The organism is Nonomuraea sp. B1E8 (assembly GCF_039871515.1).
Taxonomy (GTDB): domain Bacteria; phylum Actinomycetota; class Actinomycetes; order Streptosporangiales; family Streptosporangiaceae; genus Nonomuraea.
Window position 1 is genome coordinate 165933 of sequence record NZ_JBDPLS010000014.1, and the last position, 54241, is coordinate 220173.

Consider the following 54241-nt stretch of genomic DNA (forward strand, 5'->3'; position numbering starts at 1 on the left):
TCAGCCGGCGGGTGATGGCGGGGGACAGCAGGGCGTCGCCGCGGGCCGCCACCCTGACACCCTGCAGCAGGTCGGCGGGCTCGGTGTCCTTGACCAGGAAGCCGCCGGCGCCCGCCCTGAGCGCGTCGTAGACGTACTCGTCGAGGCCGTAGTTGGTGAGGATCACGACGTGGACGCCGCTCAGCCGCTCGTCGGAGGCGATCTGGCGGGTCGCCTCGATGCCGTCCATGACCGGCATCTGGATGTCGATGAGCGCGACGTCCGGCCGGTGCTCCAGGGCCAGGGCCACGGCCTGCCGGCCGTCGGCGGCCTCGGCCACCACCTCGATGTCGTCCTCCGCCTCCAGCAGGGCGCGGAAGCCGGCCCTAATGAGCGCCTGGTCGTCCACGAGCAGCACGCGGATCACGATGGTTCCCCCAGCGGTAGTTCTGCGCGTACGGTGAATCCGCCGTCGGGGCGCGGGCCTGCCTGCAGCTGGCCGCCGAGCGCCGTGACGCGCTCGCGCATGCCGCGCAGCCCCACGCCGGGTGTGGGCGGCGTGCCGGGGCCGGCCGAGCCGTCGTCGTCCACCTGCACGACCAGCTCGCCGGCGCCGTAGCCGATGCGCACCGCCGCTGCGGCCCCGCCCGCGTGCCGTGAGACGTTCGTCAGCGCCTCCTGCACGATCCGGTACGCCGCCCTGTCGACCTCGCGGGGCAGCTCGTGCCGCTCGCCGGAGATCGTCACCGTGGTGCGCAGGCCGGTCGAGCGGGCCCGCTCCACCAGGTCGCCGAGCCGGTCGAGGCCGCTGGCCGCGGGCTCGTCGCCGGCTTCGCGCAGCACCTCCAGCGTGGCGCGCAGCTCGCGCATGGCGTCGCCGCCCGCCTCCTGGATGGCCAGCAGCGCCGCGGGCACCTCCTCGCCCCGCTTGCGCGCCAGGTGGATGGCCACGCCCGCCTGCACCTTGATGATCGAGATGCTGTGGGTGAGCGAGTCGTGCAGCTCTCTGGCGATGCGCAGCCGCTCCTCGTTCGCGCGGCGGAGCGCGGCCTCCTCTCGGGTCCGCTCGGCCTCGGCGGCGCGCTCCTCCACCTGCTTCAGGTACGCCTGCCGGTGCCTGGCCACGGTCGCCGCCACCCCGGCCGCCAGGAACCAGCCGAGCAGCAGCGTCGCGCCCTGGGTGATGGCCTGGGTGTCCTGAGGGGCGGCGGTGGCCAGGTTCACCGCCAGGCCGACGCCCAGATAGATCGCGCCGGCCAGCGCCGCGAGCAGCCAGCGTCCGGCCCTGACCGCGCCGAAGACCGACACGAGCACGGGGAAGGCGGCCGACGGCCCTGGGTCGGCGTGCTCGGAGAAGACGAGCATGCAGACCGTGGTCAGGGGCAGCGCGACCAGCGGCGCCCGGCGCCAGGCGACCAGCGCCAGCGAGCCGGCCAGGACCGCGGCCAGTTCGAGCGCGCCCGTGCCGGGGGCGACCAGCGCGGTGGGCGTCAGGATGGTGGCGGCGGTCACGGCGAGCGCGCCGTCCATGGCCAGGGGGCGCCATCGGGGCACAGAGCTCACTCCTGCAGAGTAGGGCGTCGCCGCGGCCGGTTCGTCGGCGCCTGGTCGCACTTCGGCGCTACTGCCGGAGAAGTAGTCACGGCGATCCTGCTGCGCGGGGCGTAGCCGCAGGAGTCTTCGCGGGCACGACGACCGATGACCAGGCCGGATACCACCATGTCGGGTCATGGACCTGTTTCGAGACAGGAGCCGGTGATGACCGGCTCGTTCCGTTACGTCACCCCGGTGGAGCCGCGCGGCGCGACCGGGCGGGTGGGCGAGGTCTACGCGCAGCTCGCGGAGGACTTCGGCATGGCGCGCATGGCGGTGTTCATGACGGTGTCGCCGTCGGCGGACGTGCTCGCCGCGACCTGGTCGCTGCTGCGCGAGTCACTGCTGGCGGGCAACGCGCCGAGGACCGCCAAGGAGATCGTGGCGATCGGCGTGTCGCTGGCCAACCGGTGCCCGTACTGCGTGGCCGCCCACACGACCCTGCTGCACGCGACCGGCGACCACCGGCTCGCGGAGACCGTCGCCGCCGGCGGCACGCCCCGCGATGCCGAACACGCCGAGCTGCTGGTCTGGGCCAAAGGCCGGGGTCCGGTGCCCTTTCCCGTCGTGCTCGCGCACGAGTACATCGGCACCGCGCTGACGTTCCACTTCGTCAACCGCGTCGCCTCGGCGCTGCTCACCGAGAACCTGCTGCCCGCGAACCTGCAGAGATCGCGCCTGGTGCGGAGCGTGGGCGGGCGCATGATGTCCGGCGCGGTACGCCGCACGCTGCCCGCGGGCGGGAGCCTGCCGCTGGTGGCGGACCTGGCCGCGGGGCCAGAGCCGGCCTGGGCGGTGGGCACGCCCGTCGGCGCCGCGTACGCCGCGCTGCGCGCCGCCGCGGGGGCGGGCGGCGAACTGCTCGGGCGGGCCGCCCGCTCCGCCGTGACCAGGGCCGTCGCCGCCTGGGACGGCGAACATCCGCCGATGGACAGCGCCTGGCTGGACGGGCCGACGGCGGATCTGCCCGCCGGGGAACGAGCCGGGGCCAGGCTCGCGCTGCTCGTCGCGCTCGCGCCGTACCGGGTGACCGACGCCGACGTCGCCGCCTGGCGCGGACCCGCGACGGACGAGGACCTGGTACGGCTCTGCGCGTTCGGCGCCATAACGGCCACGGAACGCGCCGAGACCCTCATCACCGCCACGGCCGCCGAGCGCGCCGACTCTCACAGCACCGTCACACACGCACCCTCGGGAGATCGATCATGACCGCGCAACACACCTTCGCCACCGCGCCCGTGCGGACCTCCTGGCCCCTGCAGACGCTCAGGGCCGTGGTCATCCTGCACGTGGTCGCGCTGCTGTTCCAGGCGGTGACGGCGGGCATGCTGCTGACCTCGTCCGGTGGCCGGGCGCTGCACATGACGTCGGGCATCGCGCTGGTCGCCATCGGGATCATCCACCTCGTCGCGGCGATCCTGGTCTGGCGGCCCGGCCGCGGGCCCGCCGGCTTCGTCGCGCCGGCCGCGCTGCTGCTGGTCTTCACGGTGGTCGCGGCGATTCTCGGCGAGCTCCACATGAAGGTCCTGCACCTGCCGATCGGGGTGCTGCTGTTCGGCGCCGGCGTGCTGCAGCTCACCAGGGTCATGCCGCGGCGAACGGCATGAGACCCACCAGACGTACGGCGCTGCGGCTGCTCGGGCTCGGCGCGGCGGCGACGGCCGGGGCGTCGGGGTGCTCGCTGCTCGCCGGCACACCCCAGCCGCAGCTCCTGACCAGCGCGGCGCCCCTGCCCAAGCCGTACGCGGTGCCGCTGCCGGTCCCCGAGGTCGCCAAGCCCGTCCGCAGCTCGGCCGGGGCCGACTTCTACGAGCTGACCGAGCGGGCGGCCGAGGTGGAGGTGCTGCCCGGGCTGCGCACCCCGATCCAGGGGTACGGGGGCACGTTCCCCGGCCCCACCATCCAGGCGCGCAGCGGCCGGCGTACGGCGGTGAAGCTGATCAACCAGCTCGGCGAGCCGACCGTCCTGCACCTGCACGGCGGGCACACACCGGCGGAGTCGGACGGTTTCCCCACCGACCTGGTGGCCCCCGGCGCCTCCCGTGAGTACGTCTTCCCGCTGGAACAGCGGGCCGCCACCCTCTGGTACCACGACCACACCATGGACTACACCGGGCCGCGGGTGTGGCGCGGGCTGGCCGGGATGTTCCTGGTCAGGGACGCCGAGGAGGAGGCGCTGCCGCTGCCTTCCGGGGAGCGCGACGTGCCGCTGCTGATCTGCGACCGGTCGTTCGCCGCAGACGGCACGATGGTGTATCCGGCTCTCGGCGACCGGCCCGGGGTGCGGGAGGCGTACATGGGGGGCGTGCTCGGCGACGTGATCCTGGTGAACGGCGCGCCGTGGCCGGAGCTGCGGGTCGCGAACACCCGCTACCGGCTGCGGTTGTGCAACGCCTCCAACGCCCGCGTGTACGAGCTGGCCACCGGCGGGCCGATGGTCCGGATCGGCGGCGACGGCGGGCTGCTGGCCGCGCCGCGCACCGTCAAGCAGATCCGCCTGGCGCCCGGCGAGCGCGCGGACGTGGTGATCGACTTCTCCGCCTACCGACTGGGTCAGCGGGTCGAGCTGCGCAACCTGGCGGGGGAGGGCGAGCAGGGCAGGGTGATGCGGTTCGCGGTCGACCGCGACGAGAGAGACGACTCGGCCGTGCCGGCCCGGCTGTCCACCGTCGAGCCGCTCGACCCCGCCAGGGCGACGGTCACCAGGGACTTCGAGTTCGGCAGCGGCAGCATGCACGGGGGTGTCGGCTGGCTGATCAACGGCAGGCCGTTCGACTCCCGGCGGATGGAGGCGAGGCCCAGGCTCGGCGACATCGAGGTCTGGCGGCTGACCAGCGATGTGGCGCACCCGGTGCACGTGCACCTCGACCACTTCCAGGTGCTGTCGGTCAACGGTGAGCGCCCCCAGGGGCCGCCGGAGTGGAAGGACACCGTCGAGCTGCGCGACGCTCAGACGGTCGAGATCGTCACCCGCTTCACCGACTACCGCGGCCGGTACGTGTTGCACTGCCACAATCTGGAGCACGAGGACATGGCCATGATGGCCGCCTTCGAGGTCGTGTGATCGCGCGGGTTTGCGAGGGCTTTCACCGGCGGTCAGGCGGCAGGCGGTCCGAGCGCGGCCAGACATAGTCGAGGTCGTCGGGCTCCTCGTCGCCGAAGACGGGCCGGTAGAAGCCCGGGTCCTTGCGCAGGAGGGCGGAGCGGTGGCTGAGGTGCAGCGAGGGGTCGCCCAGCCAGGGCGGCAGCTCGCCGGCCGCGCCGAGCTCGTCCTGCCCGCGTACGGTCGTCGTGCCGCGCGACCGGGCCAGGTCGTCCAGGATCGTGGCCGCGCAGGTGTCGGAGCGGCCGAGGGCGCACCAGCGCGCGCACACCTCCAGGCCGTACCTGACGAGCGCCTCCTCGTAGCCGGCCCACATCTTCACGACCGGGTGGTGGCGCCAGCCGTAGCCGGGGACGGTGAGGGCGCGCAGGACCTGGAGCGCCTCCACGCGCTGCTTGCCGAGCCGGAGCGGGTCGAGGACCGCCGCCGTAGCGGCGAAGTCCGAATAAGGCAGGAACGTTTGCATCTATACCCCCGCTGACGTGCGCCTTCTCGCGGATGGTATAGACCGTCCGGCGGGCGGCGCGCACAATCGGGGCATGGGAGACGCGTATGTCGGCGCCAGCACGCCGCGACGGGAAGACGCCAGGCTGCTCGCCGGAAGAGGAAGGTACGTCGGCTCGGTTCGCCTGCCCGGCATGGCCCACGCCCACGTGATCCGCAGCCCCATCGCCCACGGCAGGCTGCTCGGCTGCGACGCCAAGGCGGCCTGGGCCGCCGACGACGTGCTCGACATCATCACCCCCGCCGACGCCCCCGATCTTCGTCTTCCCTGCGTGAGCCTGTCGCCCGGCCAGCGCCTGCTGTCCTACCGGGCCCTGGACGACACGATCCGGTACGCGGGACAACCCCTCGCCGTCGTCGTCGCCCGCACTCCGGAAGCCGCCAGGGACGCCGCCGACCTCCTCGACCTGGAACTGGACGAGCTGCCCGCGACGGTCGGGATCGAACGGGCCCTGGAGGACCCCGCACCCCTGCTCTACCCCGACTGGGGCACCAACCTCCTCACCGACTTCACGCTCGGCGACGACGACTGCGCCGCCGCCGTCGAGCAGGCCGAGCACGTCGTCGAGATGACCTTCAGGATGGGCCGCGTCTCGCCGTACCCGCTCGAACCGCGCGGCGTGGTCGCGGCGTACGCCGACGACGAGCTGACCGTGCACACCTCCTCCCAGGCCCCGCACCACGTGCGCGAGCACCTGGCGGACGCGTTAGGGCTCATGCACGACCAGGTGCGTGTCGTCAGCGGCGACACGGGCGGAGGGTTCGGCGGCAAGGAGCACGTCTACCCCGACGAGGCGATCGTCTGCCTGGCCGCGATGCGCCTGGGCCGCCCCGTGAGCTGGTCGGAGACGCCGGGCGACCGGGTGCTCGCCACGCTGCCCGCGCGGGCGGCCGTGCACCGGGGGCGGCTGGCGCTCGACGGCGATGGGCGGTTCGTGGCACTCCACGTCGACGTGCTCGGCGACATCGGCGCGCACCCGTCGAACGTCGGCGCCTCGACGTTCGCGGTGACGGCCACGACGTTGCCGGGCCCGTACCGGTTCGACCGGGTCGCGGTACGCGTGCGCGGCGTCGTCACCAACACCACGCCGACCGGCTCCTACCGCGGCTTCGGCCAGCCGGAGGGCACCCTGACCAGGGAACGCCTGATCGACGAGGCCGCCCGCAGGCTGGGCATCGACCGGGTCGAGCTGCGGCTGCGCAACATGGTGGGGCCGGACGAGCTGCCGTACACGTCGCGGGTGTACCAGCCGTACGACTCCGGCGACTACCCGCTCGCCCTGACGACCCTGCGTGACCTGGTCACACCGGTCGAGAAGGACGACGGGCGGCGGCGCGGCATCGGCTTCTCCTGCCACGTCGAGACCACAGGCATGGGCCCCTCGATGGATCTCAAGGCCAGCGGCATCCAGGCGGGCGGCTACGAGACGGCGGTCCTGCGCATGGAGCAGGACGCGTCCGTCGTCGTGTCGTCGGGGGTGGTCTCGATCGGCCAGGGCATCGAGACGGCGCTGGCCCAGGTCGCGGCCGATCGGATGGGCGTGCCCATCGACCGGGTGCGGGTGGTGCTGGGCGACACGGCGGCGACACCGTACTCGTCGGTCGGGTCGGTCGGGAGCCGGTCGCTGGCGATCGGCGGCGGGGCACTCACCCAGGCCGCCGCCCGCCTGCGCGACAAACTCGTCGCCATCGCCGCGCACCGGCTGGAGGCGGCGCCCGACGACCTGGAGCTCGCCGGCGAGGCGGTGCGCGTGAAGGGCGACCCGCAGTCGTCGGTGACGCTGCGCGAGCTGGCCACGGCGGCCTGGCGCGGCTGGGACCTGCCGGACGGCGTCACACCCGGGCTCGAGGAGCGGGTCAGCTACGACCCGAAGGCGTACACCTTCGCGTACGGCGCGCACGCCGCGGCGGTGGCCGTCGACCCCGAGACCGGGAAGGTCGAGCTGGAAGGCTACTGGGTGGTCAACGACTCCGGCGTGCTGGTCAACCCCACCCTGGTGGAGGGGCAGATCAGGGGCGGCGTGGCGCAGGGCATCGGCATGGCGCTGACCGAGGAGATCGTCTACTCCGAGGACGGCCAGCCCGTCACCGACTATCTGCTGCCGACCACGCGCGAGGTGCCGGACATCGAGGTCGTGATGACGCGGACACCGTCGCCGCTGACACCCGGCGGCATGAAGGGCGTGGGCGAGTCGGGCACGATCGGCCCGCCCGCCGCCATCGCCAACGCCGTCGCGGCCGCCCTGCCGGAGATCGCAGACAAGATCACGGACGTTCCCCTGACGCCCGCCGCTCTGTGGTCGTTGTGGTAGGCGCTGCCCCTTAGGTGAGGTCTTTCAACTCCTTGCCCGCTTCGAGAAGTGCCTGCTCCAGGGCCTTCCGGCCGGCGGGCTTGGGCTCCTCCGGCCGCGCCGCGCGCCTGCCGGGCCGCTTGGCGGCGTCGAGGCGCGGTTCGGTGTCGGTCTTCGGTGCGTTCTCGTCTGGACTGCTCATGGCACAGTCCGTACCCCGTGCCGCACGCACCGTTTCGGCGCGGGCGGAAAAAGAATCCTGATTTATCGCCGAAGATTCGACCCGAACGGCCTTCTCGTGCGTACACGTTTCGACGGCGCCGAACGTCCACCCATAGGCAGGCCCTCGTGTCGAGTGAAACGTGCATTCGTTGCCCCGCCTCACCGGAAAGAGATCTCATGACCTCGCTGCGATCAGCTCGCCGGAGCCGTATGCAGTACGCGTGGCCGCTGGTCGAAGACGTGCGCACGGTCGGCCAGGCGCGGTCGATCATTCGAGGTGAATTAATCTCCCTGGCGCTTTCCGACGATCTTATCGACGACGCCGTTCTCATGGTGAGCGAATTGATCACCAATGCGTTCATGTACGGCGACGGCCCCTACGAACTCGCGCTGCACGTGGACACCAGAGAGATCATGATCGTGGTCGTGGACGGCAGCCCGCTGTTGCCCTCCCCGTCGCCGGACGACGTGTCGGCCGAGCACGGCCGCGGGCTGCGGATCGTGGCCAGGCTCTCCGACGGCTTCTACGGCTGCCACCCCCAGCGCTACGTCACCCATCCCGACCTCGTCGGCAAGGCCACCTGGTTCGCGCTGCCGCGCCAGGGCACGCCCGGCAACGTCGTGCCCATCAGATCGGGAACCTGACCGATGAGTTCCGCCGCCGGCGGCGGTCCTACCTCCGTCACCATGACACCCGAGGAAGGACCTTCGCCATGACGACCACGCACATTCTCGAAATCCCCGGCGTGCGGCTGCGTTACGAGGTGCGCGGCACCGGCCCGCTGCTGCTCCTGCTGGGTGCGCCGATGGCCGCCGCGTACTTCGCCCCGCTGGCCGACGCGCTGGCGGGCGACCACACCGTGCTCACCCACGACCCGCGCGGCATCGCGGGCAGCGTGCTCGACGACCCCGCCCAGGATTCCACCCCCGAGTTGCGCGCCGACGACGCCGCCGCCCTCATGGACGCGCTCGGCGCCGAGTCGGCCGACGTGCTCGGCAGCAGCGGCGGCGCGGTGACGGGGCTGGCCCTGGCCGCGCGGCACCCGAAGAGGGTGCGCACCCTTGTCGCGCACGAGCCTCCCTGCCTGGAACTGCTGCCCGACGCCGCCGAGCGGCGGGCCGCGACCGAGGACATCATCGAGACCTTCCACCGCGAAGGCGTCGGGCCGGCGTTCGCGAAGTTCATGGCCAACGCCGGCTTCGACGGCGACGAGGTTCCCGACGGGGCTCCGGAGGAGCCGAGCGAGCAGGACCTGGCCGACAGCGCCCGCTTCTTCGCCCACGAGCTGCGCGGCACCACCCGTTACGTGCCCGACGTCGACGCGCTCAAGGCGGGCCCGGCCCGGGTCGTGGTGGGCGTCGGCGCCGACTCGGGCCGGCTGCTCACCTACCGCACGTCCGTGGCGCTGGCCGGCCTGCTGGGTACGGAGCCCGTCGTCTTCCCCGGCGAGCACGGCGGCTTCACGGACCAGCCGGAGGAGTTCGCGCGGACGCTGCGGGAGGTGCTGGCCGCCTCCTGATGGGCCGCTCGACGCGCGGACGCCCAGGCCGGCGCGGGGGCCGGGCCTGGGCGTCCCGCTCGTACGAGTCGCGCCGTCGTTCTCAGCCGACGGGCGTGAAGTCGCGCGCGGCGATGAAGTCGGGCCGGCGCGAGGACGCGGCGTACGGCTCCACGCAGGTGTTCTCGACGCTGTTGAACACGACGAAGATGTTCGAGCGCGGGAACGGCGTGATGTTGCTGTTGGAGCCGTGCATGCAGTTGCAGTCGAACATGGTCGCCGAACCGGCGGCTCCGGTGAACACCTCGATGCCGTGCTTGTCGGCGAGGACGGACAGGCTGCTCGGGTCGGGGGTGCCGATCTCCTGCTGCTGCAGCGACGCCTTGTAGTGATCGTCGGGAGTCTGCCCCACGCAGGACACGAAGCTCTTGTGCGACCCCGGCATGATCATCAGCGCGCCGTTGTGCAGGAAGTTCTCCGTCAACGCGATGGAGATGCTCACCGCGCGCATCCTGGGCATGCCGTCCTCGGCGTGCCAGGTCTCGAAGTCGGAGTGCCAGTAGAAGTCCTTGCCGGTGAATCCGGGCTTGAAGTTCACCCGGCTCTGGTGCACGTAGACGTCGGAGCCGAGGATCTGCCGCGCCCGGCCCACCACGCGCGGGTTGGCCACCAGCTCGGCGAAGACCTGGCTGATCTTGTGGACCTCGAAGATCGACCGGATCTCGTTCGACCCGGGCTCGGTGATCGTGCGCTCGTCCGACAGGATCTTCTGGTCCTCCGACAGCCGGCGCAGCTCGCCGCGGTAGAGCTCGACCTCGTCGGGTTCGAGGAGCCGGTCGACGGACAGGAAGCCGTTCTCCCCGTAGGAGTTCAGCGTCTCGGCGTCGATGGGCCCGTCGTCCGGTCCGCCGTACACCACCGGGTCCTGCCGGTACAGCAGGGCGGGCTCCTTGGCGCTCCTGGTGGGGTACGGGTCGCGCTGGGTCGGGTTGAGTGCTTCGGCCAAGGTCATGCTTCCTCCTTGATCAATGGGTAGACGCCGTTCTCGTCGTGCACTTCCCTGCCGGTGCAGGGCGGGTTGAAGACGCAGACAGTGCGTACGTCCGTGTGCGCGCGGAGGGTGTGACGCTCGTGACCGTCGAGGAGGTACATGGTGCCCGGTTCGACCCGGTGCTTCTCGCCCGTCTCCTCGTTGGTGAGCTCGCCCTCGCCCTCGACGCAGAAGACGGCTTCGATGTGGTTCGCGTACCACATCGAGGTTTCGGTGCCGGCGTACAGAACGGTCTCGTGCAGCGAGAAGCCGACCTTCTCCCGGGCCAGCACCAGCCGCTTGCTGCGCCAGGTCGGCGCCTCCACATCGCGTTCGGTCCCGGTGATGTCCTTCAGCGAGCGAACGATCATATTGTCTCCTTTCAGCCGGTTTTGGATTCTCAGACCAGGACGGCTTCGACCGAGTCGGCGATGATGTCCAGACCTTCCGCGAGTTCGTCGGGGGTCGAGGTGAGCGGCGGCAGGAGCTTCACCACCTCGCTCTCCGGGCCGGAGGTCTCCAGCAGGAGTTTCCGCTCGAAGGCCGCCGCGCAGACGGCGGAGGCGTGCGCGGGCTCGGTGAAGGCGATCCCCTGCGCCAGCCCGCGGCCCCGGGTGCCGCTCACGCCCTCGGGGTACGCCGCGGCGAGCCGGTCCAGCGACTCCTGCACCTGCTCGCCCTTGGCGATGGTCTCCTTCTCCATCCCCTCGTCGGCCCAGAAGTGCCGCATCGCGGCGGTCGCGGTGACGAAGGCCGGGTTCGGGCCGCGGAACGTTCCGTTGTGCTCGCCCGGGTCCCACACGTCCAGCTCGGGCTTGAGCAGCGTGACGGCGAACGGCAGCCCGTAGCCGCTCAGGGACTTCGACAGGCAGACGATGTCGGGCGTGATCCCGGCCTGCTCGAAACTGAAGAACGGCCCGGTGCGCCCGCATCCCATCTGGATGTCGTCCACGATGAGCAGGATCTCGTGCTGCTTGCAGAGCTCGGCGAGGCCGCGCAGCCACTCCGGACTGGCCGCGTTCAGGCCGCCCTCTCCTTGCACGGTCTCGACGATGACCGCGGCCGGGGTGTCCAGCCCGCTGCCGCTGTCTTCGAGCAGCCGCTCGAAGAGCAGGAAGTCGGGCGTCCGGCCGTCGAGATAGTTGTCGAACGGCATCGTGAGGGTCTGCAGGGGGATTCCCGCGCTCTTGCGCTTCATCGAGTTGCCCGTCACGGCGAGCGCCCCGAGCGACATGCCGTGGAAGGCGTTGGTGAAGCTCACGATGGTGTTGCGGCCGGTGTATTTCCTGGCCAGCTTCAGCGCCGCCTCGACGGCGTTGGCGCCACCGGGCCCGGGGAACTGGACGCGGTAGTCGAGACCGCGGGGTTTCAGGATCACATCCCGGAACGTCTCCAGGAACTCCCGTTTGGCCACGGTGTACATGTCGAGGCTGTGGACGATGTTGTCGCCGCTCAGGTACTGGAGCAGATCCTCTTTGAGCTGCGGGTTGTTGTGGCCGTAGTTGAGCGTGCCGGCACCCGCGAAGAAGTCGAGGAACGGACGCCCATCCTCGTCGTAGAGGTGGCTCCCCGTGGCCTTGCGGAACGTGGCCGGCCAGCCCCGGCAGTAGCTGCGGACCTCTGACTCGGTGCTTTCGAAAACATCCATTATTTCAGCTGTCTCCTAATGGGGGGCTTGCTGATCGAGGGGCCCGATTCGATAGAGCACCTCTGCTTGGTGATCCAGGGGGAACAACTCTTCGCCGAGGAGCGGCCGTCGCTCCAGATCCGCCCCTCGGTCGCGGGCGAAGGCGGTGAACAGCCGGTCCGAGGCGAGGTTGTCCGGCGTGACGGTGGCCTCGATGAACCGGCACCCGCTGCCGGCCAGGTAGCCGAGCATGCGGCTGGCCAAGGAGCGGCCTCGCCACCTCTCGTCCACCGCGACCTGCCACACGAAGAGCGTCTCCGGCTCCTGGGGGCGGGTGAACCCGGTGATGAAGCCCCGCACGCCGTCCTCGCCGCGCGCCACGACCGAGGTGTCCGCGAAGTCCCGGCACCAGAGGACGTAGCTGTAAGGGGAATTGAGATCAAGGATCTTTGTTTCACGGGTGATGCGCCACAACTCCCGGCCGTCCTCGAGGCGGGGTGGTCCCAGTTCCTCCGTGGAGGGCGGAGAATCCGCTTGCGGTCGTGGGTGTGCTGACGACATGGACTCCGAATTTACGCGAAGCGGTAACACGGACTACCGGGCCGCCACGGCCTGACAGTTTGAGCTCCAGGTTCCGGGGTACGCCAGTTGACTTTCCCGTTTTGGCTGGTCGGCGGGGTGGTGGCGGCCCGGCCGTCGGCTCCGCCGTCATCGCAACCGACCAGCGAGCACACCCCTCCGCGGGGCTCCGTGACGAACGCCGCCGGCGCGCGCCGGAGCGCCCAGGGCATCGCTTGTACCGCTTGTTCGGTGCATTTTGGGGTGAAAACTATTGAGAGATTAGTCACACCCTAAGTTTCATCGTCATAACGGATCGCGTGCGTCCGGTTTGAAATCCCGCCATCGATGATCGTCTCCGTTCTGTGCTGCCCACGCCGCGGGGACGCACACCTCGCCGGTAAGCGCACTTACCGGCGACGCCCGTCGAGCGAGGACGGTTCGAGGACGGTTCGAGGACCGGCGCGGCTAGTGTCTGCTGGCGCTGCACTTGGCCGCGAAGGTGTCATCAACGGGGAGGCTCGATGAGATCGCGCGGAGGCGCCGCCGTGCCCGGCCCAGCGGAGGTCCTGGTGGCCGTCGGCGACGGGGTTCGTCTGATGGACGTGGCCGGTCCCATGGACGTGTTCGAGGGGGTGACACGGCTGACGGCCGGCGGCTACCGCGTACGCCTCGCCTCTCCTGGCGGGGCGGACGTCCGCACGTCCTGCGGCGTACGGCTGGGCGCGGACGCCGATCCGGCGGACATCCGGCACGAGTTCGACACGCTGCTGCTCATCGGCGATCCCGGCCCGGCCCGCCACGTACGGCGCCTGGCCGGGCTGGCCCGCCGGGTCGCCACCATCGGCGTCGGGACGCCGGCACTCGACGGCATCCCGCTCCAGGGCGGGCAGCCCGCGGAACCGGGTGGTTCCCGGCAGGTCGTCAAGGTGGTGCCGCACCCGACCCGCGACGGCAGGGTGCGGAGCGCGCGGGGAATCGTCTCGGCCGTCGACCTCGCGCTCACGTTCGTCGAGGACGACCACGGCGGGGACGTCGCCCACCGGGTGGCCCGGTGGCTCGTACGCCGCCCCGACGGCCACCCCGACAGCGTCGCCCGCCTGCCGCGCCTGGCGCGTGACCCCGCGCTGCGGAGCCTGCTCGGCGACATCGTGATGCGCCCGGAAGGCGAGTTCACCGTGCCCGCCATGGCGGACCGCCTGTCGATGAGCGTGCGGCACTTCAGCCGCCGCTTCTCCCGCGAGGTCGGCATGAGCCCGGGACGGTTCGTGGAACGCGCGCGGGTCGAGGCGGCACGGGCGGCCATCGAGGAGGGGAACGATCCGCTGGAGGTGATCGCGCGCCGCCACGGCTTCCTCACGGGCGAGACCATGCGGCGCTCGTTCCTCCGCCTGCTCGGATCGCCGCCGAGCGCCTACCGCGCGCGCGACGACGCCGTCGTCCCATGGCGATGAATCCGGCGCGCCCACACTGAAAGCTGCCAGGTCTCCTCTCGGGTTCCGGGCGATATGGTGTGCGAAATTCCGGGAGGCACGGTGCATCGACGACCACATCGGCAACTCGCGTGTGGGATGCTCGCGCTCCTCGTGACGGCCTGCAGCGGGGGCGGCACTTCCGCGGAGACGGTGCCCAGCGCCCCTGTACGCACGATCGTCCCCGGCACCCCGCCACCGTCGCCCACGCCCCCGCCCGCGACCGACCCCGACTGGTCGATCACGATGGAGGACGAGGGGGAGGCCCGATGGCGGGACGCCCGGCTCTTCACCGCGGGCGGCGGTTCATGGTGGTCTCCGGCAACCAGCTGCGCGCGATCACGGACAAGGGCAAGCAGGCCTGGAAGCGCACCTTCCGCAGTGACGTGGAGGTCTCGGTCGCCGACGGCGTGATGATCGTCACCCACCGGAAAGGCGGCGCATCCACGTGGCCGCCGCCCAATGTGGTCACGGGCCTCGATCCCGCGAACGGCAGGACGTTGTGGAAGGCCACCTCCTCGCCGTACGAGTCGGTGGTCGGCGAGATGGTGTACACCCCAAGGCCCGCTGGAGCGACGGCGAGTCGTTCAAAGTCTGGGGCAGGATCAGCACCGTTCTTCTCGGAGACCGGCTCCTGGTCCGCCCCGGCGACTGCTCCCGCGACAACTGCTACGTCCGCGTCTACGACCTCGCCGAGGGCCCTCTCGACACCGCGCCCGCCGGTGAGTACGCCGGCGCCGGCGAGGGCTGGGTCGCCACCAGGGAGACCTCCGGCACGACCACGACGTTCAGCCTCAGCCGTACCGGCTGACTCTCAGCCCAAACCGTTGACCACCCCGGCGACGATACGCCGGAGATGGTCTTCCTGCCGCGACTGCACCTTGACGACGAAGCGGCCCTTGCGCACGAGGACCACCTCGTCGCTCCTCTTCTGCACCTCGTCGGCGCCGTAGAGGCCCGCCTCACCGTTGACCAGGCTGTCGGCCTCGGCGGCGGTCGCGGCCACCCACAGCACCTCGGCGATGGCCTGTCCGTCCTTTCCGTCCGCGGAGTAGTCCACGTGGCACCGGCTCCTGGCCAGCTCCTGGGAGCCGATCCTGACCGGCCCCTCCACCATGGGCGTGCGCGCTGTCGTCCTGCCCGGCACGCCCTTCAGCAGGTCGCACGCCTGCGGCCACTCGTCCTTGGCCACGCCGCCCAGCTCCAGTGGACCGTCCGTGGGGGTGGAGGCGTACGCGACGAGGTCGTTCACCTTCGACGTGGCCACCAGCAGGTGACCGCCGGTGGTCCCGAGCCACCGCAGGACGCCGGCGTTCGCGTCGAGGCTGAGGGGCAGGGGCATCGTGGTGACCTGTTCCGTCGCCGCGTCGAGGACGTTCAGGCGGGCGGGCAGCAGGGTGCCCCCGAGTTTGGCGCTGACGCCGTACAGCCGCCCGCCGGCCGTGACGGACATGGTGTCGTAGGGTGTGGTCAGGGTACGTACCTGCCCGCCGGCCACGTCGATCACCGACAGGGCCACGTTGCGCGACTCGTCGAGATGCATCAGTCCCAGGTCGTCTCCCACGCTCCGCAGCGAGCAGGGGTAAGGCACCGGCCGATCCCGTTCAGGTTGGCGAGCTCGCGGTCGTCGCGGCCGACCAGGGTGCGCGTGTGCTCGTCGAGTTCGATCAGCGTGGCGCCGGCGCGTACGGAGATCCCCACCAGGGAGTCGCCGGACGTGCCGGTGCGCGACCAGAGCGGCTTTCCGTCCGAGGGGTTGAAGGCGTACAGGTAGTGGTCGTCGCGGCAGGACTCCCTGAACACCAGGACGCTGCCGTCGGTGTCGGTGGCCGCCGACCGGGTGCCGACGTGACAGCCGCCCGGCGTGTGGTGCGGCCGGCGCCAGCGTTCCTCGCCCGTGGCGGCGTCGAGGGCGAGGAACTCGTCCGGCTTCTCCTCTTCGTCACGTCCGGAGGGCTCGGCTCTGACCAGGAGCGGTACGACTCCCTCGCCCACGGCCAGGCGCCGGCCGGGCCCGTCGGTGAACGGCGTGCCCTCACCGCCGCGCTCCCACCGCAGCCGGCCCGTGCCCGCCGCCAGCCCGGTCAGGTGGCTGCCTTCTTCGGATCGGGAGGCGACGACCAGGTCATCCTTGGTGACGGCGAACCCGGTCAGCTCGCGGCCCGGCTCGCGGTAGTGCCACCTCTTCTGGCCGGTGCCCGCGTCGTAGACGTCGAAGCCGTCGGCGCCGGTGACGAAGAGCTGGTCGCCCTCCAGCCTGATCTGGCGATTCTCCCCTTGCCCAAGCCCTTTGACGCGCCAGGCCTCCCGCATGACGCCGGGAGCCGGGCCCGCGTCGGTGAGCTGCCGGGGGCCCGCCGTGGCGAACGTCTGCTCGCGTTTGACGTCGGGGACGTCTTCGGGGTCCTCGCCGAGAAGCGAACAGCCGGTGGTCAGCAGCAGGCCCACCGCTGCGTAGATCCGCCACGATGACATACGTCGAGAGGGTAGCGGCGGGGGAGCACCCTCAGTGCCTGTCACCTTCCGGGGAGGCGGCGAGCCGGCGAGCGATTTCGATCACCGTGTCGCGGCGGCGGGCCAGGGCGGCCTGATCGCTCTCCTCGTCCAGGATGGTGCGGCACATCCTGGGCACGGCGAAGTTCCAGGCGATCAGTCCCATGATAGTGAACAGCAGGTCCTGGGCGGCGCGGACGCGCTCCTCCTCGGGAAGGTGGGCGACCACGCCTCCTTCCACGAGGTGATGCACCTTCTGGCGGAAACCGTCACGGCGCTCCTTCTCGCTCTCGTCGGGTTCGCCGGACGCCTCGAGCGCCTCCCACAGCAGCAGCCTGATCAGCTCCGGGTGTTCCTGATACCAGTCGAACATCTGCCCGACCGACTCGGCCACCGCGTCGGGGGTGATGAAGACGGAGACGCCGACCTCTCGCAGCTTCGCCCGCACTACGGCGGCGAACAGCTTCTCCTTGCTTCCGTAGTAGAGGTAGATGGCCTGCTTGTTGGCCCTGGCGTTCGTCGCGATCCGGTCGACCCTGGCTCCCGCCAGACCGTGCAGCGCGAACTCGGCGGCGGCGGCGGCGAAGATCCGCCGTCTGGTGTCCTCCGCGTCGTAGGCCATGGAGAAATTAAACCACCCAGTTGACTTCGTGCCGCCCGGGCGGCAGGATTGATAAAACAACTGGATGGTTTATTTGCTGAAAGGCTTCGCAATGAATGCTGCGTCTCCCATCCCCGTTCGTTCGCCGCTGCCCGGCTCCCTCTCCGGCGCCACCGCCGTGCTCATCGGCGCGAGCTCGGGCATCGGGCTGGCCGCGGGCGTCCTGCTGCGTTCCGTCGGCGCCAGGGTCGTGCTGGTCGGCCGCGATCCCGACCGGCTCGAGGCCGCGGTCTCCCGAGTACGGAGCGCGAGCCGGGCCGACGCCCCCGACGACGCCGTGGTGGGCGTTCCCGGCGACGGCGCAGACGAGCAGACCCTCGCCGAGGCCTTCGACCGGGCGGGCCAGGCCGACCACGTGCTCGTCACCGCCGGCGGCATCAGCGGCGCCGGCCCTGTGACCGGGCTGACGGCCGACGCCATCCGAACAACCTTCGACTCCCGCCTCGGGGCCGCCTTCGCCGCCGCCCGCGCGGCGGCGACCTGGCTTCCCGCGGGAGGCTCGCTCACGTTCAGCTCGGGGATCCTCGTGGTCCGCCCCCTTCCCGGAATGACCGCCCCCCTGGCGGTCACCGGCGCCGTGGAGACCCTCACCCGCGCGCTCGCGGTGGAGCTCGCCCCCGCACGGGTGCGCGTGAACACCGTCCGTTTCGGCCGGATCGACACCCCGCTGCTGCGCTCGCTGCCAGGGCTGGACTCCGACGAGGCGGTCGCCGCCGCCGGGGCGACCGCTCCGCTCGGCCGCTTCGGCACCGCGGAGGAAGCCGCCGCCACAGCCCTCTTCCTCATGGCCAACAACTACGTCACCGGCCAGATCATCACCGTCGACGGAGGCGAAGTCCTCAGCTGACCCGCCGGGCCCATGCCGTGACGGCGGCCCGCGCCCAGGCCTGTTCGCGCTCCTCGAACCCCTCCGCGGGGAAGGTGCCGTCCACGGCGACGTCCTCGACGGTGACGGCTTAGCCCGCGGGCGGCGCTCCGGCCTCGGGGAACGGCGGCGCCCCGGGGAAGTCCTCGACGACGGGTTTGCGCCCGCCGTACCGGTGCGAGTTGAGCTGCCGGGCCCGCTGGGTCCTGCGATGCATCGCCTCGACCCCGTCACGCACGGTTGCGCATGCCAGGCCGGCACGGCAACCCGGTTTTCCGGCGGTCTTGCAACTCAAGCTGCTTGAGATCCCATAGTGGCGGCATGGACGACAACGAGCTGTACGCCATCGGGGACGTGGCCCGCAGGACCGGGCTGAACGTCAGCGCCATCCGCTACTACTCAGACGCCGGGATCATCGCACCCACACAGACCACCGAGGCGGGCCACCGGCTGTACGACATCCGTGCCATCGCGCGGCTCGAACTCGTTCGCACCCTCCGCGATCTGGGCACCGGCCTGGACGACGCCCGCCGGCTGCTGGACGGCGAGACGTCGCTGCACGATCTCGTCGTGACGCATCTGGAGCTCGTCGAGCGTCAGGAGCGGGATCTGCGGGCCAGGCGGGCGGTGTTGCGGACGCTGGTCAAGCAGGGTGGCACGGCCGCGCAGGCCGCTCTGATGCACAAGCTCGTCTCGATGCCCGACGAGGAGCGTGAGCGGCTCGTCGACGACTTCTGGAACGAGGTCGGCGAGGGCCTCGACGTGCCGTCCGGCTTCGTCGACCGCCTGCGTACGATGCGGCCGCGGCTGCCGGAGGACCCCAGCGCCGCCCAGCTCGAAGCCTGGATCGAGCTGGCCGACCTGGTCCAGGGCGAGGAGTTCCGCCGCGCGGTCCGCTCCTACCTCCAGGACACGTACGGCACCTTCCCGGGGAGCAGCGTGGCCGCCGCGCCGGTGTGGGACTTCATCCACAAGGACGGTGCGAAGATCGGGGAGGAGCTCGTGGCGGCGTACCGATCGGGGATGGCTCCGGACTCGCCACGGGCGCGGGAGCTGGTCGTCCGCATGGCGAGCGCCGCCGCCGAGGCCATGGACGCGCAGTCCACGACCGAGCAACGTGAGCGGCTGGCCAGGGCCTTCCTCCTCGTCGAGCAGTTGCGGCGCGAGGACGCCCAGGAGGAGGAGCGGTACGACGCCACCCACGGCAGATACCTGTCCCTGGTGGAGCTGATCAACGACACCCCGCCCAGGACGGGCGAGGACGATCCGGCGATCTTCACATGGATCGCCTCGGCCCTTCGAGCATCGGCCCGGTGACCCACGGAGTGCGCGCGGCCCGTTGCAACCCTGGGAAGCGGCTCAGCCGGTGCCGACGGTGTCGTCAGCCGGCGAGGAGCCCGGGGGTCCACGCGCGTACGGCCGCCGCCACGTCCTCCGTCAGGTGCTGGCGCAGGCTGTCGTCGGGAGCGCCTGACGGGCCGATCAGCGCACCCGTCCCGTGCGAGGGGCCGGTGCAGGCGGCGAGGACGGCGGCCGCGGCCTCCGCCACCGGGCGGGTGACCCACTCCTGGACCTGGTCCCAGAGCGGTCGCATCTGAGGCGGCAGGATGTCGATCGTCATCTGCGCCGCGTTGGGGGTCGCGGCGGGTCCCGGGTCGACGGCCACGACCTGCGTGCCCTGGCCGTCCAGTCGCTTGGCGAGGTCCATCGTGTAGGCGAGGTGGGCGAGCTTCGCCCGGCCCGTCGCGGCCATGCCGTAGTAGGGCCCCGGCGGCTCCGCCTCCTCGAACACCGGCACCGCGGCCATGATGGCGGAGGACGTGACGTTCACGATGCGGCTGGGCGCGCCGGCCTTGAGCGCGTCCAGAAGGGCCTCGGTCAGCACGTACGGCGACAGGTGGTTGAGCATCAGGCTCGCCTCGATGCCGTCGGCGCCCTCCCAGCGCCGGGTCCACATGCCGCCCACGTTGTTGACCAGCAGGTGCAGGGGCCCTTCCGCGGCCAGCCGATCCGCGAGGGCGCGGGTGCCGGACAGGGAGGAGAGGTCGGCGCGCAGGAAACGGCCCGCGGGGCGCCCTGCGACCTCCTCCAGCCGGGCCGTCGCGGCGGCGCCGCGGTCGGCGTCGCGGCCCACGACGGTGACGTCCCAGCCCTGTGCCGCCAGCCCCGCGGCCGTCTCCAGGCCGATCCCGCCGGTTCCCGCGGTCACGACCGCCTTGCGGGCATGCTCAGACATGCGTCATCCAATCAAGAGGGTGAAGGTGAACGAGCGCCGCGGGTGAGGTCGCGGGGCCGAAAGGGCTCCGCGCCGCGGCGCCTGTCCAGCACACACCGGCCACCCGGGGAAAGGAAGGTCCGATGTGGCAGGCCGCCATGTCGCAGCGGCATAGCCGCACGTGAGACACTGCGCGCGTGGCCGACGTGGAGATTCGCCAGTTGCGTTACTTCATCGCGGTGGCCGAAGAACGCAACTTCACCAGGGCCGCCGCGCGGCTCGCCATGACCCAGCCCGCGCTCTCCCGCGCCATCCGCGCCCTGGAGCGGGACGTCGGAGCCCCACTGCTCGTCCGAGCCCCCGGCGATGTGAGCCTGACCTCCGCGGGTGAGGTCCTGCTGGGCGAGGCCAGGAGCCTGGTCTCCCAGGCCGGGCACGCCATGTCACGGGCGCGCAGGGCGGCGGGGACGCAGTCTCCGCTGACGGTGACAGGGCCCGGCTGCGACGCCTGGCTGCTGAACGAGCTTGTGCACGCGTACAACGAGACCCGGCCGCTGATGCCCGGACGTGTGGTGGTCGGCAACGCGGACGACCAGTTCGACCAGCTGCGCTCCGGCGCGGCCGACCTCGCGCTGGTGCGCGCGTCGCTCGACGACGAGACGCTGGAGAACGTGGTCCTGGACATGGAACAGGTGCACGTGCTGTTCGCGGCGTCACATCCGCTGTCGGGCAGGGAATCGATCGCTACGGCGGACCTGGCGGACGAGCAGGTGGTGCGCTGGCGGGGAAACAACCTCGAGCGCATGGCCGCCGAGCTCTGGCCGGACGGGCTGCCGGGGCGTCCGGGGCCGGTGGTGAGCGACGGCATGCAGATGCTGTCGATCGTCCGCCTGGGGCAGGCCGTCGTCCTGTGCACGCCCCGCGCGGCGGCGGCGACGGGATCGGCGGACGTCAGGGCCGTCCCGCTCAGCGACGGGCCGTCGGTGCCGCTACGCCTGGCCTGGCTCCGCGACCACTCCCAGGTGCGGTCCGTACGCCGGTTCGCCCACCACAGCCTGGCCGTCTGCGCGCAGCCCGGACGGGCAGGCGGCTAGCCGGCGACCTGGGTGGTGACGCGCTGGATGGCCTTGACGGCGACGTCGGGCTGGTCGACGTAGATGTAGTGGCCGCTCTTGGCGGCCGTGCTCGGCCTGCTGTCGCTGGAGATCGCGAGCCACTTGCGCTGGCCGGCGCTCCACGCCTTCTCCAGCTGCTTGCCGTACGTGGGGATGGCCGCCAGGTACGGCTGCCCGTGCTGGATCACCTCGACCGGGATGTCCCCAGCGGAACGGACCTTGCCGTCGGCCATGACGAGCTGCTCCGGGTTCTGCCCCTGGAAGATCGCCAGGTTCTGCGCGCGCACCTCGGCCGCAGGGCCCTTGGCCGAGGCCGGGATCACCTTGGCGACGTCACCGGCCATGGTCGAGGGGGTGGCGTCCATCAGCACCAGCCCCTTGACGCGGTCCTGGTGGTCGGGGGCGTAGCGGGCGGCGATCAGCCCGCCCAGCGAGTGCCCGGCCAGCACGACCGGACGGTCACCGGCGACCCGGTCCAGCACCCCGGTCAAGATCTTGCCGGTGCTCGCGAAGTCCTGAGGACCCTGCGGCTTGTCGCTGCCGCCCGCGCCGAGCCGGTCGTAGGAGCAGACCCGGTCCTTCCCGCTCAGCGCCTTCTGCAGCGCGGCCAGCTTGGTCAGGTCGTCGCCCCCGCCATGCAGCAGCACGATGACCGGCTCACCGTCCGCCGCGTCACCCGCACACGACACGTTCACCGACGTTCCGGCGACCTTGATCTTCTTGGTCCCGGAGATCAGGTCGGCCTCGACCTGCTGCTCCGCGGAGGCGATGGGGTCCCAGTTCTCCAGCGCGTCGCCGTTGCAACCGGCGACTCCCGCGCCGATCACGGTGGTGCACAGCGCGGCCAGAACGGTTGCCTTGATCGTGCGGGGCATGGGGGTCCTCCGGTGATTCACAGGGTGGTGTGGTGGGAAAGCGGCGGAGCGCCGTGACCACGCCCCAACGTTATGGATCAGGCCGTGCCCGAAGCGTCCCCGCACGGTGGACACTCGCCGGTAGCTCGCACGGGGGACAAGCGCGCCCGCCGTCGCGTCATCGCCGATCGCGGCCGGTCAGCGATTCGACCGTCGCGCGGCCCAGCGCCGCACCGCGTAGAGCAGGCCCGAGACGCCGAAGAGCACCAGGGTGATCGACAACCATCGCGCGAGGTAGGGGGAGGTGCTCAGCCCGACCGCTGCCCGGTAGTTGCGCTCGGCGCCGCGCAGGATGAGCGGGAACCACACCAGCAGCAGCAGGCAGGACAGCCCGGCCGGCACCCGTACGTGGTTGACCACCGCGGGCCGCCCCTCGGCCGGCCGTGCCCGGCCGAGGCGCGCGGGAAGCTTCGGCAGCGATCGGATCGCGGTGTCGGCCGCCGAGTACAGCGGCCACAACACCAGGTCGTGGAAGACGACGGCGCCGAGGAACCACACGGCGAACCCCATCCAGATGCCGGCCTCCACCACCCGGGTGGCGGCGTAACCGGCGACCGCGAAGCAGGCCGCCAGCCCGAGAAGGTGCCAGGGGCCGGCACCGTAGGCGCTCGCCCACCGGCGCCCGCCACGACCGCGGCGGTTCACCGTCCCTCCCGGCGGAACACGAGTTCGCGCACCCACTTGGTGTTGTGCACGCCCGGGGCGTTCGGCACGATGATCCGCGCCGGGAACCCGTGGTCGAGGGAGAGGTCGGCGCCGTTGACCCGCAGCGCCAGCAGCGAACGCGGGTCGGCCACCTGCCCGGCGCTGAGCGAGGCCTGGCCGAAATAGCCCCCGCGTTGCAGCGATCTGGCGGTGACCGCCGCCGCGCCGGGCGGGACGCCGGCCAGGCCGGCCAGGTCCGCCAGTCGCACACCCGTCCAGACCTGCTCGGTCGACCACCCCTCCACGCAGGCGATCGGCAGCGTGTAGGTGTGCAGCGGCATCGCCAGCAAGTCCGCACGGGACAGGAGCACCGGGCTCGCCCCGACGACCGCCAGCCGCCACCCGCCGCCCGTCTCCGACGCGGTGACGCCGAGGCTCGCCGCCGTCTTGTTGACCTGGAAGTCGTTGGGCCCCGTCCCGTACTCGCGCCCGTGCGGCGCCAACAAGGCCGTACGGCGCAGCGGCCCGTCCAGCGTCTGGCCGGCCGACAGGCCGAACATCAGCGCCGAGCCGCCGCCGACGAACGCCAGCAGGCCGCGCCGGGACATGGTGGGCGGCGCCGGATCCGCCGGGACCAGGCCGTCGGGGTCGGGAGGTTCCGGTCGCGTGTCGGCCAGGCGCGTACGCAGTTCGCGCCGCAGGTCCCGGGACCGCACCGCGCGGATCGCCCGCGGCAGCCGCATGGCGACGTGGACGGCCAGCGCCGCCAGAAAGATCCACGCACCGTACAGATGCGCCGGATAGAAGGAGAAGGGAAAGACGTAGAAGAGCTGGATGTTGAGTATCCCGGTAGCGAACTGGAACCCCGCGCCGCCGACCAGCAACACCAGGCTGGCACGGTCGACGGCCTGCGCGATCGAGCGCACCGGCGGCCACTGGAACAGCTTGGGGATCACCGACCACAACTTGGCCAGCAGCACGGGAACCAGCGTCAACCCCAGGATGACATGGGTGCCCTGGGTGACCCGGTACAGCCAGGCCGGGTGCGTCGGCCAGTCGAAGAGGTAGAAGCCCAGCAGACCCTTGCCCGGCGTCGTGTCGTTTCCCGGCAAGCGGGGCTCATAGGCGGCGTACGACAGCAACCCGGTGACCGCGACGACGGCAAGCCCGACGAGCAGGACGAGACCGAACACCGACGTGAGCCAGGGACCGCGCAGCGGGCTCCGCCAGAAGCCCGGGCGGAACGGCCCGGAGGACACGGTCGCCCTCGGCCGTCCGGCCCGGCGACTTCCCGCAGCGGACGCGTTCCGGGCATGGGCGCGCCCGTGCGGTGTATCCGGCACTGATCCCCCCGAAGCCGTTGTCGGATGCTGAGGTCCTTACCGGGAGTGCCGCCTTCAACGCGGGACAACGGTAAACAATCCGCCATGCCGCGATCGCCCTGTCCGGGTCGAAGGTCCCGCGATGGGCGTCCTGCCGATCATGATCGCGACTCCGGCGGCAACCCGTGATCCACGTGCGTTCGTATCCCCTGTCACACCTGTCACGCCTGTCACATGGAGCAATTGTGTCAATTGCGACCCAATATTCCCGATCTTGACCTAATCTTGTGCAGTCTATGAACGTTTCTCGCAGATTCGCAGCGCTCGCATCCACCGGCGTGGCCCTCACGATGGCCGTGACCTCGCAGGTGTTCGTCTCGCCCGGCGTGGCTTCGGCAGCCGTGGCATCCAGCAACAAGATCCAGCAGGCTGCCCAGCCGCTCGCGGGGGCGGCGGCGAGCACCCAGAGCTGGAGTGCCAGTGCGAACAAGTCGCTGGCCACCAAGAACCGGATCTACCGGACCGGCCGCCTCACCGATGTGAACTGCCGGCCGGGCGCGCTGCCGTCTGGGAGCACGAGCGCGTACAAGCGCTTCCTGACCCGCGTGACCAACTGCCTGAACAAGGCGTGGGGCGCGCAGTTCCGCAAGGCGCGCATGCCCTTCTCCAAGCCGCGGCTGCGCATCATCACCACGAAGGTGAACACGCCCTGCGGCAAATGGAGCACCGGCGCCGACGGCTACTACTGCTCCTCCAACCGCACGATGTACATGCTGATCACCAGGAAGCAGCTCCGGCAGCCGTTCCCGCTGGGCATCGCGCGGCTCATGGCTCACGAGTACGGCCACCACGTGCAGCAGATCTCGAGGATCTGGAGCTACTACTGGACGGCCCGCAACCAGGCCGGCAGCTCCCAGCGCCTCGCGCTGTCGCGCAGGTCCGAGCTCCAGGCCGAGTGCTTCTCCGGCGCCTTCATGTCGACGCTGCGGGACGGATCGCAGTTCTCGGACCAGCAGTGGGACTACACGGTGGACTGGTTCAGGAAGAACGGCGCCAAGGCGTGGCCGCAGAACGACCACGGCAGGGGGCCCACGCAGGCGGCCTGGATGACGCGCGGCTACAACAGCGGCGCTCCCGGATCGTGCAACACCTGGGCCGCGTCGGCTCGCAGCACCACCTGAAGACACGCCACCCTCGGTGATCGTGCTTGAGCGGGGCTGACACCGCGGTCAAGGCGATCTCCGCGCTCTCGTAGGGAAGGGCCGGGTCCGTCACGGGTCCGGTCCTTCCCTTGTGTCATCACGGTCCTCGGCCGGGGATGCGCCGCGGGTCCCGGCTCCGCGACAGGTCCGGACGCACGGTCACGAAGGTCCGCACGGCACCGCCGGCAATCTCGACCGGGCGATTCAGGAACCGGCCGGCTTGTGAAACAAACCTCTGCTGGGCAGAATGCACCCGAAGAATCCGTCGGCGAAAGGGCGCCCATGAGACGGCGCCCGGTCATGGTGCAGACCTGGGCGCCGGTGGCCACGGGTGAGGCGTCGCGCCTCCCTCGGCGAGGAGGAGCGCGTGACGGAGTGGCGCCCCCGCCTGCGGGACAGCGTGATCGTCCAGGCCGAGGGCCACGAACTGCTCTTCCTGTGCACGGCCGACAGAACCGTGAAGAGATTCGCCGCCGACGATTTCGTGAAACACGTGATAAAGCTCCTCGACGGCACCCGTACATATGCCGAGATCGAACGTTCCGTCGGTGACGCGCAGGCGCTCGGTGAAGTGCTGCAGATCCTCACGGAAGAAAGGCTCCTGAGCCGCGTCGGAGACCTGGAGTCGTCCTTTTCGAAGCTCGGCGAGGAGCGCGCCGAATTCTACGACCGCCAATTGCGGCTGCTCCAGGATTTCTGCGACCAGGGCCGCGCCGACGCCGCTTGCGGCGTGCGGTTGCAGGAGCGCGTCGACCGCTCGACCGCGGTGGTGTGCGGCGTCGGCGGGCTCGGCGGCTGGGTCGCGCTCTCCCTGGCGAGCGCGGGTGTCGGCACGATCCGCCTGTGCGACTTCGACCGGGTCGAGCCGTCCAACCTGACCCGGCAGACCCTGTTCGCCCTCGCCGACGTGGGAGCGCCCAAGGTGGAGGCGGCCGCCGCCAGGCTGCGGGCGGCCAATCCCTTTGTCACGGTCGAGACCTTCGACCGGCGCGTCACGTCGCCCGCCGACCTGACCGACCTGGTGGACGGGTCGGGCATCGTGATCAACGCGATGGACCTGCCCACGCCCAACGACACGGCCACCTGGGTCAGCGAGGCCTGCTGGCCGGACGTGCCGCACATTCTGGGCACCGGCTACGCGTACCACATCGGGGTGCTCGGCGCGACGGTCCTTCCCGGCAGAACGGCCTGCTGGTCGTGCGTGCGGGCCGAGACCTTCGCCGACCACGGGCGTCACCGGATGGAGTCGCTGATCGGCAAGAGGCAGAAGGCGGGCGCCATCGGGGCGCTGTGCGGGCTGGTCGGCACGATCCTGGGCTGGGAGGCGATCCGGGTCCTGGCGGGGCTGGAGCCGGCGCTGAGCGGCAAGTGGAGCGAGGTGGACTTCTGGCCGCTGGAGATCCGTTCGCGTCCCGTCCCGCGGCGACCCGACTGCCCGCTCTGCGGTCCCTGACGACACACCGCAGGAAGGGTTCCGCGCGTTGTGCGCCTGTGCCCGGTCGTTTCTGGAACGCTGGGGTGGCGGAGGACGCTGCGGGCGAGGTGGTTCGGAGGCGACATGAACGAGGCGACCGCGCATCTGCTGTTCGATGCGGTGGAGCGCTTGGAGAAGAACATCGTGGCCCGGGAGTGCCCGGCCATCGTCGCCATGGAGGGCACGGACAAGGTCGTCATGAGCGAGTACGACTACCTGCGCGATCCCGTGACGGCGGAGGCGTTCGAGATCAGGGCGGCGGAGAAGGCCCTGGAGATCGACGTCGTCCGCTGGGTGCTGGGCGTTCCGCAGGTTTGGTTGTTCAAGCCTCCGAGCACGATCGCCGTCCGGGCGGTCTCCTCCCACCCGCTCCAGGAGGGCGAGCAGGAGGCCATCACCTGGATGAGCTTCGACCGCGACGACGGCGTGGACTACGGGCGGGTCGCGTACGTGCGCCGCCCGAACGGGGAGCCGGTGTTCGAGGACCCGGAGATCTTCGACGTCGCCATCCGGCCGGCACAGACCATGCCAGGGTTCGTGCTGCTGCAGCGGTGCCTGGCCGAGGACTGAGGGCCGGCCCCGACGAACCGGCCCTCGACCCGCCGCGGCCCGGTCAGCGGTAGCCGTTCTCCTTCAGCTCGATGACCCAGGCACGACGCTCGGCGATCAGGCCGTCGCGCATGACGAACACCTCCGCCATGGACATGCGCATCTCGCCGCCCGCGACTCGCTTCACCGTCCCGGTGAGTTCCGCCATGACGACATCGCCCTGCTCGACCATGCGCACGACCTCCAGGTGAGGAGGGTCGACGAGTTCGGGCGGGCCGTCGATGGCCCGGTCATAGGCGTCCTTGCCGGTCAGGTGGAACGCGCCGAAGACGGTCCACTCGATGTCGTCTGTCAGGCAGGACAGGATCTGCTCGTGATCGTTCTTGCGGAAACCGTCCAGGTAGGTGTTGACGGTCTCGATATTCCGTGACATGTCTGCTCCTTCGCTTCGGAAATCGCCGTGCAAGGGGCGTATCGCCGTCCTCACCAGACAGGTCGGAGCACCCGGAGCGTTCTTGACATCACCCCGGCAACCGACGCTCGGCAGCACACGCCGACGTCGCCGGGGATCGAAGAGTTCGCAACCGTTTCTTCACCCAGTGGACCGCCGGAACAGGCCGTCCAGGTCTACAGTGCGTCCATCCAAGGGAGCACGATGAGGTTCGGGATATTAGGTCCACTGACGGTGTGGCGGGAGGGTGAGCCGCTCGATCTCGGCACGCCCAAGGCTCGGGTGCTGTTGGCGGTTCTGCTGTGCCAAGCGGGCGCCCCTGTTTCGGAAGATCAACTCGTGGTGGCGCTGTGGGGGAGCACCCCTCCGAAGAGCGCCACCAAGAACGTGCAGACCTACGTCCACCGGCTCCGGCGGCACCTGGACGACCCGGCTCGCGTCGCGCGGCAGGGCTCCGGCTATCTGGTGACGGTCTCCGGGGACGAACTGGATGCGGCGAAGTTCGAGAACCTGGCGGGCTCGGGGCAGGCGGCGGAGGCCGCCGGTGAGCCGGAGGTGGCGACCCACCTCCTGCACGAGGCGCTGAGTCTCTGGCGCGGGCCCGCGTTCGCCGGCATGGCCGATGTCCCGATGCTCGCCACGGAGGCCGCGCGGCTGGACGAGGTGCGCATGTCGGTCCTGCAGTCGCGGATCGCCGTGGACCTGAGGCTGGGACGCCACGCCGCGCTGCTGGGCGAGCTGACCGCGCTCACCGGCGAGTACCCCCTGCGGGAGCGGCTGCGCGCGCAGCTGATGCTGGCGCTGTACCGCTGCGGCCGGCGGGCGGACGCGCTGGCCGAATACACGCGTGCCCGCAGGACCCTGGTCGAGGAGACCGGCCTGGACCCGGCGGAAGAGCTGCACGACATGCACCAGAGGATCCTCACGGAGGACCCGTCACTCGACCTCGTTCCTCGCGCCCAGGCGAAGATCACGCGCTCGTCCGGGAGGCCGGGCCCGTACAGGCCGGCGGAGGCCCGGCCCCACCGTGAACGTGCCGCGCGCCGGCCGGACGAAATGAGCACCGAGCCGGGCGAGAAGGCGCGGCACGCGCCCAGGCGTGCGCTGTCCGCCTACCGTCACGTCCATGCCACGGCCCTGACGTCCCAGCTTCGAACGGCCCCCACCCCCGCCGAACTGCCGCCGGACATCGCGGAGTTCACGGGCAGAGACGGCGAGGTGGCGGAGCTCACCGAAACCCTCACCAAGCCGCGGCCGGGCACCGTCGCCATGGCCGGCATCGCCGGTATGGGAGGCCTGGGTAAGACCACGCTCGCCGTGCACGTCGCGCACCGGATCGCGGGTCGCTTTCCCGACGGTCAGCTCTATGCGGACCTGCGCGGCGCCTCCGCCGACCCCGCCCGCCCGGAGGACGTGCTCAGCCGCTTCCTGTTCGCCCTGGGCATCAGCGCCACCGGCATACCCGAATCCCTGGAAGAACGCGTGGCGCTCTACCGGACCTGCCTGGCCGGACGGAGAACCCTCATCCTGCTGGACAACGTCGCCGGGGAGGAGCAGGTGCGGCCGCTCCTGCCCGGGGCCCCCGGCACGGCCGTGCTGCTCACCGGGCGTGTCCGGCTGGTCGGTCTCGAGGGCACGAGCCTGCTGGAACTCGACGTCCTGCCGTCGGCCCAGGCCATGGACCTGCTGAGAAGGATCATCGGTGACGAACGCGTCCAGGACGATCCGGACGCGGCTCTGGAGATCACCCGGCTGTGCGGTCGCGTCCCGCTGGCGGTCCGCATCTCGGCGGCCAGGCTCCTCGGCAGAAGGCAGTGGAGCCTGGCCCACCTCGCCGGCGTCCTCGGGGAGGAACGCCACCGGCTGGACGAGCTCGTGGCGGGCGACCTCGACATCCGCGCGGGATTCGAGATGACCTACCGTACGCTTCCCGCGGGCGCGCAGCGGGCCTTCCGGCTCGCCGGGCTGCTCGACGCGCCCGACTTCGCCTCCTGGGCGGTGGCCGCCCTCCTCGACGTGCCGGTACGGCAGGCGGAACGCGAGATCGAGACCCTGGTCGACGCCCATCTGCTGAACCTCACGGGGACGGACGAGACGGGCAGGCTCAGGTACCGGTTCCACGACCTGATCCGGTTGTACGCGCGCGAGCGGGCGCAGCGCGAGGATTCCGAACCCGAGCGCCAGGCCGCGCTCCGGCGGGCCCTGGGCGCGTGGCTGGCCCTGGCGGAGGTCGCGGCGGAGCACGTCCCCGGTCCCTGCTTCGCACCCATGCACAGCAGTGCGCCGCGCTGGCGGTTGCCCGCGGCGGTCTCCGGCCCGCTGCTGGCCGACCCGATGGCCTGGTTCGGCGCGGAGCACGCCGCGCTGATGGCGGGGGTCGCCCAGGCGTGCGAGGCGCGCCTGACCCGGCTCGCGTGGGACCTCGCGGGGTCCACCGAGACGTACCTCAACGTGCGCGGCCTGTACGACGGCTGGCAGCGCATGCACGAGCAGGCGCTCGCGCTCTGCCGTGAGACCGGCGACAGGCGCGGCGAGGCCGTGCTGATGCGCGGCCTCCTGGAGGTCACCACCTGGAACTCGCCGGCGGGCCCGGGACCGGCGATGACGCGGATGCGGGCCGGCGCCTCGCAACTCCTCGACCTGTTCACCATGCTGGGCGACCCGGTGGGAATGGCCGACGCCCTGGCGACCCTGGCCTGGAGCATGACGGCCGACGGGAACGGCGGTGCGCAGGCGCTCGCCCTGGCGGAGCGCGCCCTGCGGACGGCCGCCGACGCGGGCTACCTCGGCGGCCAGGCGCGGGCCTACCACGTGATGGCGATCATCTACGGCGAGGACGACCCGCAAGCGGCGCACACGGTCCTGGAGCAGGCGACGAAGGTCGCCGAGGCGCTCGGCAACCCTCACTACACCACGACGGTCACGCAGTTCCTCGGGGCGGCGAAAGCGTTCTGCGGTGACTTCACGGGCGGCCAGGAACTGCTGGAGGAGTCCCTGGACATGGCGCGGCGGTTGAACTACCGCTATCTGGAGACGTTCTCGCTGCTCTACCTCTCGAAGTTGTTCGTCGCGACCGGGGACGAGCGGGCCAGGGCGACCGCCGAGCTGACGCTGGCCCACAGCGAGGACGGCAACTTCGGCCATTACCTCGCCGACGCGCTCAGCGTTCTCGGGCAGCTGAACCTGGCCGAAGGAGACCTGCCCGCCGCCATCGCCTCCCTCGAACGCTCGGTCCGGGTCTGGCGAACCCGCGGCTCGATCCCCTACCTGGCGCGGACGCTGCGGGCTCTCGGCGACGCCCACGACGACGCCGGCGACCACCGCACGGCCAAGGCCGTCTGGGAAGAGGCCCGCGAACTGTTCCACGGGATCTCGCACGAGAACGGCGTGGGAACGCTGGACGCCCGGCTCGGCCGCTGACCCGCCCCGCCGCCGACGTGGCCGAGTTCGGCCATCGCGCCCATCCCAGAACCCTGACTTCCTTCTTCTGGAGGGGCAGCGAAGCCGGCTACGGGCGCTTGATGCGGCTTTCGATCCCTTTCGCGAGGGGCCCGTATGGGTGAATCCTCCCTATCTATCCTGGCATTATGCTTAGTGGCCGTTATAGGACGGATTCCCGGCTCCCGTACCGGCGCACGGTGCCGTGATGAGCGGGGCGAAGAAAACATGGCAAAGCTCCGAACTTTCCTTCCTCCGCCGCATCTAACCCGTATGTACGGCGAACATAAAGAAGAAAGAGACCCGGAAGGGCATTCACAGATGCGATCCAAGCTGGCCACCCTTTTCCTCGCCACGCTCACCGCCGGTAGTTGCGTCCTCGCCGGCGCCTCACCCGCCTCGGCCGCGTCGCACTACGGCAAAAGCAAATGGATCAGCGCCGAGCGCGGCTGGCAGCACGCGGGCGTGTACGTCGAACCCGGTGACATGATCCGGATCCGCTACGCCGGCGGCCGGTGGACGGTCGACCACCGCGAGTTCCCCTACGTGTCCTCGGCAGGCTACGCCAGGCACATCGACCGCAGGATCTACCAGCAGTGCAAGATCCTCAGCAGGCACCCGCACGGCTCGATGATCGCGAAGATCAACGGAGACCTCTACAGGGTCGGCAGCAGGGCCCTGATCCGCGCACGCCAGGCCGGCTTCCTCCAGCTGCGCGTCAACGACGCCGACGGTTGCCTCCGCGACAACGACGGCTCCGTCCGCGTGAAGATCACGGTCGCCGACCACTGAGAGCTGCCAACAGCGATGAGGTGAGACGCCTCCAGCAGCTGAGCACGCAGGCCACCACCTGACTGCGCCAGACATATCCGACAGGCACCGGTTCCGGCCGGTGCCTGTCTGTTTGCCCGAGCAGGTGCTGCCGTGGTTGCTCGGCGTCGCCCGCAACAAACTCGCCAAGCAGCGTGAGGCGCGGTACCGGCGCAACAACCTGGTCGAGCGGATCGTCGTGCTGAGCCGGAGGTTCGGACGGTTCGCCGCCGCGAGTGGCGGGCGTCACCCGGATCGGTGTTTTCGCAGGAAATATGCCCCATGGGGTATGGTGGGAGCGCCGTCGGGCAGTTCTGCCCCCAGGCGGAGAGAGACGCATGTGCCCGCATCCCCAGGGCGCGCATCGGGCGGGAAGGTGAAGCAGATGGAGATGGATGCGACGGTCCTGGCCGACGCCCTCACTCGGCTCAAGCGGGCCCACGGCCAGCTGGGCGGAGTGATTGCCATGATCGAGAACGCCGACGACTGCGAGCGGGTGCTGACCCAGCTGGCCGCGGTCTCCAAGGCCCTGGACCGGGCCGGCTTCAAGATCATCTCGACCGGCCTGCAGCAGTGCCAGCTGGCGCGCGAGGCCGGCGAGGAGCCGCCGATCACCCCTGAACGGCTGGAGAAGCTCTTCCTGGCCCTGTCCTGAGACGGATCGACGGCGCCGGGTCGGTTCGGGCCGAGGCGGCCCCGGGCGTGCGCAGCTGATGCGGACGCTTCCGCTCGCCAGGCGTGCGGAAGAAAATCGCCTTTTGACCTGGGCATACATCTGACAAGGGAATACCCCCCCGGGTATTTTCGTTGAGGAGTTACGTGATGACGATCCGTGAGACGGGCCCGCATGTGGCCGACCACGCGGGTAGGGACGCGGTGACGGTGCGTCCGCCCGGGCGTCGCAGCGCGGTCGCCGCGCAGGCCCCGCGGAACGCCGGAGCGCGGGTGCGCTTTCTTGCCGGCGGCCCGAACGCCTGGCGGCGGGACGGCCTGCCCCTGGAGAAGGTCCGCAGACGGCCCGGCACCGCTCACCCGGAGCCGACGACCCGATCCCGACAGCGATGACGACGACACACGAAGGCGGCGAGACGATGAGCACGATCCACGTCGAGGTGGTGGAGACCTCCTCCCTGGGCGACCGCAGCTACCTGGCCCACGACGGCCGCGTGGCGCTGGTGGTCGACCCGCAGCGCGACATCGACCGGATCCTGGCCCTGGCCGGCCGGCTGGGGGTGCGCATCACTCATGTGGCCGAGACCCACCTGCACAACGACTATGTTTCCGGCGGCCTGGCTCTGGCTCAGGTGACCGGGGCCGCCTACCTGGTCGCCGGCGCTGACACCGTCGGCTTCGAGCGGCTGCCGGTCGCCGACGGCGACGAGATCACCCTCTCGGAGAGGATGCGTCTCGCGGTGGTGGCCACCCCGGGCCACACCTTCCACCACCTGTCCTACATCCTGACCGGCCCGCAGGGTTCCGAGGGGGTCTTCACCGGCGGCTCGCTGCTGTTCGGCACCACCGGCCGCACCGACCTGCTCGGCGCCGAACACGCCCACACCCTGGCCCACCACCAGCACGCCTCGGCGAGCCGGCTGGCCGACCTGCTGCCCGATGGCGCGCACATCTGGCCCACCCACGGCTTCGGCAGCTTCTGCTCGGCCACCCAGTCGGACGCCCCGGCCTCCACCATCGGCCGCGAAAGGCAGGTCAATCCGGTGCTGCGTCTGGAGGCCGACGACTTCGTCACCCGGACGCTGGCCGGACTGGACGCCTACCCCGCCTACTACGCCCACATGGGTGCGCGCAACAGCGCAGGCGCCGACCTGATCGACCTGACCCCGGTGCAGGCGGCCGACGCCGATCTGCTGCGGAAACGCATTGAGGCCGGCGAGTGGGTGGTGGACCTGCGCTCGCGCAAGGCGTTCGCCGCCCGGCACCTGACCGGCACCCTGAGCTTCGGCCTGGACGGGCCGATGTCGACCTGGCTGGGCTGGATGGCCCCGTGGGGGGCGCCTCTCACGCTGCTGGGCGAGTCGGCCGAGCAGGTCGCCGCCGCCCAGCGCGAGCTGGCGCGCATCGGCATCGACCGCCCGGCCGCCGCCGCGACCGGGATCCCTGAGGAGTGGGCCGGCGGTGACGAGACCCGGCTGGCCGGGCTACCGGTGGCGAGGTTCACCGACCTGGCCGCAGCCCGCGCCGGCCGCAACGCCGGTGATCTGCCCGCGCCGGACGTCGTGCTGGACGTGCGCATGCCGAACGAGTGGCGGGCCGGTCACCTCGACGGCGCCGTCCACATCCCGCTGCCCGAACTGCCCGCACGCCTGACCGAGGTGCCGCACGGGACGGTGTGGGTGCACTGCGGCTCCGGCTACCGGGCCGCCGCCGCCACCAGCCTGCTGCAGCGGGCCGGACGGACGGCGGTGCACATCGACGACGCCTACGCCGACGCCGCCGCTGCGGGCCTGACCATCACCGCCCCCGAGACGTGACCATTCGGAAACCGCCACGGAAGATGGCCGATCCCGCAACCAGCCGACCACCCTCACCTCTTGACAAGGAGACCGCATGAACACCGCCGACACCCCGAAGACCCCCGCCGCCCTGGACGCCGCCGCCCTGCGGCGGCTCCTGGAGTCCGGCGACCCGCCCCGGCTGATCGACGTGCGCACCCCCGGCGAGTTCGAGACCGCCCATATCCCCGGCTCCTACAACGTGCCGCTGGACCTGCTGCGCGAGCACCGGGACGAACTCCGCGCCCACCTCGACGAGCATGTCGTGCTCGTCTGCCGCTCCGGCCGGCGTGCCGCAGCGGCCGGACAGAGCCTCGCGACCGCGGGCCTGCCAGGCCTGCGCGTCCTGGCCGGTGGGGTCACCGCTTGGCAGGCCGCCGGAGCCCCGGTCGCCACCGGCAGGCCCCGCTGGGAGCTGGAGCGCCAGGTCCGCCTGGTCGCCGGCTCCATCGTGCTGGGCTCGGTACTGACGAGCACGGTGCTCCCCAGGGCCAAGTGGGTCGCCGCGGCCATCGGCGGCGGGCTGACCTTCGCAGCCCTGTCGAACACCTGCACCATGGGCATGCTGCTGGCCAAGCTCCCGTACAACCGCGGTCCCCGTACCGACATCGGCGCCGTGCTGGGCGCCCTGGCCGACGAGCGCAAGTGAGCCAGGCCGCGCGCCCGCTCCTGCTGACCGGCGGACGCACCGCCATGACCTTGCCGAACGAACCGATCGATCGAAGCGACTGAACGGAGACGGCGATGCTGACCGCACTCGGCCTCGGCGCCGTGATCGGTGTCCTGCTCGGACTGCTGGGCGGCGGCGGCTCCATCCTGGCGGTGCCCGCCCTCGTCTACGGTGCCGGCCTGCCGCTGGCCTCGGCTGTGCCGGCCTCCCTGCTGGTGGTGGGCATCTCCTCGGCCACCGCCGCCCTGCCCCGCATCCGCGCGCGCCAGGTGCGCTGGCGCATCGCCGCTGTTTTCGGCGGCGCCGGCGCGGCGGCCGCCTTCGCCGGCGCCGCCCTCAACCGGCTCCTGCCGCCGCAGGCGGTCCTGATCGGATTCGCCGCCCTCATGGTGGCGGCCGGCTGGCGGATGCTGGCCGAACAGACCCCCATGGGCGGTGCGTGCGCGCTGCCCGGCGGCGGGGTCAACTGGCGCAGCTGCCTGCCCAAGAGCATCGTCGCGGGCGCGGCCGTGGGCGTGCTGACCGGCCTGTTCGGCGTCGGCGGAGGATTCCTGGTCATCCCGGCCCTGGTGCTCGGTCTTGGGCTGCCGATGACGGCCGCGATCGGCACCTCGCTGCTGATCGTGTTCGTCAACGCGGTCGCCGGATTCGCGGCCCACGCCGGGGGCGTGATGCCGGACTACGGCGTCATCGCCACGTTCACCGCGGCGGCGGTGGCCGGGTCGCTGGCCGCCGCCCGGCTGGGCCGCCACCTGGACCCGGTACGGCTGCGCCGCTGGTTCGCCTACCTCGTCTTCGCCGTGGCGGTCTTCGTCGCCGCCCAGGCGCTGGTGAACCCGGCCGCCCTGAGCGGCTGAACCAGCCCCAGACCGAGCACTCCACGACCGGCCGAACCCGCCGCAGGCGCTGGTCGCCGCCTCCGCCACCCACGAACTCAGGAGCGGCACGCCGTTCCGGACCTGAACTCGCGCGGCGACACGCCATAGGCCGTGCGGAAGGCCCGGCTGAAGTCGCCCGGCCGGCCGAACCCCCAGCGGGCAGCGATCTCGTGGATCGGGATGTCGGCCAGGGCGGCGTCGGCGAGGTCACGGCGTATACGCCCGAGGCGCTGGTCGCGGATCCATGCCGAGACCGTGTCACCCTGCTCCTGGAACAGCCGGTGGAGGTAGCTGACCGAGATGTAGTTCGCCGCCGCGACCGTCCGCGGGCTGAGCTCGGGATCATGCAGATGGCGCTGAATGTAGGCACGTAGGCGCAGGCCAAGGGCCTCCTGCTGGGAGCTCGACCGTGGGCCCTGCTTGGATTCGAGTTGTCTGGACAGACACGCGGCCACGAGATCCACCAACACCATCCCGAGTCGTTTCCCGTCCGCCGAATTGAACGACAGTTTCTCGTCGGACAGATCCTCGATGAACTGTTTGAGCAGCCCGCCCATTCCGCCGTCGGCGGACACGCCGTGCCCAAGGAGAGCAGCCATCGCGTCACCGCGCAGTGGCAGCAGCGGCTTCGGGACGGCGAGCATGACCAACTCCAGATGGTCACGTCCGTCGGCCTGCAGGTTCATCTCCTCCAACCCGGCGAGGTCGAGCGCGTAGATCTCACCGACGGTTACGGTGTCCTGCAGCCCCGACCAGGTCGCCTTCACGGTGCCGTGCTGCGGCACGATGAGATGGACCACGTCCTCATGCTCGGTGCCCGCCCGGCACGGCTCGCGTTGAGCCGTCACCGGATGAAACCTCTTCACCTCCAGCACGGCCACGCCGAGATCGAGCATGCGTGCGCTGGCGCAGAGATCCCCTGTGTCGATCTCACGACTCATATCCGCGCCGGCGCCCCAGTCTCTCCAGGTCGTCACACGCGAACGAGACGTTTGTTCTCCGTTCACCCGTATCCTCATTTCCCAAAGTCAGGGCAGAAGTCAGCGTTACCGGCGTATTCCAGGATGTCCAGCGCAGAGAATCGCCGAGATCTCAGCGCAGCATCCACAATCTCGATCGCGAGGTTCCTCCCAGTTCTGGTTCAGCGGATCGGGACCCTCTCTGTCAGACTCTTGTGAGACATGGGACGAATGACCCCCTTTTCAACTCGGCCAGCCCGATGAGTCCCACAGCGGCCCAGGCGCTCATCCGAGACGAACTCCTGCTCGACGGCAACGCCCGGCTCAACCTGGCCACCTTCTGCACGACCTGGACGGAGCCCCAGGCCCGCGAACTCATCGCCGAAACCCTCGACCGCAACCTCGTCGACCACGACCAGTGCCCGCAGACGGCCGACATCGAGGCGCGCTGCGTCAACATGCTCGATCACCTGTGGGGCGACCCGAACGGCTCCAGCGTCGGCTGCTCCACGGGCGGCTCCAGCGAGGCGGCCATGCTCGGCGCGCTGGCGATGAAGTTCCAATGGCGCGAACGACGCCGGGCGGCCGGGCTGCCCACCGCCAAGCCCAACCTCGTGATGGGCACTGCCGTCCATGCCTGCTGGCCGAAGTTCTGCCAGTGCCGGGACGTCGAACCGCGCTGGATACCGATCGAGGAGCCGGCCTTCACCTTGAACCCGGCCCGGCTCGGCGAAGTCTGTGACGACAACACCATCGGCGTCATCGGCGTGTCCGGCTTCCCCGGGTGCAGTCGATCAACACTTCGGGGCACAAGTTCGGCCTGGTCTACCCTGGCGTCGGCTGGATCGTCTGGCAGGAGCCGGACGCTCTGCCGCGGACCTGGTGCTCTGCTGCGACCTGCTCGGCGGCAACATGGACACCTTCACGCTCAACTTCTCCCGCTCCGGCGCACCGGTCATCGCGCAGTACTACAACTTCCTGCGGCTCGGCGTCGAGGGTTACCAGCAGACCTGCCGGGACGTGGCGACCTACCTCGGTGAGGAGATCGCGAAACTCCCCGAGCTCTCGCTCATCGCCGACGGCTCGGAACTCCCGGTGCTCGCCGTACGGACCGCCCCCGGCTACGACGGTTTCACCGTCTACGACCTGGCCGCCCGGCTGAAGATGCACGGCTGGCAGGCCCCCACGTACTACCTGCCACCCGACATGGAGCACATAGCCGTCATCCGCTTCGTCATCCGCAACGGCTTCAGCCAGGACACTGCCGCCAAATCGCTGGCGAACGTGCGCACCGAGGTCGAGTATCTGCGCGGCAATCCGGTTCCGCGCCCTCGCCTCGGCGGCGATGAGGCGGCCGCCGAGCAGCCTGGTGTGCCGACGGGAGGGTGACGTCGATGAACGACTTCGCCGCGTCCATCACCTTCGACCAGCTCGGCAGTGACCCCTATCCGATCTTCGCCAGGCTACGCCGCGAAGCGCCGGTCGTCCTGCTGCCGAAGCTCGACCTGTGGATGGTCACCCGCTGGGATGACGTGCGCCAGGTCCTCAGTGCCTACGAGGCGTACACCAGTGCCTTCCCCTCGCTGGCCACGCATCCCGCACGGCTACCGCATCACCTCCGACCGGGTCGGGAAACGCACACAGCAGTAGAGTCGAGCGGCCGTCGGCGGGCTGAGGAGGCCGCGCGGTGCGGGTCAGGATGCGCGGGCCCCGCTGCGCATGCTCGCCCGCAGCAGCGCGGCGCAGACGACCGCGACGACCATGGCGCCCGCGGCGAGGTAGAAGATCGTGCCGGCCGAGGTCCCCAGCGCCAGCAGGGCGCCGGTCACGCCCGGTCCCGCGACCGAACCGACCCGGCCCATGGCCGAGGACCACCCGACCCCGGTCGTCCGCTGCTCGCGCGGGTACAGCTCGACGGCCATCGCCAGCTGGCCGTTCTGGCTGGCGCTGACCGCGGCACCGACGCCGCACAGCGCGATCAGCAATCCCAGCCCGCCGAGCCCCAGGCTGATCGACGCCACCACCAGCACCGACGTGAGCAGCGGCATCACGATCAGCATCCGGCCGATACCGGCCCAGGCCACGAGCGGGATCATGGCCACCCCGCCGACGATCGCCCCGAGGTAGATGAACGCCAGCCCCAGCGGCGCCTCGGCCGCCGAGACCCCGAGATCCGTGAGCAGGACGGGCGCCCACCCCGACAGTGCGGTGGACACCGTGAACACGAGGAATGCGTACAGCCAGAGCAGGAGCGTGTTGACCCGCACGCGGCGAGCGAACAGCTGCCCGACGCGCTCGCCGCGCGGGGCTCCGCCGGCGACCTCCTGGGCGGCCGGTTCGGGCGGCAGGAGCATCGCCATGGGAAGCACCAGCACCGCGGAGGCCACTCCGGCCAGCCAGAACAGCCCGGTGACACCGACCGAGGCGATCAGCGGCAGGTAGACGAAGCCCGCCGCGGTGGCACCCGACGCGACCCCGAGCGCCATCAGCAGGGACACGACGTCACGTCGCCGGTTCGAGCTGAAGTCCGTCGCGACCGCCACCGCGGACGGGAGCGCCCCGCCGAACCCCAGCCCGGTCACCAGGCGAACGGCCCCCAGCGCCTCGATCGAGTGCGCGGGGAGGACGACCGCGGTGACCATCGTGCCGAGGGAGAACAGGGCGACGCTTCCGATCAGCAACCGGCGACGGCCGAACCGCTGCGCCAGCCATCCGGACCCCAGGTAGCCGGCGAACACGCCGACGCTCGTCACCACCAGGGGAACCGTGAAGGCCGCCGACGCCAGCCCCCAGCTCTCGGCGAGGGCGGGGACCGCCAGCGCCAGCGCCGTCGCGTCGAACCCGTCCATGACGATCGGGAGGAAGCACAGCACCACCACGAGCCAGTTCGTCGCTCTGACGCCGCTACTGCCGGGCGCGTCCAGACGCACATTCACGATCTCGGCCTTACCTGCGTCATCGTGAGCGCAGCCCTTGTTCGGTACACGGTCAAGCTCCTGTCTTCTGGGGCGCGTGGAAGAGGTGATCGCCGGTCAGACTGCTTTCACCGCGCCCCCGTCGACGAGGTAGTTGTTCCCGGTAGCACTGATGGCCAACGGCGATGCCAGGTACGTCACCATGGATGCCACATGTGCGGGCTCGATGAGTTCCCCGGAGCTGATGCCTGCCGCCGTCGCGACGTTCGTGAGCAGTTCTTCGTGGCTTACGCCCTGGGCGGCGGCGAGGGTTGCGCCGAAGCCGCCGGGTTCGGTCCAGAGCTCGGTCCGGGTGCCGGCCGGGGAGACGGTGACGGCCCGGACGCCGCGGTCGGCGTACTCCTCGGCGAGGGCCTTGCCGTACGCGTTGAGTGCCGCCTTGGCGGCGTTGTAGGGCACCGGGCCGAGGTGTGGCAGGCGTGCGCCGGCCGAGGAGATGTTGATGATCACTCCTCGGCGTCGCAGCAGGCTCGGCAAGGCCGCACGGCAGGCGCGGACGGCGGCGAAGAGGTTGAGGTCGAACGTCCGCTGCCAGATGGCGTCGTCGTAGTCGTTGAAGCCGCGCAGGTCGGCCGGATCGCCGCCGCCGACGTTGTTGACCAGGATGTCGATGTCTCCGTGCCGGTCGAGGACGGACTGGACGAGCTCCCCGGGTCCGGTCGAGGTCGACAGGTCGACGGCGATGGCGTCGGCGCTGTCGCGGGTCAGTTCGGCCGTGATCTTTCGGGCGGCCCCGATCACCGTGACGCCTTCTGCGGCCAACGCGCGGACGATCGCGAGGCCGATCCCCCGGCTGGCGCCGGTGACGACGGCGATCTTGTCAGTCAGATGCAGATCCATTGCTTTGCCTCCATTGACGTCCAGTGGACGTACGTCGAATTGCACAGGGCGGAATCGAGATCGCTCAGAATCTCCGATCGGTCCTGAATGAGCGCGGCGAACATGCCGGGCTCGTAGGAACCCCCGGGTTGCGCACGATGACATTCATCCGCGTGGACGAGTTGATCATGACAACCGACAGACCGGCGCACCGATCTGGTCGTCGTCGTAGTGCTTGCGCACCTCGGCCCAGGTCTCGTCGGATACACCCCGGAGAGCGTCGCCGAGCCGGGTTTCTCCCCCTCTGCGAGCGTGTTGATCAGGTTGATGCGCAGTGGTGTTCAGCACGCACGAACACGAGACGATGGCGAACCGATCGTTTGTGACACCTCGGCCGCATGATGTGTGCCACGTCACAAATGGGGCCAACCCGACAGGCCCTTCACCGTGTCCCGCGCGGAAACCCGGTCTCGTACTGTGAGCTGGGGTTCTGCTGTGCGGCTGCGTCGGCGATCAGTGAATTTCCCACCATGTCAGGTTGGCGGCCGCCTGGGACACCGGCTCGATGATCTCCCATGCCTCGATGATCAGACCGTCGTCGAGCCGCCAGATGTCGACGACCGTGATCTCCGGCCCTGGACCGGGCAGCCGGCGCCGCGAATGCATGACGACGTGATCGCCGTCGGCCAGCACGTGCTGGATCTCGACCTGCATGCCGGCGAGCGGGACGAGCGCGGCGCCCGCGGCGGCCGGCCATTCCGACTTCGTCCTGGAGGTCGCGTCCGGACGGTGGTGGAGGAAGTGACAGGTGGACAGCGCCGCCTACTTCGACTCGACGCGTCCGCGGGTCGCGGCGAGCGCCGCGATCGCCGCGACCCGGCCGGATCTGGTGCGCCGCCTCGTCCTGGTCGGCGGCTGGCCCCCGCCCGGCATCGGCCGGCCGCTCGACCTCGGCGGCCGCGTGGACATCCGGCGGCTGCTGCCCCTGATCACCGCGCCCACCCTGGTCGTCGGGTTCGCCGAATACGCCATGATCCCGATCGACGGCTCCAGGCAGCTGAGCGCTGGGGCATGGGACCGAGATCCGGTGTGTTGGTGGACATCGTGTCATGCAGAGTACTGAGCTATGGAACAGGTCTGATAGCCGGTGGATGCCGTAGAGGATCCCGAAACCGAAGGCCAGGTGGTGGCGTGCGGCGGCGGTCCCCGGCCGGCGGGTCAGTTTTTGGCGAGTACTTCGCGGCGGACGTACTGGAGGAATGTGGGGTTGTCGACTGTGGTGACGACACTGAGCGTGGTGCGGACGTAGCGGTCGTCGTCCAGCAGGGCCAGCATGCTCGCGGCCAGATCCGTCCGGGAGGTGAACCTGGCGTCGGCGTGGCCCTCGACGAGGGTGTAGTCGGTCACCGACGGCATATGGTAGAGCCCGCTCGGACGCAGGATCGTCCAGTCGAGATCGCTGGCGCGGACGAGCGCCTCCATCCGGCGCATGTCGTCGTACAGCGTCTTGGCCATCACCCGCGTCAAGTAGGGCAGCACAATTCGGTTGAGCAGGAACCCGCCCTCCGAGTACGGCTGCGGGTCGACCCCACTCGAGCTCACCACGGCGAGCCTGCGCACCTCATGCCGTTTCATCGCGGCGACAATATTGGCCATACCACGCGAATAGGTAGTGATCGGTTCCTTCCCCGCGGGCACCCCGAGCGTCGACAGCACCGCATCCTGCTCCGCCACGGCGGCGTCGACGGCCATGGGAATGTGCACGTCGGCGCCGATGACGTCGAGCCGTTCGTGGTGCAGGGGAAACGAGTCCGGCTGCCGGGTGATCGCGGTGACATGGTGTCCGGCGGCGAGTGCCTGCCCGGTGAGGAGACGGCCGGTGGGGCCGTTGGCGCCGAAGACTGCGATACGCATGACCAGCGTCCCTTCCGTGGGCGTCAGTCTTTGAGCCGGCGGATCCGGTTGGTCTCGCGGACGATCGCCCAGGCGTCGGCCACCGGCCCCAGATGCCCCAGCTTGTCGGGGTTGATCACGGCGCGAATGGTCTGGATCTGCCCGTCTAGGATGTCGAGCGTCAGGGTGTTGACGATCTTACGGTCCCGGTCGCGGAAGATCGCGCCTGGCTGGCCGTTCATCTCATGGGGCTCCACGACGCCGCCGATCCGGTGGAACGGTGCGACGAACCCGGCCAGCATGCGGGCCACGTTGTCGGCGCCGAAGATTCCGTCGCCCCACAGCGGGGCCTTGCCGCCGCTGTCGCCCACCATCTGCACGTCGGCGGCCAGCAGCTCGCGCAGCCCGTCGAGGTCACCTTCGCGGAAGGCGTCGAAGAAGCGACCGGCGAGTTCCTCCCGCTCCCGCCGATCGGCCTCGAACCGGGCACGTCCGGCGTCCATGTGGCGGCGCGCTCGTACGGCAAGCTGGCGGCAGGCCGCCTCAGAGCGCCCCACCGCCGCGGCGACCTCACCGAAGCGGAACTCGAACACCTCCCGCAGCACGAAGACCGCCCGTTCGAGCGGGCTGAGCCGCTCCAGCAGCAGCAGGGCCGCCATCGAGACCGTGTCGGCGAGCTCCGCCGACCGCTCCGGATCCTCGTACGGGTCGGCCAGCAGCGGCTCGGGGAACCACTGCCCAGCATATTCCTCCCGCCGCATGCGTGCCGAGCGCAGCACGTCGATCGCGATGCGAGACACCATGGCCGACAGGAACGACTTGGCCGACGTGGGCCGGGTCGGGCAGGCTTCGTAGCGTAGCCACGTCTCCTGGACCGCGTCCTCGGCCTCGCTCACGCTGCCCAGGATCCGGTAGGCGATGGAGAACAGCAGCGGCCGCAGCTGTTCGAACTCCTCGGTCCGGGTCATCCCAGCTCCTCCTTGAAGCCCTGCCGCCAGGAGGGATGGCGCAATCGCCAGCCGAGTTCGCGTTTGGCTTTGGCGTTGGAGAAGCCGCGTCCCTGGGTCATCATCGTCACCGCCGTCTTCCCGGCCAGCGGCCGGGCCAGCCACACGGGGATCCGCATCGGAGGCTTGGCACCGGCGCACGCGGCCAGGTGGGCCAGCCACTCACGAGCCGGGGCCGGTTCGTCGTCGACGATGTTGAACACGCCCTTCGCCCGCTGCTCCACGGCCAGGACGGTGGCGGCGGCCGCGTCGTCGAGATGCACCCACGAGCTATGGCCCGCGCCGTCGCCGACGACCGGGTACTGCCGCTTGCGCACCAGCTCGACCTGGTCATCGGTGGCGCCAGGCCCGTAGAACGCGCCGTACCGCAACACCGCGCCACCGGCCTTGATCACCGCTTCTTCCAGATGACGGATCGCCTGCGCGCCCTTACCGGTACTGGTCGGGTCAAGTGGGTCCTCTTCGGTCTTGACCCACCCGCCCTGACGGATGCCGTTCCAGGCGGCGTAGCTCTGCGCGACGACGTGGCACCCACCGCTCGCCTCAGCGGCGGCGAGCAGATGATCGGTCCCTTCGGTACGCAGCCGGTTGGTCGTGGCGAACCAGCGGTCGAAGTGCTTGATATCCGGCTTGCCGGCAATCGCGGTCATCTGGTGCACGACGACCTCTGGCCGCGCCAGGGCCACCACCTGGCCGATCGAGGCCGCATCCAGCCCGTCCATCACGACCGCCTCGGCGCCCAGCCGCTCCAGCAGGCCCAGCCTGGCGGTCCTCGTCGTCGTCGCCGTCACCTCATGCCCCCTGGCCACCAGCTGCGGCACCAGCCGCTGCCCCAGCACCCCGGCTCCACCGGCCACGAACACCCGCACAACGACCCCTCCCTTCCCAGCCCCGATACCTGTTCTCCGCCAGGAGACGAGACAGCTCGCCCGTTCTGTGACATCACCCCGTCCGACGGCGCCACAGCCCGTCCTGTCACATGCCGGGCGAAATCCAAGGAGCCACTCCTGGTTCTCGCCATGTCACAGAACGGCCCGCTGTCTCGTCCCGGGAAAGGCGTGTCCGGCCCTCGGAGCGCGGGCTGCGGCTTCTGCGGCGACATGCAGTCAAAGACCTCGCGCAGGCCGGGGAGAGCCCGGTGCGCGCCTGGCGGGAGTCGCATCCATGGCAGAAAGAAGAAGATCATGAGCAAGGTTTGGTTCGTCACCGGATCGTCGCGCGGTTTCGGCCGCAGCTTCGTCGAGGCCGCCCTGAGCCGCGGCGACCGGGTGGCAGCCACCGCCCGCAACCTTCGAAGCCTCGATGACCTGGTCACCGCCTACGGCGACCTGGTGCTCACGCTGGAGATGGACGTGAAGGACACGGCAGCCGTCCGCGAGAGCGTGACGCGGGCCAAGGAGCATTTCGGCCGCCTGGATGTGATCGTCAACAACGCCGGCTACGCCCTGTTCGGCGCGGTCGAGGAGCTGACCGAGCAAGACGTGCGCGGCCTGCTGGAGACCAACCTGTTCGGCCCACTGCGGGTCGTCCAGGCCGTGCTGCCTCACCTGCGCGAGCAGGGTTCCGGGCACATCATTCAGATCTCCTCCACCGCCGGCGTCGCCGCCTTCCCCCTCGGCGGCGGATACTGCGCGTCCAAGTGGGCTCTGGAAGGCCTGAGTGAGAGCCTCGCCCAGGAAGTCGCCGGCTTCGACATCAAGGTGACCATCGTGGAGCCCGGCAGTTACGCCACCGGCGCGCCCACCATCGCGGTCATGTCCTCGTCCAACCTGCACTATGAGGCCGCCCGCCAGGCCCAAGCCGCGTACGGCAAGGCGCTCGATTTCGGCGACCCGGCCGCCGCCGGCCAGGCCATGCTAGAGGTCGCCGACCTCCCCGACCCGCCCCTGCGGGTGTTCTTCGGCAAGCAGAACCTCCCGATGATCCAGCAGGTCTACGCCGATCGGCTCAAGAACTGGGCCGACTGGCTCGATCTCTCGGCGCAGGCCCACGCGGCCCCGTCCGCCTGATCTGTCAGCCCATCACCCCGTTCCTGGCGGGTGGGTGACGGGCGCCCACGCCCTGATGAACGCCGAGCGGTCCGCGGCTGCGCGCCGGGACCTGGAGAAGCACTTTTGTGGAAGGGAGTCGTCATGCAAGATGGTGGCCGCCGTGCCCTGGTGGTCGGGCTCGGGATCGCGGGAATCGCGACCGCGCTCCGGCTACGGCAGGTCGGCTGGGAGCCGGTGCTGATCGAGCGGGCACCTGTGCGCCGCTCGGAAGGGTACTTCGTCATGTTGTTCGGCACCGGCGTGGCCTCCGCCCGCCGTCTGGGCGTGCTGGAGGCCATCGGGGACCGCAGCAGCCCTTTGCTCAAGGCGTACGAGGTGAATCGGGCGGGACGCCGAACGCCGGGCATGAACCCGTCAACGCTGCCGGGCAGACCCCTGCAACTGCTGCGCGGCGACGTCGAGCAAGGGCTGTTCTCCGCGTTGCCGGGCGACGTGGAGATCCGTTATTCCACCGTGCCCACCCGCATCACCCAGGACGACACGGCCGCCGAGGTCACGTTGCACGACACCGCCTCAGGCGCCGTCGTCACCGAGCGCTTCGACCTGGTGGTGGGCGCCGACGGCCTGCGCTCCACCGTACGGAGCCTGGCCTTCGGCCCGCAGGAGTACCTGCACCCGCTCAACTACATGATCGCCGTCACCCTGCTTGACAGGCCGATCGAGGGCTTCACGATGCACGAGGGCCTGATCCTGGCTGAGCCCGGACGCTCGGCATGGACCTTCCCCTACGACGACCATCCGCCGAGCCTGCTGTTCTCCTACCGCACCCGCGACATCGACGCCGAGTTCGCCCGCCCGCCGATCGAGTCGCTCCGCGCCGCCTTCGGCCCCGAGGCCACCGGACGTCTCCTGGAGACCTTGTTCACCCGGTTCGAGCAGGCTCCGGACTTCCTGTTCGACTCCGTGCAGCAGGTCAGGATGCCCCGCTGGCACCGCGGCCGCGTCGTCCTGGTCGGCGACGCCGCCTGGTGTGTGACCTTGTACGCGGGCATGGGCGCCTCCAGCGCCATGGCCGGGGGCGAACTGCTGGGCACCATGCTGCGACGGCACCCCGACGACCTGCCCAGCGCGCTGCGGGCGTGGGAGGCCAGGATGCGGCCGTTCATCCAAGCAGAGCAGGACAGTGCGCTGACCATGCGCAGGCTCTTCACGCCGCAGGACCGCAAGGAACAGATCATCCGCGCCGCGATGCTGCGCCTGACGCACACTCCCGTCATCGGCCCGACGATAGGCAAGATCCTGAACGGCTCCGACATGAAGAACAAGCAACTCGACGTCGCCGCCGTATGACTCACCCTCCCTCATGAACACCACACCGACGCAGCCACCGACGGTCACCTCACGGCCACGACACTCGCGTCCGGTGTGTGATCGCTGTCTGCCCTGAGAACCCGGATCACCCGGCGACCGTGCCTCGGACGTCGCCGTCCGCCGGACCAGATTTCGATACAGGCGGAACGCTGGTGGAACAGGGTGAACGCGCTGTGCTGATCGACGCGGGCTTCGGCCCGCAGGCCCTGCCCGCCGTGCCATCGCCTTCGGCGACGCCCTGCACTCCCCGATCCAGATCGATCACCCCGACTGGTCGACCGCCTCCGACCACGACCCGGCCCGGTCCGCCGCGTTCCGGCGTCAGCTCGTCGCCGAGCTGGCCGAGCCGGACACGATCGGCTTCGGCATCCACTTCGCCGACGCGCAGTTCGGGCGTGTCAGCCGGGACGGTGCCACCCCCGCCTGGCGTCCCCTCCCGTGATCCCGCCACCGCGTCCCGCAGCGCGCTCGGCCTCGCCATGAGCGCCTTCTACGCCGCCACCGCCCTGGGCTCGCCCATCGCCAAGCGCGTGGCCGCCCGGCTGCCCGTACCGGCCTCGCTACTCTCGGAGACCGGCAACAACGCCGTGGCCACCTACTTCGTCCAGCTCGGCGACCACGCCGGACTGCCCGCCGCCCTCACCGGCAACCTGCTGTCACTCCTCCCAGTTCTGGTTCAGCGGATCGGGACGTTCGCTTTCGCGGCGGCCGCGACGTGGGCCGGATGGGTGAGCTGTGGATGGTGGCCGGTTCCGGGGATGACGGTCACCTGGGCGTCGAGGGTGGCGTCGATCAGCGGATCGAATTCGCCGGTGACGAGGTGGAGCGGCACCGGGCAGGTGGCGGCCAGTGTCCGTAGCTCGGCACGTTCGCTGTGCTGTTGTGCTCGGTCGAGCCGGCGCGCGGTGCGCCGCGCGACGCCCGGCCGCCGCAACTGCGCTGCCGCGTCGTCGAGGGCGCGCTGCGCGGGGGCGTCGGCCGGGTGAGAACCGAGCAGCGTCCTGCCGAGCCGCTGGGGCGAAGCGGTCCGCAGCAGTGGTCCGACCAGCGCGGGAGTGCGCAGGTGCCACCGGGGCCGCCGCTGGAGGAAGTACGGCGAGACGAGCACCAGGCCGGCCACCCGGTCCGGGTGGGCGTGCGCGTAGCGCAGGGCAGGAGCGGTGGCCGCCGAGTGCCCGATGAGGACCGGCCGGGTCCGGAGCGGGGCCAGCAGGTCGGCGAGCCAGTCGGCGGGGTCGGCGGCGGACCGGGCCGATCGCCCGCATCCCGGCAGGTCGGCCACCAGCGCGGTGTCGTCCAGCTCGGGCAGGACGCCTTGCCAGGTCTCGGCGGTGAGGGGCAGGCCATGGAGCAGGACGTAACCCGGGGAGAGGCGATCACCCGCCACGTAGGTCCGGGCTCCGGCGACGCGGTGGAACCCACCCTTCAGCGGCGGCCGGGCGTGGCCGAACCGCTCCGCGACCAGCCGGTCCGCCCAACGGCGCAGGGCGTCCTTCACCGGGGGATGGCTCAACCCGGCTGCCTCGGCCAGCGCGTTGGCCGAGGAGGTGTCGTAGCGGTCCTCGGACAGGAAGGTCAGGGTCTCGGGCTCGGTTCTGGTGAGCACGCGGGGCAGCCGTCGTACGAGGCCGGTCGGCAGGACCATGCGCGGCGCGCGCAGGCCGAGGTGCCGCGCGAGGAACGCGATCAGCTCGGGCAGTTCGGGAGTCGCGTCGTCGAGGAGGCAGTGAGCGCTGTAGGGGCCGTGGTCGTGCTCGGGCACGGCCGCCAGGAAACGGGCCAGGTGATCGACGGTGACTACGGGGACGAACGTGTGCCGCGTCCCGGCCAGTGCCGGGAGCCGTCCCGTCCACAGGTTCTCCACCATCTCGGCCAGGCCGATGTACTGCTCGGCCTCGCCGGTGACCGAGTGCCCGATCACGATGGCCGGATTGACCACGGTCAGCGGGATCCCCTGTGCTGCGGCGAAGGCCCGTACGGTCGCGTCACCCTCACGTTTGGAGGCCTCATAGGCGCCGTAGCGCCGGTAGAGCCTGGTCAGATGACTCTCAGAGGCAGGGCTGGAGCTCTCCGCTCCTCCGACGCGATATCCGGAGATCTGGACCAGGCGCCGCAGGTGCTGTCGTGTACCGGCCCAGCGCGCGACGTTCAGGGCGCCGTCGACATTGGTCCGCCGGGCTTCGTCGCGTTTCAGGCCGAAGCGGTACAGGCCGGCGGTGTTGAAGACATCTCGTACGGACCTCAGCTGGGCCTGGTCCTGCGGCGAGAGCCCGAGTCCCGGTTGGGTGATGTCGGCTGAGACGACGGTGAGTGCCTGGTCGCCGACGTCGTGTTCGCGGAGCCACGTGCGCAGGGTGTCCCCGCGGGCAGGCCCGCCACGGACGGCCGCGGCGACCGGGCGTCCCCGTGCGAGCAACTCCGCCACCAGCCACCGCCCCTGCAGGCCGGTCGCGCCTGTGACCAGGGCATCAGGTTCTTTGGTCATGTGCATCCCATCTTTAATAGACCGATCTACATATTTTCTGCGCACACGTATACGCGAGGGTTTCGCCTCCAGGGCCGGACGACGCGGGGCGCCTCTCATCAGCGTGCGCGCGGTGTCGATCAATGTCGCCCGCGTCACGGCCCTTTGATCGCCATGAGTACAGAGTAGACCGATCTACATATTTTTTCCAGACGTAGCACGTCACCGGAGGAGACCTGCTCGGCGCGCCGTCCTGGATCCGGGTGGCGGCCTCGGTCAGCGCGAGCGCCGCCCGCTCCGCCTCGGTGAAGAAGGGGGTCTCGCACCAGGTGACCAGGTTGTGCAAAGGTGTGATGGCCGAGGCGTTCGAGGCCTGGCGTGACCGGCTGCCCGCCCTCGCCGTCACCGCCGACGACGGGTCGTAGCCGGTCCTGCGGACGATGTCGCAGGCTCTCCGGTCGCCGAGTATGGGCGTGGCAGCCGGCTGCCGACTGCCCGGCCGCACAGCGTCACCCACTCCAGGCTCAGGTGGTGGGCATGTCGCGTCGGGTGAATCCGGCCAGGCCGACCGCGACGAGGGCCGCCGCGACGACGGTCATGACGATGGGTGGCGTGGCCGTCATGACCCCGCCGGGAAGTTTCGGTACGTGCTCGAAGACCGACAGGTTGATGACCCACTGGTCGAGCTGCAACTCCAGGCCGACCCAGCCGGACAGCATGCTCACCATGGCCACCGCGAACGTGCCGGCGACCCGCCTGGGCAGCAGCCCGAACAGGGCGAGCGCGACCCCGGTGAACACCCATACCACAGGGAGTTGCACGAGAGCGGCGGCCAGGAGGCGGGACAGTTCACGGGCGACGTTGCCCGTGTTGAGGCCGTGCGCCAGACCGGCGGCCGTCCCGAAGGCGATCAACCCGAGCGCCGGGCCGAGCAGTATGAACACGACGTGGCTGCCCGCCCAGCGCAGCCGGCGCACCGGGGTGGCCAGCAAGGGCTCGGCCCGCCCGTCGCGCTCCTCGTTTCTGAGCAGCAGCGCGGCCTGGATGGCGAAGCCGGCGCTGACCAGGCCGAGCATGGTCATCATGGGGGCGAGGAACTGGTCGACGATCGTGCCGGGACCGCCGAGCCGGGCCAGCGCCTCTCGGGCCGCGGCGCCGCTGTTGTCCATCAGCGTCCCGAGGCTCGCCGACATCGCGCCGACCACGAGCCCGACCACGGTGAGTCCGGCGATCCTGCTGATCAACGGGCCGCGGTGCAGCCGCCAGGCCAGCGCCAGCGGGCTGCTCAGGCGAGGTCCGGCGGCGGCCGGGCCCAGGCGGGCGTGGAACATGCCGGCGCCGAGGTCGCGCCGCTCCGACAGCGCCACGGCCAGCACGATCAGCGCCACCACGGCGCCGGCCGCGAGCGCGAGGACCCACCACCGTTCTCCGGAGTAGGGCCGCAGCGCCTCCGCCCAGCCGAGCGGTGTCAGCCACGACACCCACGCGGGCCCGTCACCGGACTGCGCGGCGATGTCGCCGGCACCGCGCAGGATGAGTGCGGCACCGAGCACGCTGATCCCGATGGCCCGCGCGCCGCCCGCTCCCGTCGTGAGCTGCGCGGTCACGGCGCCGATCGCGGCGAACACGCAGCCGGTCACCGTGAACCCGAGCCCCAGCGCCAGGGAACCGGCGGCGGGCAGGCCCTGGCCGATCAGCGCCAGCGCCGACGCCACACCAAGGACGAGGACGGCCCCGCAGGTGACGATCAGAGTGGCGGCCAGGTCGGCATGCCGCGACAACGCGGTGGCTCCGACCAGTTCGCGCCGCCCGGCCTCCTCTTCTGTACGCGTGTGCCGGATGATCGTGAGCAGCGCGAACAGCGCGACCATGAACGTCACGAACCCCGACCGCCACGAGACGAGCTCGCCGAGGCTGGAGCCGTTCAGCACGCCGTACGCGATGGTGAAGGCCCTGGTGTGGACGCTGGTCTCGTAGTAGTGCTGGCGGGCCTCGGCCGTCGGGTACGCCCCGGTGAACGCGCCGACGAACACCACCGGGATCATGCAGATGAGGGCCACCCACAGCGGGAGCAGCACACGATCCCGCCGCAGCACCAGGCGGATGAGCTTTCCCGTGCCGGCGAACGCGTTCATCGTCCTGCCTCCGCGTGCCGGCCCTTGACGTTCGCGGTCGCGCGGTCGTAGTGCCGCAGGAACAGCTCCTCCAGCGTCGGAGGTCGGCTGACCAGGCTGCGCACGCCGGCCTGGGTGAGGTGGCGAAGTGCGAGGTCCAGCGCGGCGGCGTCGACGCTGAAGCGTACCCGGCAGCCGTCGGCGCGCAGGCCGTGCACGCCCGGCAGGCCGGCCAGCCCGTCCGGTGGGGTGGCCAGCTCGGCGTCGATGGAGGTGCGGGTGAGGTGCCGCAGCTCGGCCATGGTGCCGGTCTCGACGGTGCGGCCGTCGCGGATGATGGTGATCCGGTCGCAGAGCGCCTCGACCTCGGAGAGGATGTGGCTGGACAGCAGTACCGTACGGTCACCCGCGCGCCGCACCTCCTGGACCGTCTGGCGGAAGACCTCCTCCATCAACGGGTCCAAACCGGAGGTGGGCTCATCGAGGATGAGCAGCTCGGCGTCGGAGGCCAGCGCCGCGACCAGGGCCACCTTCTGCCGGTTGCCCTTGGAGTAGGTGCGGCCCTTCTTACGCGGATCGAGGTCGAAGCGCTCGATCAGCTCGTCACGGCGCCGCCGGTCGAGCCCGCCGCGCAGCCGGCCGAGCAGGTCGATGGCCTCGCCGCCGGACAGGCCGGGCCACAGGGTGACGTCGCCGGGCACGTAGGCCAGGCGGCGGTGCAGCTCAGCGGTCTGTGTCCAGGGGTCGCCGCCGAGCAGGCGGGCGGTACCCGCGTCGAGGCGCATCAGGCCCAGCAGGATCCGGATCGTGGTGCTCTTGCCCGCGCCGTTGGGCCCGAGGAAGCCGTGCACCTCACCGGTCCGTACGACGAGGTCGAGGCCGTTCAGTGCCCGTGCCGGGCCGAACGACTTGACCAATCCGGCCATGGAAATGGCATCGGTCACAGTCATCATGGGTGTCCTTGTGTGGTGGTGATGCGGAGAGGACTAGAGATCGTCTCCCCGCTGGGCGTCCCAGACGGTCTGGGCGGCTTTGAGCATGGTGTCGTCGGTGTACAAGCCGTGGGTGTAGATCTCGAGCATGGGCAGCCCGATGCGCCGCAGCACGTCGGGGCCCATCCGCTCGAAGCCGAGCGCGCGGGTCAGGGGCGGCGCCATGGTGAGCGTGGCCAGGCTCACCAGCACGGTGTGCACGGCCAGCGCCCGCACGTCGGAGGACTGGCGCATCGAGCCGCTGGCGATCCCGTCCCGGAAGATCTGCTCGGTCTCCTCCACCAGCGTGTTGACGAACGTGGTGGCCGCGGAGGAGTCGTCCTCGATCGCGCGCACCATGTACTGCACATGGAGGCGGTACTCCTCCGAGTTCGACAGATATTCCTGGGACAGATCGCGCACGCCGACGAGGTCGGCCACGGTCCGGGCTTTCCGCACCAGAATCTGCAGGACGTGCTCGTCGCAGACGCTCCGCAGGTTGTCCTTGCTGCCGAAGTGCCGGATGACCAGGGCGGCGCTCACCCCTGCGGTGGCCGCGATGGCGCGCAGGTTCGTCTTCTGGAAGCCGTCGCGGGCGAAGTGCTCGATGGCGGCGTTACGGATCTTGGCTTGGGCGGTCAGATCCGCCGAAAGAGCTGAACACACGTTTACTATAGTAAACATGTGTTCAGCGTCGGGGCAACCGGGGTCAGGACATGGTGAGGATGATCTTTCCGTGGACGTCCCGTCGTTCGAGTGCCCGATGGGCGTCGGCGGCCTGGGCGAGCGGAAGGCACGCGCCGATCCGCGGCCGGATGCGCCGCGTGAGCGCCAGCTCGAACAGGTGGGTGAGCAGCGCCTGGTGCCGCGGCGGGTCCGCGGCGATCTCCCGGGGCAGCGAGCAGATGGCCGTACGCCTGCCCGGCAGGAGGTTCAGCATGCGGTTGTGCAGCGCACCGCGGACGGTGTCGGCCAGCACGTGTCCGGGCCGGGCCATGAACGCGTAGCTGACCAGCGCGCCGCCCGGGGCCAGAAGGCGGTGGCCGGCGCGCAGGGCGGCGCCGCCGAGGTGGTCGTAGACGATCCGGACGCCTTCGGGGTGCCGGGCGCGCACGACCTGAGCGACGTCCTGGTGGCGGTAGTCGATGGGGACGATGTCGTAGTCGCGCAGCAGGTGCAGGCTGCGCTCGGAGGCGGTGCCGTACATGGACAGGCGCCGGTGCGCGCCGAGCTGGCACAGCGCGTCGCCCACGCCGCCGGTCGCGCCGTTGATGAGCACGGTGTCGCCCGGGCGGGCCCGGCCATGCCGGTCCAGGAGGCTCAGCGCTGTCAGGTAGTCCAGCGGGAGGGCGGCCGCCACCAGGGTGTCCAGGCCGTCCGGTACGGGGGCCAGCATCCGCACGGGCAGGTTCGCGTATTCCGTGTAGCCGCCCATCCTGGTCAGGCAGGCGGCGACCCGGGCGCCGGTCACCAGCCAGGGCGGCGGCGCGCCGACGTGGTGGTCCACGACCTCACCCACCAGCTCGTACCCGGGGCTGAAGGGCCGTCCCCGCTGGAAGAGGTACTCGCCCTTGCGCGCCATCACGT

57 protein-coding genes (2 of these 57 only partly in view) are annotated in these 54241 nt (G+C 70.7%); 26 read left to right on the forward strand and 31 right to left on the reverse strand.

Annotated features, from left to right (window positions below):
* Positions 1–406, reverse strand: the 5' portion of a protein-coding gene (locus ABGA98_RS36735) for a response regulator transcription factor (protein ID WP_347623041.1). 263 nt of this gene lie to the left of the window's left edge; 406 of the gene's 669 nt are visible here — the first part of the coding sequence; its start codon is at positions 404–406; the stop codon falls past the left edge of the window.
* Complete coding sequence (locus ABGA98_RS36740) at positions 403–1542, reverse strand: sensor histidine kinase (RefSeq protein ID WP_347623042.1); 1140 nt, start codon at positions 1540–1542, stop codon at positions 403–405. Before ABGA98_RS36740 ends, ABGA98_RS36735 begins: the two co-directional genes overlap by 4 nt.
* Positions 1543–1737: 195 nt before the next feature.
* Here ABGA98_RS36740 and ABGA98_RS36745 point away from each other — a divergent pair, with 195 nt between their 5' ends.
* Genes ABGA98_RS36745 through ABGA98_RS36755 form a run of 3 tightly spaced genes read left to right on the forward strand, consistent with a single transcriptional unit; the run spans position 1738 to position 4636 of the window.
* Positions 1738–2781, forward strand: a complete 1044-nt coding sequence (locus ABGA98_RS36745) for a carboxymuconolactone decarboxylase family protein (RefSeq protein WP_347623043.1) — start codon at positions 1738–1740, stop codon at positions 2779–2781.
* On the forward strand, positions 2778–3179 hold the full coding sequence (locus tag ABGA98_RS36750; RefSeq protein ID WP_347623044.1) for a hypothetical protein: 402 nt from the start codon (positions 2778–2780) through the stop codon (positions 3177–3179). The genes ABGA98_RS36745 and ABGA98_RS36750 overlap by 4 nt, the downstream gene beginning before the upstream one ends.
* Positions 3176–4636: a multicopper oxidase family protein gene (locus tag ABGA98_RS36755; protein ID WP_347623045.1), complete on the forward strand. Its 1461-nt coding sequence runs from the start codon at positions 3176–3178 to the stop codon at positions 4634–4636. Before ABGA98_RS36750 ends, ABGA98_RS36755 begins: the two co-directional genes overlap by 4 nt.
* 22 nt (positions 4637–4658) lie before the next feature.
* On the opposite strand, the gene ABGA98_RS36760 is transcribed toward ABGA98_RS36755, so the two are convergent.
* Positions 4659–5141: an MSMEG_6728 family protein gene (locus ABGA98_RS36760; RefSeq protein WP_347623046.1), complete on the reverse strand. Its 483-nt coding sequence runs from the start codon at positions 5139–5141 to the stop codon at positions 4659–4661.
* A 73-nt stretch (positions 5142–5214) separates the two neighbouring features.
* On the opposite strand from ABGA98_RS36760, the gene ABGA98_RS36765 reads away from it, so the two are divergent.
* A complete protein-coding gene (locus ABGA98_RS36765; protein ID WP_347623047.1) occupies positions 5215–7491 on the forward strand; it encodes a xanthine dehydrogenase family protein molybdopterin-binding subunit in 2277 nt (758 codons plus the stop codon).
* A gap of 10 nt (positions 7492–7501) precedes the next feature.
* Here the strand turns inward: ABGA98_RS36765 and ABGA98_RS36770 are convergent, their stop codons facing one another.
* Positions 7502–7672: a hypothetical protein gene (locus tag ABGA98_RS36770; RefSeq protein ID WP_347623048.1), complete on the reverse strand. Its 171-nt coding sequence runs from the start codon at positions 7670–7672 to the stop codon at positions 7502–7504.
* A 197-nt stretch (positions 7673–7869) separates the two neighbouring features.
* On the opposite strand from ABGA98_RS36770, the gene ABGA98_RS36775 reads away from it, so the two are divergent.
* On the forward strand, positions 7870–8337 hold the full coding sequence (locus ABGA98_RS36775) for an ATP-binding protein (RefSeq protein ID WP_347623049.1): 468 nt from the start codon (positions 7870–7872) through the stop codon (positions 8335–8337).
* Between the two features lie 68 nt (positions 8338–8405).
* The gene (locus tag ABGA98_RS36780) at positions 8406–9212 is read left to right on the forward strand and encodes an alpha/beta hydrolase (protein ID WP_347623050.1); all 807 of its coding nucleotides are present in this window, start codon (positions 8406–8408) and stop codon (positions 9210–9212) included.
* A gap of 82 nt (positions 9213–9294) precedes the next feature.
* Here the strand turns inward: ABGA98_RS36780 and thpD are convergent, their stop codons facing one another.
* Genes thpD through ectA form a run of 4 tightly spaced genes read right to left on the reverse strand, consistent with a single transcriptional unit; the run spans position 9295 to position 12409 of the window.
* Entirely contained in the window at positions 9295–10203 is a 909-nt protein-coding gene (thpD, locus tag ABGA98_RS36785; protein WP_347623051.1) for an ectoine hydroxylase, read from the reverse strand.
* The gene (locus ABGA98_RS36790; RefSeq protein WP_347623052.1) at positions 10200–10592 is read right to left on the reverse strand and encodes an ectoine synthase; all 393 of its coding nucleotides are present in this window, start codon (positions 10590–10592) and stop codon (positions 10200–10202) included. The genes thpD and ABGA98_RS36790 overlap by 4 nt, the downstream gene beginning before the upstream one ends.
* A 29-nt stretch (positions 10593–10621) precedes the next feature.
* Positions 10622–11869 carry a diaminobutyrate--2-oxoglutarate transaminase gene (gene ectB, locus ABGA98_RS36795; RefSeq protein WP_347623053.1) on the reverse strand — a complete coding sequence of 416 codons (1248 nt, stop codon included), beginning with the start codon at positions 11867–11869 and terminating at the stop codon, positions 10622–10624.
* A 15-nt stretch (positions 11870–11884) separates the two neighbouring features.
* Entirely contained in the window at positions 11885–12409 is a 525-nt protein-coding gene (gene ectA / locus ABGA98_RS36800) for a diaminobutyrate acetyltransferase (RefSeq protein ID WP_347623054.1), read from the reverse strand.
* Positions 12410–12930: 521 nt separating this feature from the next.
* Here ectA and ABGA98_RS36805 point away from each other — a divergent pair.
* Positions 12931–13860 (forward strand): helix-turn-helix domain-containing protein, encoded by a 930-nt coding sequence (locus tag ABGA98_RS36805; RefSeq protein WP_347623055.1) that lies wholly within the window; start codon positions 12931–12933, stop codon positions 13858–13860.
* A gap of 307 nt (positions 13861–14167) precedes the next feature.
* Here ABGA98_RS36805 and ABGA98_RS36810 read toward each other — a convergent pair whose 3' ends face one another.
* On the reverse strand, positions 14168–14392 hold the full coding sequence (locus ABGA98_RS36810; RefSeq protein ID WP_347623056.1) for a hypothetical protein: 225 nt from the start codon (positions 14390–14392) through the stop codon (positions 14168–14170).
* On the opposite strand from ABGA98_RS36810, the gene ABGA98_RS36815 reads away from it, so the two are divergent.
* Positions 14381–14689, forward strand: coding sequence for a hypothetical protein (locus ABGA98_RS36815; protein ID WP_347623057.1), 309 nt, complete (start codon positions 14381–14383; stop codon positions 14687–14689). The two genes, ABGA98_RS36810 and ABGA98_RS36815, sit on opposite strands and share 12 nt — an antisense overlap.
* A 3-nt stretch (positions 14690–14692) precedes the next feature.
* Here the strand turns inward: ABGA98_RS36815 and ABGA98_RS36820 are convergent, their stop codons facing one another.
* From ABGA98_RS36820 to ABGA98_RS36830, 3 genes are read right to left on the reverse strand one after another with little or no spacing between them, the layout of a single operon-like run.
* Entirely contained in the window at positions 14693–15442 is a 750-nt protein-coding gene (locus tag ABGA98_RS36820) for a hypothetical protein (RefSeq protein ID WP_347623058.1), read from the reverse strand.
* A complete protein-coding gene (locus ABGA98_RS36825) occupies positions 15421–16353 on the reverse strand; it encodes a PQQ-binding-like beta-propeller repeat protein (RefSeq protein ID WP_347623059.1) in 933 nt (310 codons plus the stop codon). The genes ABGA98_RS36820 and ABGA98_RS36825 overlap by 22 nt, the downstream gene beginning before the upstream one ends.
* Before the next feature lie 31 nt (positions 16354–16384).
* On the reverse strand, positions 16385–16993 hold the full coding sequence (locus ABGA98_RS36830) for a TetR family transcriptional regulator (protein WP_347623060.1): 609 nt from the start codon (positions 16991–16993) through the stop codon (positions 16385–16387).
* A gap of 91 nt (positions 16994–17084) precedes the next feature.
* Between ABGA98_RS36830 and ABGA98_RS36835 the strand changes: the two genes are divergently transcribed.
* A complete protein-coding gene (locus tag ABGA98_RS36835) occupies positions 17085–17879 on the forward strand; it encodes an SDR family oxidoreductase (RefSeq protein WP_347623061.1) in 795 nt (264 codons plus the stop codon).
* A gap of 109 nt (positions 17880–17988) precedes the next feature.
* Here the strand turns inward: ABGA98_RS36835 and ABGA98_RS36840 are convergent, their stop codons facing one another.
* Positions 17989–18135, reverse strand: coding sequence for a hypothetical protein (locus ABGA98_RS36840; protein ID WP_347623062.1), 147 nt, complete (start codon positions 18133–18135; stop codon positions 17989–17991).
* 83 nt (positions 18136–18218) lie between these two features.
* On the opposite strand from ABGA98_RS36840, the gene ABGA98_RS36845 reads away from it, so the two are divergent.
* A complete protein-coding gene (locus tag ABGA98_RS36845) occupies positions 18219–19214 on the forward strand; it encodes a MerR family transcriptional regulator (RefSeq protein WP_347623063.1) in 996 nt (331 codons plus the stop codon).
* A 64-nt stretch (positions 19215–19278) separates the two neighbouring features.
* Here ABGA98_RS36845 and ABGA98_RS36850 read toward each other — a convergent pair whose 3' ends face one another.
* Positions 19279–20133 (reverse strand): SDR family NAD(P)-dependent oxidoreductase, encoded by an 855-nt coding sequence (locus ABGA98_RS36850; protein WP_347623064.1) that lies wholly within the window; start codon positions 20131–20133, stop codon positions 19279–19281.
* A gap of 176 nt (positions 20134–20309) precedes the next feature.
* On the opposite strand from ABGA98_RS36850, the gene ABGA98_RS36855 reads away from it, so the two are divergent.
* The gene (locus ABGA98_RS36855) at positions 20310–21206 is read left to right on the forward strand and encodes a LysR family transcriptional regulator (RefSeq protein WP_347623065.1); all 897 of its coding nucleotides are present in this window, start codon (positions 20310–20312) and stop codon (positions 21204–21206) included.
* Here ABGA98_RS36855 and ABGA98_RS36860 read toward each other — a convergent pair.
* The 3 genes from ABGA98_RS36860 to ABGA98_RS36870 form a co-directional block, all read right to left on the reverse strand.
* Positions 21203–22102 carry an alpha/beta fold hydrolase gene (locus ABGA98_RS36860; RefSeq protein ID WP_347623066.1) on the reverse strand — a complete coding sequence of 300 codons (900 nt, stop codon included), beginning with the start codon at positions 22100–22102 and terminating at the stop codon, positions 21203–21205. The two genes, ABGA98_RS36855 and ABGA98_RS36860, sit on opposite strands and share 4 nt — an antisense overlap.
* Before the next feature lie 177 nt (positions 22103–22279).
* Positions 22280–22786 (reverse strand): hypothetical protein, encoded by a 507-nt coding sequence (locus tag ABGA98_RS36865; RefSeq protein ID WP_347623067.1) that lies wholly within the window; start codon positions 22784–22786, stop codon positions 22280–22282.
* Positions 22783–23979 carry a molybdopterin-dependent oxidoreductase gene (locus tag ABGA98_RS36870; protein ID WP_347623068.1) on the reverse strand — a complete coding sequence of 399 codons (1197 nt, stop codon included), beginning with the start codon at positions 23977–23979 and terminating at the stop codon, positions 22783–22785. Before ABGA98_RS36870 ends, ABGA98_RS36865 begins: the two co-directional genes overlap by 4 nt.
* 467 nt (positions 23980–24446) lie before the next feature.
* Here ABGA98_RS36870 and ABGA98_RS36875 point away from each other — a divergent pair, with 467 nt between their 5' ends.
* The 3 genes from ABGA98_RS36875 (at position 24447) to ABGA98_RS36885 (ending at position 27354) form a co-directional block, all read left to right on the forward strand.
* Positions 24447–25289 carry a neutral zinc metallopeptidase gene (locus ABGA98_RS36875; RefSeq protein WP_347623069.1) on the forward strand — a complete coding sequence of 281 codons (843 nt, stop codon included), beginning with the start codon at positions 24447–24449 and terminating at the stop codon, positions 25287–25289.
* 388 nt (positions 25290–25677) lie between these two features.
* Positions 25678–26763 carry a ThiF family adenylyltransferase gene (locus ABGA98_RS36880; protein WP_347623070.1) on the forward strand — a complete coding sequence of 362 codons (1086 nt, stop codon included), beginning with the start codon at positions 25678–25680 and terminating at the stop codon, positions 26761–26763.
* Between the two features lie 105 nt (positions 26764–26868).
* Positions 26869–27354: a hypothetical protein gene (locus ABGA98_RS36885; protein WP_347623071.1), complete on the forward strand. Its 486-nt coding sequence runs from the start codon at positions 26869–26871 to the stop codon at positions 27352–27354.
* A gap of 43 nt (positions 27355–27397) precedes the next feature.
* On the opposite strand, the gene ABGA98_RS36890 is transcribed toward ABGA98_RS36885, so the two are convergent.
* The gene (locus tag ABGA98_RS36890) at positions 27398–27766 is read right to left on the reverse strand and encodes a nuclear transport factor 2 family protein (protein ID WP_347623072.1); all 369 of its coding nucleotides are present in this window, start codon (positions 27764–27766) and stop codon (positions 27398–27400) included.
* Between the two features lie 222 nt (positions 27767–27988).
* Between ABGA98_RS36890 and ABGA98_RS36895 the strand changes: the two genes are divergently transcribed.
* From ABGA98_RS36895 to ABGA98_RS36925, 7 genes are all read left to right on the forward strand, one after another.
* Positions 27989–31204, forward strand: a complete 3216-nt coding sequence (locus ABGA98_RS36895) for a BTAD domain-containing putative transcriptional regulator (protein WP_347623073.1) — start codon at positions 27989–27991, stop codon at positions 31202–31204.
* A 339-nt stretch (positions 31205–31543) separates the two neighbouring features.
* Positions 31544–32014 (forward strand): hypothetical protein, encoded by a 471-nt coding sequence (locus ABGA98_RS36900; protein ID WP_347623074.1) that lies wholly within the window; start codon positions 31544–31546, stop codon positions 32012–32014.
* A 403-nt stretch (positions 32015–32417) separates the two neighbouring features.
* Entirely contained in the window at positions 32418–32687 is a 270-nt protein-coding gene (locus tag ABGA98_RS36905) for a metal-sensitive transcriptional regulator (protein WP_347623075.1), read from the forward strand.
* 167 nt (positions 32688–32854) lie between these two features.
* On the forward strand, positions 32855–33097 hold the full coding sequence (locus ABGA98_RS36910) for a hypothetical protein (protein WP_347623076.1): 243 nt from the start codon (positions 32855–32857) through the stop codon (positions 33095–33097).
* Positions 33094–34521 (forward strand): MBL fold metallo-hydrolase, encoded by a 1428-nt coding sequence (locus tag ABGA98_RS36915; RefSeq protein WP_347623077.1) that lies wholly within the window; start codon positions 33094–33096, stop codon positions 34519–34521. Before ABGA98_RS36910 ends, ABGA98_RS36915 begins: the two co-directional genes overlap by 4 nt.
* A 76-nt stretch (positions 34522–34597) precedes the next feature.
* Complete coding sequence (locus tag ABGA98_RS36920; RefSeq protein ID WP_347623078.1) at positions 34598–35191, forward strand: rhodanese-like domain-containing protein; 594 nt, start codon at positions 34598–34600, stop codon at positions 35189–35191.
* 95 nt (positions 35192–35286) lie between these two features.
* Complete coding sequence (locus ABGA98_RS36925) at positions 35287–36069, forward strand: sulfite exporter TauE/SafE family protein (protein WP_347623079.1); 783 nt, start codon at positions 35287–35289, stop codon at positions 36067–36069.
* A 77-nt stretch (positions 36070–36146) separates the two neighbouring features.
* On the opposite strand, the gene ABGA98_RS36930 is transcribed toward ABGA98_RS36925, so the two are convergent.
* A complete protein-coding gene (locus tag ABGA98_RS36930; RefSeq protein WP_347623080.1) occupies positions 36147–37097 on the reverse strand; it encodes an AraC family transcriptional regulator in 951 nt (316 codons plus the stop codon).
* Positions 37098–37515: 418 nt separating this feature from the next.
* Positions 37516–37812 carry a hypothetical protein gene (locus ABGA98_RS36935; protein WP_347623081.1) on the reverse strand — a complete coding sequence of 99 codons (297 nt, stop codon included), beginning with the start codon at positions 37810–37812 and terminating at the stop codon, positions 37516–37518.
* 119 nt (positions 37813–37931) lie between these two features.
* Between ABGA98_RS36935 and ABGA98_RS36940 the strand changes: the two genes are divergently transcribed.
* Complete coding sequence (locus ABGA98_RS36940) at positions 37932–38438, forward strand: hypothetical protein (RefSeq protein WP_347623082.1); 507 nt, start codon at positions 37932–37934, stop codon at positions 38436–38438.
* Positions 38439–38743: 305 nt separating this feature from the next.
* On the opposite strand, the gene ABGA98_RS36945 is transcribed toward ABGA98_RS36940, so the two are convergent.
* From ABGA98_RS36945 to ABGA98_RS36955, 3 genes are all read right to left on the reverse strand, one after another.
* Positions 38744–39985 (reverse strand): MFS transporter, encoded by a 1242-nt coding sequence (locus ABGA98_RS36945; RefSeq protein WP_347623083.1) that lies wholly within the window; start codon positions 39983–39985, stop codon positions 38744–38746.
* A gap of 96 nt (positions 39986–40081) precedes the next feature.
* Positions 40082–40864 (reverse strand): SDR family NAD(P)-dependent oxidoreductase, encoded by a 783-nt coding sequence (locus ABGA98_RS36950; RefSeq protein ID WP_347623084.1) that lies wholly within the window; start codon positions 40862–40864, stop codon positions 40082–40084.
* A 492-nt stretch (positions 40865–41356) separates the two neighbouring features.
* Complete coding sequence (locus ABGA98_RS36955) at positions 41357–41659, reverse strand: nuclear transport factor 2 family protein (protein WP_347623133.1); 303 nt, start codon at positions 41657–41659, stop codon at positions 41357–41359.
* Between ABGA98_RS36955 and ABGA98_RS36960 the strand changes: the two genes are divergently transcribed.
* Positions 41652–41966: a hypothetical protein gene (locus ABGA98_RS36960; protein WP_347623085.1), complete on the forward strand. Its 315-nt coding sequence runs from the start codon at positions 41652–41654 to the stop codon at positions 41964–41966. The two genes, ABGA98_RS36955 and ABGA98_RS36960, sit on opposite strands and share 8 nt — an antisense overlap.
* Before the next feature lie 95 nt (positions 41967–42061).
* Here the strand turns inward: ABGA98_RS36960 and ABGA98_RS36965 are convergent, their stop codons facing one another.
* From ABGA98_RS36965 to ABGA98_RS36975, 3 genes are read right to left on the reverse strand one after another with little or no spacing between them, the layout of a single operon-like run.
* Positions 42062–42757, reverse strand: a complete 696-nt coding sequence (locus tag ABGA98_RS36965) for an NAD(P)H-binding protein (protein ID WP_347623086.1) — start codon at positions 42755–42757, stop codon at positions 42062–42064.
* A 23-nt stretch (positions 42758–42780) separates the two neighbouring features.
* Entirely contained in the window at positions 42781–43704 is a 924-nt protein-coding gene (locus ABGA98_RS36970; protein WP_347623087.1) for an RNA polymerase sigma-70 factor, read from the reverse strand.
* Positions 43701–44612 (reverse strand): NAD(P)-dependent oxidoreductase, encoded by a 912-nt coding sequence (locus tag ABGA98_RS36975; RefSeq protein WP_347623088.1) that lies wholly within the window; start codon positions 44610–44612, stop codon positions 43701–43703. Before ABGA98_RS36975 ends, ABGA98_RS36970 begins: the two co-directional genes overlap by 4 nt.
* A 315-nt stretch (positions 44613–44927) precedes the next feature.
* Here ABGA98_RS36975 and ABGA98_RS36980 point away from each other — a divergent pair, with 315 nt between their 5' ends.
* Both ABGA98_RS36980 and ABGA98_RS36985 read left to right on the forward strand, forming a co-directional pair.
* On the forward strand, positions 44928–45752 hold the full coding sequence (locus tag ABGA98_RS36980; RefSeq protein WP_347623089.1) for an SDR family NAD(P)-dependent oxidoreductase: 825 nt from the start codon (positions 44928–44930) through the stop codon (positions 45750–45752).
* A 123-nt stretch (positions 45753–45875) separates the two neighbouring features.
* A complete protein-coding gene (locus ABGA98_RS36985) occupies positions 45876–47084 on the forward strand; it encodes an FAD-dependent monooxygenase (RefSeq protein WP_347623090.1) in 1209 nt (402 codons plus the stop codon).
* A 697-nt stretch (positions 47085–47781) separates the two neighbouring features.
* On the opposite strand, the gene ABGA98_RS36990 is transcribed toward ABGA98_RS36985, so the two are convergent.
* Positions 47782–49590: an alpha/beta fold hydrolase gene (locus ABGA98_RS36990; protein WP_347623091.1), complete on the reverse strand. Its 1809-nt coding sequence runs from the start codon at positions 49588–49590 to the stop codon at positions 47782–47784.
* Positions 49591–49832: 242 nt separating this feature from the next.
* On the opposite strand from ABGA98_RS36990, the gene ABGA98_RS36995 reads away from it, so the two are divergent.
* Positions 49833–49994: a hypothetical protein gene (locus ABGA98_RS36995; RefSeq protein ID WP_347623092.1), complete on the forward strand. Its 162-nt coding sequence runs from the start codon at positions 49833–49835 to the stop codon at positions 49992–49994.
* A 99-nt stretch (positions 49995–50093) separates the two neighbouring features.
* Here the strand turns inward: ABGA98_RS36995 and ABGA98_RS37000 are convergent, their stop codons facing one another.
* The 4 genes in view from ABGA98_RS37000 to ABGA98_RS37015 are tightly spaced (at most 43 nt apart) and all read right to left on the reverse strand, a layout consistent with a single transcriptional unit that may run on beyond the window.
* Complete coding sequence (locus ABGA98_RS37000) at positions 50094–51704, reverse strand: ABC transporter permease (protein ID WP_347623093.1); 1611 nt, start codon at positions 51702–51704, stop codon at positions 50094–50096.
* A complete protein-coding gene (locus tag ABGA98_RS37005) occupies positions 51701–52627 on the reverse strand; it encodes an ABC transporter ATP-binding protein (RefSeq protein ID WP_347623134.1) in 927 nt (308 codons plus the stop codon). Before ABGA98_RS37005 ends, ABGA98_RS37000 begins: the two co-directional genes overlap by 4 nt.
* 42 nt (positions 52628–52669) lie before the next feature.
* Positions 52670–53320 carry a TetR family transcriptional regulator gene (locus ABGA98_RS37010; RefSeq protein WP_347623094.1) on the reverse strand — a complete coding sequence of 217 codons (651 nt, stop codon included), beginning with the start codon at positions 53318–53320 and terminating at the stop codon, positions 52670–52672.
* A 43-nt stretch (positions 53321–53363) separates the two neighbouring features.
* On the reverse strand, positions 53364–54241 hold the 3' portion of the coding sequence (locus ABGA98_RS37015; RefSeq protein ID WP_347623095.1) for a zinc-binding dehydrogenase. It continues 145 nt past the right edge of the window; 878 of the gene's 1023 nt are visible here — the last part of the coding sequence; the start codon falls outside the window, past its right edge — the gene reads right to left on this strand; the stop codon is at positions 53364–53366.

What these genes read in the sequence shown, in the direction of transcription:
- ABGA98_RS36745 (WP_347623043.1), top strand. Translation starts at nt 1,738, where the DNA reads ATGACCGGCTCGTTCCGTTACGTCACCCCGGTGGAGCCGCGCGGCGCG.
- ABGA98_RS36750 (WP_347623044.1), top strand. Translation starts at nt 2,778, where the DNA reads ATGACCGCGCAACACACCTTCGCCACCGCGCCCGTGCGGACCTCCTGG.
- ABGA98_RS36755 (WP_347623045.1), top strand. Translation starts at nt 3,176, where the DNA reads ATGAGACCCACCAGACGTACGGCGCTGCGGCTGCTCGGGCTCGGCGCG.
- ABGA98_RS36760 (WP_347623046.1), bottom strand. Translation starts at nt 5,141, where the DNA reads ATGCAAACGTTCCTGCCTTATTCGGACTTCGCCGCTACGGCGGCGGTC.
- ABGA98_RS36765 (WP_347623047.1), top strand. Translation starts at nt 5,215, where the DNA reads ATGGGAGACGCGTATGTCGGCGCCAGCACGCCGCGACGGGAAGACGCC.
- ABGA98_RS36770 (WP_347623048.1), bottom strand. Translation starts at nt 7,672, where the DNA reads ATGAGCAGTCCAGACGAGAACGCACCGAAGACCGACACCGAACCGCGC.
- ABGA98_RS36775 (WP_347623049.1), top strand. Translation starts at nt 7,870, where the DNA reads ATGACCTCGCTGCGATCAGCTCGCCGGAGCCGTATGCAGTACGCGTGG.
- ABGA98_RS36780 (WP_347623050.1), top strand. Translation starts at nt 8,406, where the DNA reads ATGACGACCACGCACATTCTCGAAATCCCCGGCGTGCGGCTGCGTTAC.
- thpD (WP_347623051.1), bottom strand. Translation starts at nt 10,203, where the DNA reads ATGACCTTGGCCGAAGCACTCAACCCGACCCAGCGCGACCCGTACCCC.
- ABGA98_RS36790 (WP_347623052.1), bottom strand. Translation starts at nt 10,592, where the DNA reads ATGATCGTTCGCTCGCTGAAGGACATCACCGGGACCGAACGCGATGTG.
- ectB (WP_347623053.1), bottom strand. Translation starts at nt 11,869, where the DNA reads ATGGATGTTTTCGAAAGCACCGAGTCAGAGGTCCGCAGCTACTGCCGG.
- ectA (WP_347623054.1), bottom strand. Translation starts at nt 12,409, where the DNA reads ATGTCGTCAGCACACCCACGACCGCAAGCGGATTCTCCGCCCTCCACG.
- ABGA98_RS36805 (WP_347623055.1), top strand. Translation starts at nt 12,931, where the DNA reads ATGAGATCGCGCGGAGGCGCCGCCGTGCCCGGCCCAGCGGAGGTCCTG.
- ABGA98_RS36825 (WP_347623059.1), bottom strand. Translation starts at nt 16,353, where the DNA reads ATGTCATCGTGGCGGATCTACGCAGCGGTGGGCCTGCTGCTGACCACC.
- ABGA98_RS36830 (WP_347623060.1), bottom strand. Translation starts at nt 16,993, where the DNA reads ATGGCCTACGACGCGGAGGACACCAGACGGCGGATCTTCGCCGCCGCC.
- ABGA98_RS36835 (WP_347623061.1), top strand. Translation starts at nt 17,085, where the DNA reads ATGAATGCTGCGTCTCCCATCCCCGTTCGTTCGCCGCTGCCCGGCTCC.
- ABGA98_RS36845 (WP_347623063.1), top strand. Translation starts at nt 18,219, where the DNA reads ATGGACGACAACGAGCTGTACGCCATCGGGGACGTGGCCCGCAGGACC.
- ABGA98_RS36850 (WP_347623064.1), bottom strand. Translation starts at nt 20,133, where the DNA reads ATGTCTGAGCATGCCCGCAAGGCGGTCGTGACCGCGGGAACCGGCGGG.
- ABGA98_RS36860 (WP_347623066.1), bottom strand. Translation starts at nt 22,102, where the DNA reads ATGCCCCGCACGATCAAGGCAACCGTTCTGGCCGCGCTGTGCACCACC.
- ABGA98_RS36885 (WP_347623071.1), top strand. Translation starts at nt 26,869, where the DNA reads ATGAACGAGGCGACCGCGCATCTGCTGTTCGATGCGGTGGAGCGCTTG.
- ABGA98_RS36890 (WP_347623072.1), bottom strand. Translation starts at nt 27,766, where the DNA reads ATGTCACGGAATATCGAGACCGTCAACACCTACCTGGACGGTTTCCGC.
- ABGA98_RS36895 (WP_347623073.1), top strand. Translation starts at nt 27,989, where the DNA reads ATGAGGTTCGGGATATTAGGTCCACTGACGGTGTGGCGGGAGGGTGAG.
- ABGA98_RS36900 (WP_347623074.1), top strand. Translation starts at nt 31,544, where the DNA reads ATGCGATCCAAGCTGGCCACCCTTTTCCTCGCCACGCTCACCGCCGGT.
- ABGA98_RS36905 (WP_347623075.1), top strand. Translation starts at nt 32,418, where the DNA reads ATGGAGATGGATGCGACGGTCCTGGCCGACGCCCTCACTCGGCTCAAG.
- ABGA98_RS36910 (WP_347623076.1), top strand. Translation starts at nt 32,855, where the DNA reads ATGACGATCCGTGAGACGGGCCCGCATGTGGCCGACCACGCGGGTAGG.
- ABGA98_RS36915 (WP_347623077.1), top strand. Translation starts at nt 33,094, where the DNA reads ATGACGACGACACACGAAGGCGGCGAGACGATGAGCACGATCCACGTC.
- ABGA98_RS36920 (WP_347623078.1), top strand. Translation starts at nt 34,598, where the DNA reads ATGAACACCGCCGACACCCCGAAGACCCCCGCCGCCCTGGACGCCGCC.
- ABGA98_RS36925 (WP_347623079.1), top strand. Translation starts at nt 35,287, where the DNA reads ATGCTGACCGCACTCGGCCTCGGCGCCGTGATCGGTGTCCTGCTCGGA.
- ABGA98_RS36935 (WP_347623081.1), bottom strand. Translation starts at nt 37,812, where the DNA reads ATGACGCCGATGGTGTTGTCGTCACAGACTTCGCCGAGCCGGGCCGGG.
- ABGA98_RS36950 (WP_347623084.1), bottom strand. Translation starts at nt 40,864, where the DNA reads ATGGATCTGCATCTGACTGACAAGATCGCCGTCGTCACCGGCGCCAGC.
- ABGA98_RS36965 (WP_347623086.1), bottom strand. Translation starts at nt 42,757, where the DNA reads ATGCGTATCGCAGTCTTCGGCGCCAACGGCCCCACCGGCCGTCTCCTC.
- ABGA98_RS36970 (WP_347623087.1), bottom strand. Translation starts at nt 43,704, where the DNA reads ATGACCCGGACCGAGGAGTTCGAACAGCTGCGGCCGCTGCTGTTCTCC.
- ABGA98_RS36980 (WP_347623089.1), top strand. Translation starts at nt 44,928, where the DNA reads ATGAGCAAGGTTTGGTTCGTCACCGGATCGTCGCGCGGTTTCGGCCGC.
- ABGA98_RS36985 (WP_347623090.1), top strand. Translation starts at nt 45,876, where the DNA reads ATGCAAGATGGTGGCCGCCGTGCCCTGGTGGTCGGGCTCGGGATCGCG.
- ABGA98_RS36990 (WP_347623091.1), bottom strand. Translation starts at nt 49,590, where the DNA reads ATGACCAAAGAACCTGATGCCCTGGTCACAGGCGCGACCGGCCTGCAG.
- ABGA98_RS37000 (WP_347623093.1), bottom strand. Translation starts at nt 51,704, where the DNA reads ATGAACGCGTTCGCCGGCACGGGAAAGCTCATCCGCCTGGTGCTGCGG.